Below are 54,057 nucleotides of genomic sequence, written 5' to 3'. Positions count from 1 at the left end.
ATGGCGAATTGCCGCCGCTCGAGCAGCAGAGATAGGCGACGCCTTCGGCCTTCAGCGCTTTCGCCACCTCGACCGCGTCCGCGACGTCAAAGCCGCCATCGACCCAGTCCTTCACCGACAGCCGTGCGCCGAGCATCAGTTTCGGCGCGGCTTTCTTCACCGCCCTGGCGATCTCGACGGCGAGACGCATCCGGTTTTCCAGTGAGCCGCCCCAGCGATCCGTGCGCTGGTTGGACAGCGGCGACAGGAACTGGAAGATGAGGTAGCCATGCGCCGCATGCAGTTCAATGAAGTCGAAGCCGGCACGGTCGGCCCGCCTTGCGGCGTCCGCGAACCGCTCGACGAGCTGCAGGATTTCCTCGTCGTCCAGGGCGCGCGGCACGTTCCAGCCGGCGTCGTAGGCGATGGCCGAGGCCGAGACGGTCTGCCAGGGATCCTCGTTTGGCTGCAACGGGCCGCCGCCTTCCCAAGGCTTGCGGTTCGAGGCCTTGCGGCCGGCATGCGCCAGCTGCGTGCCGAACTTAGTGCCGGGTGCGGCCACGCGCTTGGCCGCATCCAGCGCGCGCCGCGCGGCGGCTTCATTGTCTTCGGAATAGAGGCCGAGACAGCCATGGCTGATGCGCCCGCGCCGCTCGACGTCGGTCATCTCCACCGTGACCATGCCGGCACCGGACATGGCAAGGTTCATCCAGTGGTAAAGATGCCAGTCGCTGGCCGAGCCGTCCTCGGCGGAATACTGGCACATCGGCGCCACGGCGATGCGGTTGGGGAAGGTGAGCCCATCGAGGGTGATCGGCTGGAAAAGCGATGTCGTCATGGAAAAACTCCGGGAAGGGGAATGCGCTATCTAGGCGACGGCACCCGTCCATACCACACACGAGACGGTGAAGCGCGCGCTGGACCAATCGCCGGATTGCGCCTGTTCCGCTTCGCGGCTACGCCTGCGTCCGCCAGCCAGCATCGAGGTGTCATATGGAAGACCGCGTTCGTATCCGCTCGGAAGAGGTTCTCTCCGACGACTGGGCGGTCCTGAAAAAGACCGTGCTCGACTATCGCCGGCGTGACGGTCAATGGGAGACGCAGGTCCGCCAGACCTATGATCGCGGCGACGGCGCGGTGATCCTGCCCTATGACCCCCAGCGTTCGACTGTGCTTCTGGTGCGCCAGTTCCGTTATCCCGCCTATGTCACCGGCCACCGCGAGCCGCTGATCGAGGCCTGCGCCGGCTTGCTGGACGAAAACGATCCGGAAACCGCCATCCGCAAGGAAGCCGAGGAAGAACTGGGTTACCGGTTGAAGGACATCGAGCGGCTGTTTTCGCCTTATATGAGCCCGGGCAGCGTCACCGAGCGGCTCTGGTTCTTCGTCGCGCGCTACTCGCCCGCCGACCGCATCTCGGCCGGCGGCGGCGCTCCGGAGGAGGGCGAGGACATCGAGGTCCTGGAAATGCCGCTCGACGAAGCGCTGGCCGGCATCGCCGGTGGCCGCATTGTCGATGCCAAGACCATCATCCTGATCCAGCACCTGAAGCTGAATCCGGTGACGGCTTGATCAGAGACCGAGCGATCTCAATTCAGCCCGCGTGACCCAACAGTCGGGTGGTGGCCGCGTCACGATGATGTTCGGAATTAACGCGATCGACGCCTTCGACGGTTATGGCGAACGTGCCGTTTTCCGTCCTGGCTATCCAGCCCTTTGCTTTCAGATACCAGAGGTGAAACTCGAGGTGCTCTTGCGGACAGCCTGACATTCGTTCGAGTTCTTCATCGCCTATCCCGGGATGATTGACGTCCTGCCGGCGTTTTACATACAGCAGTGACAGCACTTTGGCTTGAATGACGGAATCTCGATCGAAGCCCTTTGTGTTGCTCGCCTCATCGGTCAGCTCGGCCCGGTGGTTCAAATGCGCCTTGTACTGAATGTCGTACTGCGCACGCTTGACCGGATCCTTGAGCGTGTTGTGAGCCTCAAGAATATCGCTGAAGCGTGACTCGTTCCCAGTGACTTGGTTGTCGGGGTGGTAGCGCATGGCAAAATGCCGAAAAATGCGTTCTATCGTTTCCGAATTGGCATTCGGACTGATTTCCAGCATTTCGTAGAAGTCGATGAACATACCTGGCTTCCCCATGCCATTTTCGCCGTCTGTGTCTCAGCGTCAGGTGACAATTTTGGCGACGACCATAGAGTATATATTTCACGATTTACTAATGTGCCGAGCGTACAAAGGGTCAGATACACGAATTAAGCGAAAACGTCAGACCTTTGCGTCCTGAGCTGCAGACCTTGGTCTGGTAGCATTTCGCTCGTCGGAGGCGGCTTGCCATGACCGATAAACCTTCTGAACCTCCAGTAGAGCGTCGAACGCACTTACGCGAGGTGGTTTTGAAGGAGGCGTTCATAATCGCGCAGGATGGCGAAATAGGCTGCGCCGTCAGAAACCAGCATGAGCATGGCGCCGAGTTGCGTGTCGCTGTGGGGGTTGAAGTGCCAAATACCTTCCGGCTGCGCGTGCCGTTGGACGGTGCGACTTATCGAGCGGAAGTGCGCTGGAGAAAGGGCGAGCGACTGGGCATCCAGATCCACGGCAATTTCTCGCTGAAGGTCACCTAAAGGCGGTAAGCCGGTTGATATGAGGGCACCCAGCACTGCGTTGCCGGTGGCTTTCGTCGTCTCGCATCCCGCCGCCATCTCATCAATTCTGACGTTGTCGCCGATCGCTTGCTATATATTAGAGCAAGCGCATATTATGCCTTGGGGACCAGGGCGGGGAATTGAGAATGTGCTACACCTGTGATGGCAAAGCGGTCGACCGGAGGGACTTCCTCAAAGCCGGCGCGGGGCTCGTTGCATTCGGCGTTGGTGGGGCCACATGGTCGGCGCGCGCGGCCCAAGGTGCGGTGACCGCGCTGAGCCTCGATGACGCGCTCGCCGCACTGAAATCCGGCAACGAACGCTACGTCGGTCACCCGGAACTCTGCTCGATAGACCTTGCCGCGCAGCGGAATGCTGTTGCCGCACACCAGGCGCCCTGGGCCACGATCATCAGTTGCGCCGACAGTCGCGTTCCGCCTGAACTGATCTTCGGCGGTCACGGCGTTGGAGAGCTGTTCGTCGCCCGGAATGCTGGCAACCTCGTCGACACTGCCACGCTCGGCACGGTCGAATACGGGGCAGCGGTGCTCGGCTCGCCCTTGATCGTTGTTCTCGCGCACACAAACTGCGGCGCCGTCAAGGCGGCGTGCGACGTGGTGACCAAGAACGCGACCTATCCTGGCGCGATCGGTCCGATGATCGAACCGATCCTGCCCGCGGCGATAGCAGCGCGGAGCGAAGCGGGTGATTTCGTCAACAACACCGCCAAGGAAAGCGCACGGAGGACCGCGAGGCGACTGGCCGCCTCGAGCAAGGTGCTGGCCGGCCTCATCAAGGCGGGGAAGCTGAAGATAGTCGCGGCAATCTATGACTTGCAAACGGGTGCGGTGACTTACATCGAATGACACACCCGTCATCGAGATCGAAGGCTCTGGGGGCCTCGATGCGTCGGCGTCTGGTTTGGCTTGCCTTCCGTGGGGCGGTGACGGCCACCTATCTCGGCTACAAGGGGCGCGGCAGGCGTTCGGCAGGGCGCAAGGACGCGCCGGAATAGTGATGGCGGTCATCAACTGACGCCTTGCCATTGCCAATCGGAATGAGCGGCATGCGCGAAGCTTTCATCGCAATGGTAATCTTCCTATGCCTGACGGTGGCCGCGCTCGCCAGCACGGCGATATGGCCAAAATTGCCAGCCAAACATCGTGATGACGACACGAACACCGTGGTTCGGCACGCCGCGAACCTGTTCGGGGTCATGACCTCGCTGATGCTCGGCCTGATGATCAACTCGGCCAGGAACACCTTCGAATCGATCGACCGCAACGTGCACGCCTATGCGACCGAATTGATCCTTCTCGACAGGACCTTGCGCCAGTATGGCCCGCAAACCGACACGGTACGCCAGCCGCTGGTCGTCTATGTGCAGCGCGTGGCGGGTGATTCTTCGCCCACCAGCGAGACGCTGGTCGCCGCCAACCGGCTCTCTGAGCAGTTGCTGGCGGAAATCGGCACCCGGCTGAGTGCGCTGGCGCCGACCGACGATGCGCATGGCTTCATTGTGCAGGACGCCCGCCAGCATTTGCAGAAGGTGCTGGAGTTGCGCTGGGTGCTCATCGAGCAGTCGGAGGGCACGATCCCGGTGCCTCTGATCACGCTCCTGGTTACCTGGCTGGTGCTGATCTTCGCCAGCTTCGGCTTCAGGGCGCCACGCAATACGATCACCGTTTCGACCTACGCGGCATCGGCGGCTTTGGTTGCCGGGGCGATCTACCTGATCTTCGACATGGACGTGGCTTTTTCCGGCCCGATCCAGATTTCAATGGCCCCGATGCAGAGGGCGCTGTCCGAGTTACAGCAGTGATCCGCAGCAGTGGCACGCCGGCTAAATGATGCTGCGGCGGTTCAACAGAGAAAAAATCCAAACAAATCTGAAGACTTTTTTCTGGTGCGGACGACGGGAATCGAACCCGTACGATCAGAGATCGAGGGATTTTAAGTCCCTTGCGTCTACCAATTCCGCCACGTCCGCAGGCACGTCCTTTTCAGATGCCAGACACAGCCCGTCAAGTCGTGTTCTGCGGTGGCCGAACGCGCACCCAGAGGAGGTGGCATAACGATACTGGCGCGATCGCGGAATTATGCGCGCCGCGGGCATCGGTAAATATCTGCGTGGCGGATTTGATCCGCCTAGGCCGGCGCCTCTCAGGCCAACCCATCCCCCCGCCCACTTGGGGGCGCCGGCCGCCCCCTTTCCAGCAAGTAGCCGCCGCCGTTGTAAACCTGGGCCGTAAACGTCACGCGTGGAACTGCGTTCAGAATTTGTAGCTGAGATTGATGCCGACCGTGTTCAGTTTCACGCTCTGATCGCGGTCGTTGAAGGGGGCTGGCGCCTCGTGGTTCTCTGAGCCGAAGTCGTAGTAGCGATATTGCGCGCCGACGACGAACTTGTCTGTCAGCGCGTAGTCGACGCCTGCGCCCACGGTCCAGCCGACATTTGTGCCCGTGTTGTCGAACCCTGGCCCCGAGGTCTGCGACGTCTCGATGCCGGCAAAGGCAATGCCGCCGATGCCATAGACCAGCAGGCGGTCCATGGCGAAGCCGGCCTTGGCGTTGACCGACCCGAACCACTTGATGTCGGTGCCGAACGTGTCTCCCAGGCCCGATTGCGCCGTGCCGTCGACCGAGGAATAGTTGAGGTCCGCCTCGGCGCCCAGCACTGCCTGATCAAACTGCCAGAGGCCGGCGACATGGCCGCCGACGAACCCGCCGCCGACGTCCGGCGTGATGGAAAACGGCGCGCCTTCCGTCGTGGTGATCTCGGAGCGGCCCCAGCCATATCCTGCCTGCAGGCCCGCATAGTAGCCGGTCCAGTCGAAGCCAGGCGCGGTCATCGGCACATCGACTGTCGCGTCGGCAGCAAATGCCGGCAAGGACAGGGCAAGAAGACCGGCACTTGCGACCATCAGGCGATGCATCGAACTCCCCGAGAAGAGTCATAGATCCCAGGTCGGAGCCTAACCTGATTTTCGGCAAAACGGAATCGGATTTCTGCAAACGCGGTTAGCGTCCTCGCGGGTCTCAAGGAGTCGGCGGGTAGCGCCCTGCCGCGATTGCGGTGGCGCGCGCCTCGTGCGAAACACCGCCATCGTGAGAGGATCCTTCATGCGCATCTTGTTCCGCTTGGTCGCGGCCGTCGCGGCGGTGGTGCTGGTCGGTCAGGCCGCAGTGGCCGAACCACTGACGCTCATCATTGCCAAGGCCGTCGCCGTTCCCGATTCAGTTTCGGGGCAGGCCAAGCTCAGCCTGAAGCTCACTCCCGACAGCGGCAAAGCCTTTGCCAGGTTTACGGGGGCAAATGTCGGCAAGATTGTCGATCTCAGCATCGACGGCGCCGTGGTGACGTCGCCGCGCATCGTGGAGCCGATACGCGGCGGCGAAATCATGGTCAGCGGCACGTTCAAGGGCGGCGAGGTCGAGCGTATCGCCGAGCGGATTTCAGCCGGCGACGCCAAGGTCAAGTTGACGTGAAACCGGAGTAATCCGGCAATCTCCAGGCAAATCCATTCTTCCTCGCTGGCCAAAACGCCGTCGGCTTGGCACAGTCGGACAAACAGGAGTCTTTGATGATCAGGAAGCCGCCCGTCCGCGCGACAAAACCCAAACCGTGGACCGAAATGGCGACCGATCTGGTCGATGTCGCGATGGGCCGCAAACCCGCCGATCTGGTCATCCGCAACGGGCGCTGGGTGAACGTCCATTCGGGCGAGATCATCGCCGGCACCGACATCGCCATATCGGGCGGCCGCTTCGCCTATTGCGGGCCGAATGCCAGCCACACGATCGGGCAGGGCACCAAGGTGGCCGACGCCGGCGGCCGCTACCTCGTGCCCGGCCTTTGTGATGCCCACATGCATGTCGAGAGCAGCATGGTCACAGTCACCGAATTCTGCCGCGCCGTCATCCCGCACGGCACCACCTCGATGTTCATCGATCCGCATGAGATCGCCAATGTGCTGGGCCTGCCAGGCGTGCGGCTGATGCATGACGAGGCGGTGGCGATGCCCATCAACGTGCATGTGCAGATGCCGTCCTGCGTGCCGTCGGCACCGGGGCTGGAGCATGCCGGCGCCGAGCTGACGGTCGCCGATGTCGCGGAAGCAATGACCTGGGAAAACATCATCGGGCTCGGCGAAGTGATGAATTTCCCCGGCGTCGCCGCCAACGATCCCGTCATGTCGGGCGAGATCGCCGCCACGGTTCAGGCTGGCAAGACGGTTGGCGGCCACTATGCCTCGCGTGACCTTGGCTTGCCGTTCCATGGCTACGTCGCCGGTGGCCCAGAGGACGACCACGAAGGCACGCGGGCCGAGGATGCCATCGCGCGCGTGCGCCAGGGCATGAAGGCGATGCTGCGGCTGGGCTCGGCATGGTACGACGTTGCCTCTCAGATCAAGGCGGTGACGGAGAGCGGCATTGATCCGCGCAATTTCATCCTCTGCACCGACGACAGCCACTCCGGCACTCTTGTCCAGGACGGCCACATGGACCGGGTGGTGCGCCACGCCATCCAGCAGGGGCTGAAGCCGGTGACCGCGATCCAGATGGCAACGCTCAACACCGCTCAGCATTTCAAACTGGAACGCGAGATCGGTTCGATCGCGCCGGGGCGGTTGGCCGACCTGCTGGTCGTCTCCGATCTCGCCGCAATGAGCATCGACGAGGTCTATGCGCGCGGCGTCAGGCTGGCCAAGGGCGGCAAGCTGGACATCGATATCCCGGCCTATGATTATCCGAAGACGGCGAAGAACACCGTCAAGTTGGGCAAGAAACTGAAGGCCGGCGATTTCGATATCGCGGCACCCAAGGGCGCCAACGAGGTGCGGGTGCGGGTGATCGGCGTCATCGAGAACCAGGCACCGACGCGGGCCCTGGAGGCCGATCTGCCGGTCGAGGACGGGCTGGTCGCGATGGACCGCCGCAACGACGTCTGTCAGATCGCGTTGGTCGAACGGCACAGGGGCACGGGTGGCGTCACCAATGCCTTCGTCTCCGGTTTCGGTTACATGGCCGACTGCGCCATGGCCTCCAGCGTCGCCCATGACGCCCATCACATCATCTGCGTTGGCACCAACAAGCAGGACATGGCGCTGGCCGTGAACCGACTGGGCGAAGTCGGCGGCGGGGTCGTGCTGTTCTCCAGGGGCAAGGAACTGGCGCTGGTCGAAATGCCGATCGCCGGACTGATGTCGGACGAGCGGGCCGAGATCGTCGCCGCCAAGGCCGAGAAACTGACCGAGGCGATGCGCAAGATGGGTTGTTCCCTGAACAATGCCTACATGCAGCACTCGCTGCTGGCGCTGGTGGTCATTCCCGAGCTCAGGATTTCCGACGTCGGCCTGATCGACGTGACGACGTTCCAGAAGGTCGATCTGTTCGTCTGAGACCAGCCGTCCGCTCGTGGCTGCTCACCCGCCGGTGGCGATGGTCAGCACCTTGAACGGCGTCGTGATGATGACTTCTGCGGCGGAGCCGACGACCTTTCCCAGGCCCTGACCGATATTGGCGAGCTGTGCCGGGTTCTCGTCCGCGGCGAGCCCGGCCGGCGTGCGCAGCCGGTCGCCCAGCAATTGCACCAGGAACGGGTTGTCGGCGAATTTCGCGTGGTTGAGGCCGCCGTCACCGCCTTTCGTTTTGGTCAGATCGACCACCGACACGCCATAGGAGGCGAGATCGGCGGCATCGCCATAGTCGCCGACGCGCGGTTTGTCGCCGGAGATGAACGAGGACAATTTGAGCGCCCGGTCGTCGCCCGAAAGCAGCACGGCGAACGGCTTGTTGGGTTTGCCATAACGGATCATCTGCTTCTTGAACACGTCGACATCGATGTCCGGTGAGGCAAGGATGACATAACCCAGTTTGCCGCCGAGATCGCGGTCGCCGGTGATGGCAAGTTGGCGCAGCGCCTCCATCGTCAGCCAGGTTCCCATCGAATGGGCGATGATGTCGATGCTCTTGACGCGCGTCTTGGCGAGCATCCTGAGCGTTGCCTCGAGATCGTCACGGGCGGCGGTGGAACTGTCCTTGTCGTAGATGTAGCCCGTCGTCTTGGCGCTCGATGCCCATGAGAACAGCACCGGAGTGCCCGGATATTTGGTGTCGTGGGCGATCTGCGTCAGCCGGTAGATGCCATCGTCGAAACCATTGTTGAAGCCATGCACGAAAACCAGCGCCCGGTCGCCGCGCATGGCGATGTCGGAGCCGACCGCCTTGGCGAATTGCGGCGCGCCTTCGTAGAAGGTGACGTCCGTGGCCGCAAAATCCTTGGCCGGATTGCTGTTGGCGGAACCCTTGGCGCGCTCGATGTTGCCGACCTGATGGCTCTTCGGAACCGTGACATCGACCCGCGCGAAACTGGTGGTCAGGGAACGGTCGCCGTCGAAGACCTGTCGCGTGTCCTTCACCGCTTTCTGGCGGGTGGTGGCGACAAATATCTCATGGGTGGCCGCAATATCGGATGCTGGTACGGTGACCGTCGTCTTGTTGAGCAGATCATGCGTATTTCCGGCGCAGCCAGCGACCAGCAGCGCGAACGCGACGACACCGAAACTCTTCAAGCCCAAGGCCACGCGTCGGCTCCCGCACAGGGGGACGTCAAACGCATGACGTCGCTCGATACTCCGATAAGGCCAGAGGCGGGCGCGGTCCAGTTCAAAGTGAGCCGATCGTTCGGCGATGCTGAACAGGCACGGCGAAATCCGCTGCGCCGCATCTACCGCCCAAGCAGGCTGATGCGGTCGGTCACGTCCCGGTCGCTGGCGAAACCATCGTCCTCGCGCAGCCGCTGGCCGATCATCTTCACCAGTGCCGGATTGTCGGCGAATTTCGTGTGGTTGAAGCTGTCGCTGCCCTTGACCTTGGAGAGATCGACGACCGTCACGCCATAGGAGGCAAGGTCCGCGGCATCCTTGTAGTCGCCGACGCGTGGGCGCGAGCCGGCGATCAGGCCGGACAATCTCAGCGCGCGATCGTCATCAGACAACAGCAGGATGAACGGCTTGTCGGGCTTGCCATAGCGGCGCATCTGGCTCTTGAACACATCGACGTCGATGTCGGGAGAGGCGAGCACCACGTCGCCGAGCTTGCCGCCGAGGTCGCGGTCACCGGTGATGGCGAGCTGGCGCAGTGTCTCCATCGTCACCCAGGTTCCCATCGAATGGGCGACGATGTCGATGCGCCGCGCGCCGCTCTGCGCCAGCATGCGCAACGTCACTTCGAGCTGGTCGCGGGCGGCACTGGCACTTTCCTTGTCATAGACATAGTCGGTGGTCTTGGCTCCCGAGGCCCACGAGAACAGCACCGGCGTTCCCGGATAGCCGGAATCGTGGACGATCTGGGTCAAGCGGTAGACGGCGTCGTCGAAGCCGGTGTTGTAGCCGTGGACGAAGACCATGACGCGGCCGCCGCGTGCCGCTATGTCGGCGCTGAGCGCGCTGGCGAATTTCGGCTGCGTGTCGTAGCCGACGACTTCGGAAGCCATGAAATACTTGGCGGGATCGTTCGATTTGCCGCGCGAGCGCCGCTCGATCTGCCCGGTCTGGTGGAGACCGGGAACGGTGACGTTGACGCGGGCGTAGTTCAGCGTCGCCGAGCGTTCGCCGTCGAAAACCTTGTTTGGATCGTCGGAGGCCTTGCGGGTCGTGGCAATGAAGATCGAGTGGTTGCCCGCGATTTCCGTCACCGGCGCGGACATGACCGCGCTGCCGAGCAGTTCCTCGGTTTTGCGGCCGCCGCAGCCCGCCACCAGCAGCGCAAGCGCAAGAATGCAAATCGTCTTCAAATGCACGTCAAAAAATCCACTCGAGCCCAAAAAGGGCCAATCCACCCTCCGCGATATCTCCCCAGCAGGCGAAGTGCGGCGGAAGTAAGTCGTGTCCAGCCAAAATGCGGTCGGCGCCGCGCGACCGCCGGCGCAGTGTTGCGCGAAAGCCAAAGCGGGCAGCAAGGCCGCAAGGTCGCACAAGACAAGCACCTGCAACTGGCCGGATGTCGAACTTCCGCGTCCACCAATGCGCGGCTCAGCGCGACGAAGAGGCATGAACAAACGTCCCCAAGTGCTTGCTAGCATTTCGGGAAGGCGCCGTTGCGGGCACGGGCTCGACCGGGCAATGGTCTTGCGGGGCCGGATGTGTAATAGGGTTCTCCTCTAACTCGCCCGCAGGCGATCCCGGGATGATCTTGCCATGACCAGCTTTTCCTCGCGCGTCGCCACCGCCGCCTCCGCGATCCGCCAGATCTTCCCGGAAACGCCGCTGCAGGAAAATGACTATCTGTCGAAGAAGACCGGCGCGCGGGTGCTGCTGAAGCGCGAGGATTTGAGCCCCGTGCGCTCCTACAAGATCCGTGGCGCCTTCAACTTCTTCCGCAGGGCGCTTGGCGAAGGCAACCAGGCCGAGCTGTTTGTCTGTGCGTCCGCCGGCAACCACGCGCAGGGCTTCGCCTTCGTCTGCCGCCATTTCGGCAAGAAGGGCGTGGTGTTCATGCCGGTGACGACGCCGCAGCAGAAGATCGACAAGACCAGGCTGTTTGGCGGCGATTTCGTCGAGATCAGGCTGGTCGGCGATTTCTTCGACGACTGCTACCGCGCCGCCTTCGAATTCACCGAAAGATCCGGTGCCCACATGGTGCCGCCCTTCGATCACAAGGATATCATCGAGGGCCAGGCGACGGTCGCCTACGAGATCGCGGACCAGATGCCGGGCGGGCGCATGCCCGACATCGTCATGCTGCCGGTGGGTGGCGGCGGGCTCGCCGCCGGGGTGACGCACTATTTCGCCGATCAGGGCCGCGAGGCGCGTTTCGTCTTCTGCGAGCCGGCCGGCGCGCCGAGCCTGCGTGAGAGCCTCGCCGCGGGAAAACGGCTGAAGCTCGCCAAGGTCGACAACTTCGTCGACGGCGCGGCGGTTGCCGAGATCGGCCGCGAACCTTTGCGCTATCTCAAGGAGTTTGCCGCCGACAGCGTGCGGCTCATCCCGGAAAACCGGCTCTGCGCGACCATGATCGAGATGCTCAACATCGAAGGTGTGGTCCTGGAGCCCGCCGGCGCGCTGGCGATCGACGCGCTGAAGGATTTTTCCAGGAAGGAGATCAGGGGCAAGACCATCGTCGCCGTGGTGTCTGGGGGCAATTTCGATTTCGAGCGGCTGCCGGACGTCAAGGAAAGGGCGCTGCGCTTCGAGGGCCTGAAGAAATATTTCATCATCCGTTTTCCGCAGCGGCCGGGCGCGCTGCGCGACTTCCTCGACATGCTGGGTCCCGACGACGACATCGCCCGCTTCGAATATCTGAAGAAGTCGGCGCGCAATTTCGGCTCGGTGCTGATCGGCATCGAAACCAAGGATCGGCGCAATTTCGATCTCCTTGAGGCAAATTTCGAGGCCGAGGGCGTCCAGTATCAGGACATCACCGAAAACGAGACATTGGCCGGGTTCATCATATGAGCGGAAAGATCTTCATCGCCCTGTTTTCCGGCATCAATGTCGGCGGCAACCGCATCGTCAAGATGGCGGAGTTGCGGGCCTTCTTCGAGGATCTCGGCTTTTCCGATGTCGCCACCTATGTGCAGAGCGGCAATGTCGTGTTCCGGGCCGACAAGGGTGATGCGGCCGCGCTGACCAAACGGATCGAGGCGGCCTTCGAGACAAAATGGGGTTTCCATTCGCGCATCATGGTGCGCGATTTCGAATGGTTCGAAAGGCTGGTGCGCGAAAATCCATATCCGGAAGCGGCCGCCGACCACACAAAGCTCCACGCCTATGCGCTGGAGCGAGAGCCGACCGCCGACGAGGTGGCGCGGTTGGCGGAAAAGTGCACTGGTCCCGAGCGTTTCGAGGTCAAGGGCGACGTGCTCTACCTCAGCGCGCCGGACGGGCTCGGCAAATCGGTGTTCGCCAACCTCATTCCGCGCACGTTGAAAGTGCCGGGCACGGCACGCAATTGGCGTTCGGTGCTGGCGCTGCTGGAGATGGCGGGCAAGTCCGGCAGCGATTGATCCATGCGTCTCGCCGGAAATGCGCGGCGGCGACACGCATGAACGAACTATGCCGCGTCGGCGCGTTTCCAGTCGAAGGCCAGTTCTTCGCGGAACGCAAAGCGCTTGATGTGGTCGGCAACGACGCTTTCGAGGCGCTCGATCGAAGCGGGCTCGTCGGTCGATACCGTGATGTGCAGCGCTGCCCCGTCGGCGTCCATGACCGTACGGCCGAGTGAAAGGTCGATGATGCCGTGGTTGGGGTCGAACTCGACGGGAAACTTGTGCGCCCAATGCTTGCACAGCTGTTGCAGATAGCGGCTTGCATGGGCCGTGGCGACATTGGCATGGCTTGTCGGCATGAAGGTTCTCCGAAGCTCAATCTCATACGAGGCGCCGCTCTTCCGGGCAGGCGCCATGGCTGCATAGATAGGCACAACCTCGCCAAACACCATCGAGTGGCCGCCGGCCACTCGAAAAGGTGATCGATTACCAGCTTCCGGTATTCGCCATCGATGCCCACGGCTCGGCCTTGGCCTTCGCTGGGCCTTTTTGCAGAAGCTCGATGGAGATGCCGTCAGGCGACTTGATGAAAGCCATGTTGCCGTCGCGCGGCGGCCGGTTGATGGTGACGCCATTGTCCATCAGATGCTGGCAAGTGGCGTAGATATCGTCGACCTCATAGGCGAGGTGACCGAAGTTGCGCCCGCCCTTGTAGTCTTCCGGATCCCAATTGTAGGTGAGTTCGACCAGCGGCGCCTTCTCGTTGATGCCGCTCTGCTCGTCTTCCGAAGCGGCCAGGAAGATCAGCGTGAAGCGGCCCTGCTCGTTTTCATAGCGGCGAACTTCCTTCAGGCCGAGCTTGTTGCAGTAGAAATCGAGTGAGGCATCGACATCGGCGACGCGGACCATGGTGTGCAGATAGCGCATGTGTTTTCCTCGATCTGTTGGGTTGCGGCGCAACATAGGGTCGGCCCGGTCAAAGGGCAATCGTGAGGCGGCAAGCGGTGCCGGCAAAGAACAAATCCGGTATTCCCGCAATGAACCGTGAAAAAAGGCACGTCAGGTCTTGCACACACCGGAAGCCGCGGTGTTAATCTGGTGTCAAGAATCAGTTGCGGTGTTCTTGAATAAAGGGGGCATTCTTATGGGGGAAAAGGCCTCTTTGACGGGGCGGGCCAATACCCTTGGCGACGCTTTGTCTCACGACGAAGGCGGCGATGCCGACCTGGCCGAGATTGCCGGCGCCATCAAATGGTTCGATGTGGCCAAGGGCTATGGCTTTATCCTTCCCGATGACGGTGTTTCGGGCGATATCCTCCTCCATGTGACTTGCCTTCGACGGGACGGCTTCCAGACTGCCCTGGAAGGCGCGCGCGTGGTCTGCCTTGTCAAGCAGGGTGAGCGCGGGCTGCAGGCGTTCCGTGTGCTTTCCATGGATGTCACCACCGCCGTCCATCCCGCGGAAATGCAGGAACAGCGCACCCACGTCTCGGTGACTCCGGAGAGCGGGCTCGAACGCGCTTTGGTCAAATGGTTCAACCGCACCAAGGGGTTTGGTTTTCTGACGCGCGGCGAGGGCACCGAGGACATTTTCGTCCATATGGAAACCTTGCGGCGCTACGGCATCACCGAGCTTCGGCCAGGGCAGGTCGTGCTTGTCCGTTTCGGCCGCGGTGACAAAGGCCTTATGGCCGCCGAAATTCACCCCGATATGGGCACCTTGCCGGTCTCGCATTAGGGCGATCCGGCCGAGGATTTCATATGACACACAGGAACGGGCTGACGGCGGGCGTGATGTGCGCTGTGGCTGCCGTCATGGTCGCCGCCGCCGCATTCTTCTATTTCCAGGTACCCAGCGCGGCCGATGGCCGGGCCATGATCCTTCCCGTCGATCCCGCGCCGCTGGTTGTGGCGACGAAAAGCGGAGATCGCTCGTTTTCCATTGAAGTCGCCGACACCGACGCGGAGCGGGAGGCCGGGCTGATGTATCGCCAGGAGATGGCGGACGACCATGGCATGCTGTTCGTTTTTCCGATCCAGCAACAGGTCGGCTTCTGGATGAAGAACACGCCGATGCCGCTTGACCTGATCTTTATTGGTCAGGACGGCAAGATCCGGGCTGTCAAACAGGGCGTACCGCAGTCCGAGGCCGTCATTTCACCTGGCGTACCCGTGCGTTTCGTACTTGAACTCAAGGCCGGCACGGCCGCCAGGAACGGCATCGAATATGGCAATCTGTTGAGCCATCCGGCCATCGGCACGGTCTCCGGTCCGAGCTCGCCGCCGGCGGACAAGGGCGATGCGCCAAGTGGCGGCGGCTGAATGCCGATGGTGGTGTAGCCGATGCAGTTTTTCTCTCATGACGGGTTCGATCTAGCCTTCCTCGACCGCCAGCCGGCATCTGGCGAGGGCGATCCGGTGCTCATGATCCACGGCTTTGCATCGAGCCATTATGTCAACTGGGTGTCGCCCGGCTGGTTCAAGACGCTCAACGATGCCGGCTACCGCGCCATTGCCTTCGACAATCGCGGCCACGGCTCGTCATCCAAGAGCTATGAGGAGGCCGACTATACACCGGCGAAAATGGCTTCGGACGCGGCAGCCCTGCTCGGTCATCTCGGCATCGAGCGCGCCCATGTCATGGGTTATTCGATGGGCGCGCGCATCGCGGCCTTCCTGGCACTGTCCGACCCGGACAAGGTGGCGACGCTGGTTTTTGGTGGCCTCGGCATCGGCATGATCGATGGAGTAGGCGATTGGGATCCGATCGCGGCCGCCCTTCTGGCCGAGGATCCGGCCGCGACCACCCATCCGCGCGGTCGCTCTTTTCGCGCCTTCGCCGACCAGACCCGCAGCGACCGCCGGGCGCTTGCCGCCTGCATCGTCACCTCACGGGAACTGCTTGATGAGCAGGATATTGCCCGCGTCGCCCAGCCGACGCTGATCGCGGTCGGTACCACCGACGACATTGGCGGATCGCCGGACGAGCTTGCGGCGCTGATGCCGAACGCCAGGGCCTTCCACATCGAGGGCAGGGACCATATGCTGGCCGTCGGGGACAAGACCTTCAAGCAGCGCGTGCTGGAGTTTTACGCCGAAAATCCGCTCTGAGGCTCCGGCGTTTGGGGGACGAGCGTCTCGGGTCGCGAAAATGATCTAAATCAGGTCAAGGCCTGCAGCGACCGTGCCATGTTCCGCCTTGCCTGCGGCTCGAAGCGCTGCCGGAACTCCTGCGTGTGAAAAATATGCGGGCGGGCAAGGAAGCCTTTCAGCACCGCACCGCGCCCGGCACGCCACATAGGCTCTTCCACCCAGCCATATTCGCGGCGAACCGCGCGTTCATAGGCGTCGAATGCATCCGGTGCGGCACCCAGGATCGAAAGATCCATGTCGAGGAACAAGCTGGCGTCGCGCGTCGCCGCAACGTCGTCGAACAGCGGCACCTGGTGCGTGGCGGTGGCGAGGATCATTGCGCTGACGTGGCTCAGCCGCCCGGCATCGATGCGGCCGGCGAGCTTTTGCTCGGCAAGGGCGGCACTTTGCGCCTCATTGTCCTTGGCCCTGCTGTCGTAAACGGCGTCGTGGAACCAGATCGCCGCTTCGACGGCCTCCGGGTCGTCCAGAAGCGTTCGATAGTCGCCGGCCAGACCCAGCATCGCTTCGATATGGGCGAGGTTGTGATAGGGGCGATCGCCGGCCTTGTAGAGGACCGAAAGCTCGGTTTTAAGGGCATCGTCGATCAAGGGTTCGTTTTCCATGGCTGCTTGAATTCCCGCGAACCAAATCCATTTGACACAGCACTAAGGAAAATTGAGTTCAATCATGCTATGAACTGGCTTATATGTGCGGCCAGATGGCAGGCAGACTAGCAGGACGCAGGACGAGACGTCGATGAACAGCATCAGCATTTCCCGCCAAAGCGCATTGCAGCCGGTCGACCCGATCTGGCGTTCGATCCGCGACGAAGCGATGGAAGCGGTCAACCGCGATCCCTTGCTGGCCGCGTTCCTCTATTCCACGATCCTCAACCAGGAGAGTCTGGAAGAGGCTGTCATCCATAGGATCGCGGAGCGGCTTGCCCATCAGGATATCGGCTCCGATCTCATCCGCCAGACCTTCAAGTCGATGCTCGCCGACGACAAGGACTGGCCGACCACGGTGCGCGTCGACATACAGGCTTACTATGACCGCGACCCGGCTTGCGACCGGTTCATCATGCCGGTGCTCTATTTCAAGGGCTTTCATGCCATCCAGACCCACCGGCTGGCGCATTGGCTGTGGAACCACGGCCGCAAGGATTTCGCGCTTTACCTGCAGAGCCGTTCGTCCGCGGTCTTCCAGACCGACATCAATCCGGCCGCGCGCATCGGCAAGGGCATCTTCATCGATCACGCCACCGGCCTCGTCGTCGGCGAGACGGCGGTTATCGAGGACGACGTGTCGATCCTGCATGGCGTGACGCTGGGCGGCACCGGCAAGGCCGGTGGCGACCGCCATCCCAAGATCCGCCACGGCGTGCTGATTGGCGCCGGCGCCAAGATTCTCGGTAACATCGAGATCGGCCATTGCTCCAAGATTGCCGCCGGATCGGTGGTGCTGTCGCCTGTGCCGCACAACAAGACGGTAGCCGGCGTACCGGCCCGCGTGGTTGGCGAGACCGGCTGCGACCAGCCTTCGCGCCAGATGGACCAGCTTCTGCCGTCGCAGAAGATGGACCATGTCATCAGTTTCGATATCTGATTTGCCGGCAGTTGCCCCGGATGAATGCCCGGCAGCGCTGCCGCTTCCGGTGCAATAAGGCCGGCTTGCCTTTACATCGCCATTGTCGACGTGCCAGAAGCGCCGTTCAAACGAGCAAGCCGATGATCGGAGAAGACTGTTGAAGCCGGACGAAATCAGAAAGCTGGACGCCTATTTCAAGCGCGTCTTCCAGAACCCCAAGCTTGAGGTCAAGGCACGGCCGCGCAAGGAAGATTCGGCCGAGGTCTATGTCGGTGACGAATTCCTCGGCATCGTCTTCAAGGACGAGGACGACGGCGACTACAATTTCTCGATGGCGATCCTGGACATCGACCTGGCCTGAGCCCGCAATGCCACGGCAGGCCGCATCGAGCGCGGCCGGCCTCTTTAGCCTGTCAATGTCCGGTCTTGAGGATTCGCCTCGCCTTGGCCGTGATTGCCAGGTCGAGCGTCTGCCAATCGCCAAGGAATTCCCTTGGGAAGCGATAGGTAAGGCTGAGATCGTCCCCGACATGGATGTCCCGCTCGCAGGGCGCCAGCGATTCGCCGGCGCTCGGCCCGCTGAGGCAGCGGGCCACGAAAGGGTCGGTGCCCGCGCGCTTGCCGACGACCAGCACCTCGTTCAGGTAGCCTGATTTCTCATTGAACCCGTAGACCGTCGTGCCGCCGGGGCCTGGTATGCCGGGCTGGATGATGAGCGCGCTGTAGATCGGCCCGAACCGGCCGCTCATGTCGCGCGACATCATCTGCTGCTCGAAGGACAGGAAAATGATGTTCCTGTTGGCTCCGGCGTGATTGAAATCATCGCGCGACGCCTCGCTGTAGCCGTCCATCTGGGGATAGCGCATATAAAGGTCGAGGCGCGTGGCGACGCCGTCGCGCCGGGCCTGCTCGAACCGGATGAAATTGGCCGGCACGGTTATGACGTTGTTGCCGATCACCACTTCGCGCACGGTCGCGTCGTCGGTGTAGCCGGCCATGGCAATGGAACGGCCGAACCATTTGCCGCCAAGGCTGATGGCTATCGACAGCAAGGCCAGAGCCGCGAACGCGTAGAACACCCGCTTCATCAGCATGGAATCGACCACGGTCAGTTTCGGGCCGTCGGCGATCGCTGCCTGCTTCATCTCGGTCCTCGTTCCACCGCCAAACGGCCATCCGGGTGTCCGCGGTCCAAGTGTCCCTTGACGGCACACTTCGCACGGCACGGCCCTTGCAGACTTCCTGAAACGACTGTGCGATTTCATGGTAAATGGAGGGTTAATGTGGCCCAGATGGAACTCTTGCTGTTCGCCTTTATCGTCGGCTTGACGGTTTGCGGTCTGGCGGGCTCGACAATGGAGCTGGTATCGGGTCGCAAGGTCGCCTTCACCGAACCCTATGTATCGCCTGCCCATGTGCTGCGCTCGCTGGCTGTGACCGCGGGCGCCGGGCCGTTCATGCTGGTCAACGATGCGCTTGACGCGAGGCGCGCGAACCGCATCTCGACAGTGGCGCTCCTGTCATGCGGCTGCACCGCTATTGCCTGGTCGCTGGCGCTGGGCATCGTCGTGCTGGCCATTGCTTCCTGGGCTGTCGGTCTCCTAGGGTTTCCAGGCTGAGGCGAATCGGAGACCGACAATGCCGCTTTATGCGATCGATGGAACGGAGCCGAGCTTCGCCGACGCGGACTCGAACTGGATCGCGCCCGATGCGACGCTGATCGGCGACATCAGGATCGGCCGCAATGCCGGCTTCTGGTTCGGCGCCGTCATCAGGGGTGACAACGAGCCCATCGTCATCGGCGCCGACACCAATGTGCAGGAACATACCGTCATGCACACCGATCCCGGCTTTCCGCTGACCGTCGGCGAGGGCTGTACGATCGGCCATCGCGCCATGCTGCATGGCTGCACGATTGGTGACAACAGCCTGATCGGCATGGGCGCCATCGTGCTCAACGGCGCCAGGATCGGCAAGAATTCACTCGTCGGCGCCGGCGCTCTGGTCACCGAAGGCAAGGAATTTCCGGACAATTCGCTGATCGTCGGCTCGCCCGCCAAGGCGATCCGGGTGCTGGACGACGCGGCGGTCGAGCGGCTGCGGGCCTCGGCCGCGCACTACGTCGCCAACGCCAGGCGCTTCAAGCTCGGGTTGAAGAAGGTCTGAGGTCTCGGCCGGCATGCCGTCGGCCACCGGCGCCTATTAATCCCGGCTGCCGGTTGAGCGCTCCGCAAGGGCTGCCCGCAGCAGCGACGCGCCCACCTCGAACCCTGCAATCTCTGCTTCTTCCAGCGCTGTCGTGCAGTGGTCGATGCGAGTCCTCAAAGAGGGATCCGCGCCGGCGGCAAGAAGCAGGCGGATCGCCTCGGCGTCTCGCATGGCCACGGCGTGATGGAGCGGCGTCCAGTCGTTGACACCTCGCATGTCCGCATCGGCGCCGTGATCGATGAGGATGCGGATGATGTCGAGCTTGTCCGCGCGCTCGGTGGACAGCGCCGCGATGATCGATGGAAATCCGGCATGATCGTCGTAGTTTGGGCTCGACCCGGCGTCGAGCAGCGCCACGACGAAGGCAAGCGGGCTCCAGTAGATCGCGTATTCGAGCGGATGGCCAAGGCCGAGCTCAAACGGCATGCGCTCGTCAAACCAGCGGGGCGAACGACCCAGGGCGGTGCCGAGGGCCACGAAGTCGCCAGCCTTGAAGGCATCGTCGATCGCCCTGAACAGACGATGGCGTTCGCATCGATCTTCCGGAATTTCCTGCATCGGCTGCGGTCCAGAAGGCGGAGTTGCCGACTGATAATATCTCGATCTTCCGCCTGTGGAAATTTATACCACAATGTACTGATGTCTTCCCAGAAATGGCGGAGCCGGCCCGGGGACGGGGCCGGCTCCTTTGACCCGGTCGTTGGGGACGGGGAGGGTGGGGACTCGACCGGGTTTCTCGTTAAGCGCGTCGTGCAACGCGCCTGATCTCATTGGCGTCCTCAGCGGACGCTGGCGACCGCGTCGGAACGGCCGTCGTTGATCGTCACCCAAACGCCGGAATTCTCCGTCGATTGACGCTTGAGATAGGTGTAGTCGGTATCCGTCCAGGACAGCACCTTGGTTTCAAGATTGTCGAGGACGAACTCGCCGAGGCTGGTGCGCACGGTCAGCACCGCGTGGCCGTCGCCATTCGGCTGGCGCGCAACCGTCATCAAGAGGTCGCCGGCCGGCACGCCCGCATCCATCAACTCGCGGCGCTTTTCCAGCGCGTAGTCCTCGCAATCGCCATAGCCATTGTCCGGGTAGGCCCAGTATTCCTCGGCACCGTAGTTTTCCATGTCGGTGCGCGGCTTGATGCGGGTGTTGACCGAATTGTTGATGCTCACGATCGTCGCCCAGAGCTTGCGGCTCAGGTCGACAGGCGCCCCCTTGGCGGTCTTCTCGTTGCATTCGCCGGGGATGCGTTGGCAGAATTCATAGTGGCCAACAGGCTGCGTCGTGCGTCCGCCGGTATGCATATAGGCCGGTCCCGCGGCATATGCTGATCCCCAGGCGGAAAGCTGCATCGCCATTGCCATCAGCAATAGCTTGCCCCTCGTTTTTTTCATTGTTCAGTCTCCCCGTTCGAAGGAGACAGTGCCACATCTGGATTTATTCGACGCAAAGGTCCGAAGTAGATTTTAAGTAAAACGTCTATAGAATAAACATAAAATTTGAATCATTTTAGTATTGAGTTGGTTGGATTGCTGCGCTGGGGTTTCGGCAAGTTCGGCCTCCGGCGGACCATTTTCCGACTATGGCGACCTGCCATCCAAGACCTATCGATCGCCGCACCCCGAAATCGAAAAAGCCGGCCGCGAGGCCGGCTTGACGGGCATGCTTTGCGGCCCGATCAGGCGCGCGGCGTGTTGAATTCGGAATCGAGCGTTTCGGGGCGCTGGATGACGGCGAATTCGATGGCGACGCCATCTTCGAAATGCCGGACGATCTGACCCCGCATCGTGCCGAGCATGACCTGGACGCCGATCGCCGGTTTCACGTCGATCTCGATCGCGGCGCCCGACAGCGACAGATCGATGATCCGGCACTGATACTGGCGGCCGTCGGTGAGCTGCAGCACGCTCGTCGGGTTGCGGGGCGAGACGCGCTCGTGGCGGCGGTCTTCCGGCAGGTCGAGTTCGTGCTTGTTGGCAAGCCATGTCAACTGCGCGGCGAGTTTGTCCTTCTTGCGGTCGGACGCGATCACCGTCATTGCGAAGCCATCCGGCAGCGTGCGTGTCAGCACACCCTCGATGCGGCCGATATGGTCGATATAGGCGATGACTTTCTCGCCGGGCATGCCGATGCGGTCGGTGCGAAGCGCCACGTTGCCGGGCGACATGTCCACGACCTGGCATGGGTGCTCGGTGCGGTCCTCCAGCATGAATCGTCCGTAGATCTTGACCCGGACGCGCTGAAAGTTACGCCTTTCAGCTTGGGACGGCGCGTAGTCGACCGCCGCTGACCTCATGACTGCCTACACCCCGTTTGGCATTCCCGCGCGTGGATGCGAGGAACTTCAGCAGAGAACTACAACAAATCGGGTTAACAAAGGGGAAAAACGAGCCTGCAAGACCATGCGATCGTCAACTATTCGTCCCGCCCGCCGTCGAAAACGACGAGATGGCGGATGCGGCGGGCACGGCCGAGCGCGGAGATCGTTTCAGGCGCCTCGATCTCGTCGGGAACGAGCGAGGGAACGTTGATCGCCGGACGGCTGTTCAGCAGTTCCTTCTCCGGGTCGATGACGCGGATGGAATCGATCAAGGCGTCGGTGATCGGATCCGCGCCCAGCCAGAACGGCTTCTCCACGGCGCTGATCACGCCGAGGCAGCGTGGATTTTCGATGCCGCCGTCGAGCGGCAAGGCGAGCAATTCGAACTTGTTGGAGCGGCCGTTGCGGCTGAAGCCCTCGAAAATGATCAGCACGACCGATTTCTGCTCGAAAACCCCGTGAATGAGCCGCGAAACCAGCCTCTGATCCTTCTCCCGCCACAGCGACGGGAAGGAGAATCCCTTGAGTTCGCGGCCGTAGGAGGCGCAGAGCCTGGTGCCGGCCAAGCGAAATACAGGCTGCCCACGCGTGTCCTTTTCGAGGATGAACGTGTCGGCCAGCAGCGACTTGATATCGGCCGGCTCGACTTCCGATCGCTTCGGAGCGGGGCGTCCGTCACGCAGGCGGTTCCAATAGTGGAACAGCGTGATCGATCCGTTTTGGTTCATACTACAAAGCTCCGCGCATTCTGTCGTCTGATGTCCCATCGGTGAACAGAAGGGCGCCCTCCGATGACCTACATGCGTTGGGGAGCAGGAAGCGTGCCAGCGTCGTTAACACTTGTTCACGGGTCGGGGCTGTTAAGGTTAACAACTGGTTTACGTTGCGCCCTGGGCCGCCGCGTGGCACACCAAAACCACTCCAGAAGCGGTCGTTTCGCGACGATCGGCAGCACTTCAGTCAAGAGTTTTAGGGGAGCAGGGGCTCGACCGGCCGTTCAGGGGAAACCTTGGACGGCTTCTTTTTTGATTCGCCCCTTTTGATTCGGAGCGGGACGATTCGCCGTTTGCGGTTCCATCGGCGGTGATCTAGATGCTCGCCAGACCGAACCAGCCCAGTCGAACCAGCCCAGTCGAACCAGCCCAGTCGAACCAGCCCAGTCGAACCAGCATCGAGTGCGATTGCAGATGAGCGAACAGCAAAATCCGTCCGAGCCCGAACCGGCCGAGACCATGCCGCCACCGGTGCGTGAGCCGGTGTTCAATCTGCCGCCGATCGTGCTGGCGGTGATCGGCATCTGCGCGGTCGTCTACCTGCTGCAGCAATATGCGCTGAACGACGCCCAGCAGATGACGCTGCTCTATGACGGAGCTTTCATTCCCGTCCTCTATACCGGCCGGTACGGGTTCGACTGGTTTCTCTTCACGCGGCCTTTCACCTATGCCTTCATGCATGGCGGCTTTGCCCATATCGCCATCAACATGGTCTGGCTTGCCGCCTTCGGCTCGCCGCTGGCCAATCGGCTCGGCGCGCTTCGGTTCGCGTTGTTCTTTGCCGCCACGGGATTGGCTTCGGTGGCACTCTTCTGGGCGATGCATCCGTATGGAGAAGCGCCGCTGGTCGGCGCATCGGGCGCCATATCGGGCATGATGGGGGCTGCGGCGCGCTTTGGCTTCCGCACCGACCGCTCGGCCGGCAAGGCTGCTTTTGCCGGCCCGGTGCTGCCGGTCGGGGTCGTGCTGCGCTCGCGCGGCGTCGTCATCTTCCTGGCCATGTGGATGATCATCAATCTGGCCACCGGCCTTCTCGGCTTCGCGCCCGGCGTGGATGGCCAGGTCGCCTGGGAGGCCCATATCGGCGGCTTTGTCGCGGGCTTCTTCGGCCTGCGCTGGTTCGACTGGATATGGCAAGCGCCCGAATGGGAGACCTCCGACCGGGCTTGAAATGCAACCGATCACGGCGCACGATGTTCACTCTTATGTGAAAGCCGGTCAGGGCAGGAACCGGTTGGCAAAGTAGAGGAGGACGCCATGACGGTTAAGGCCATTCTCGAGCAAAAAGGCCATGACGTGTTGACGCTCGGGCCGAACGAAAAACTGAGCGAAGCCATCCGCATCCTTGCCGAGCACAGGATCGGCGCGCTGGTCATCACCAATGGCGATCGCAAGATCGTCGGCATCCTTTCGGAGCGCGATATCGTGCGCGTGGTAGCCAGGGAAGGCGGTGCCGCCCTCGATATAGCGGTGCGTTCGGCGATGACGCCGAAGGTGAAGATCTGCAACGAAAACCACACCGTCAACGAGGTGATGGAAATCATGACCAGGGGCCGCTTCCGCCATCTCCCGGTGGAAAAGGACGGCCTGCTCGATGGCATCGTATCCATCGGCGACGTGGTCAAGCGCCGCATCGAGGACGTCGAGCGCGAGGCCGAGGAAATCCGGGCCTACATCGCCACCGCCTGAGCGGTCGGCAACTACCGGCCGGGTGCCGGCCGGCGGCACCAAGGCTACCTGTTGTCGAGTTCGGAGCGAACGAGTTCGAGCCCGCGCTTCGTGATGCGGTAGGGCCCGCCGCCGGACGACGAAACCGCCTTCTTGCGTTTCAATTTTCGAAACAGGTCGGGATCGACGCCGGGGTAATGCCAGCCGTCGCGGGTCAGGCATTTGACCGAGGCGATCCGTTTCTTGTCGTTCCTTTCGATTTCAATGCGTCCGCCCTGCGCGAGCAGGTGCAGGATGCGCTGTTCAATGCGCGAAATATCCATGTGAAGAGTTCCCGGAAAACGAAAAATACCGCCGCCGCGAAGCTTCGCGGCACGGGGTTTCAGGTTTTCTGCCCTGCCTCGCTACGAGGTCAGGGCCTCACCGGGACTGAGCGTAAGTGGACATCCACTCTCCATTGAGACGAACGGATACAGGCGAAAGCGGTCGAAGAGGCCAGCCCACGGCTTTGCGCCCCCGGCTTTGCGCTTGTCTCTTTTGGCGGTTTGCACTAGCGAAGTTGCATTAATGCACTTCAGTCCGTAGGCCACAATGAGCATCATCGACACTCGCACCCCTGACGCAAAACGCCTGATATCCGGCGCCACCGGCGACTGGGAGATCATCATCGGCCTCGAGGTGCACGCACAGGTCATCTCGGAAGCAAAGCTGTTCTCCGGCGCTTCGACCGCGTTCGGTGCCGCGCCCAATGCCAATGTCAGCCTTGTCGATGCGGCGATGCCAGGCATGCTGCCCGTCATCAACGAGGAATGCGTCAAGCAGGCGATCCGCACCGGCCTGGGGTTGAAGGCGCAGATCAACCACAAGTCGGTCTTCGACCGGAAGAATTATTTCTATCCGGACCTGCCGCAGGGCTACCAGATCTCGCAGTTCAAGCAGCCGATCGTCGGCGAGGGCACGGTCATCGTCTCGGTCGGCCCCGACCGCCAGGGCGAGTTCGAGGACATCGAGGTTGGCATCGAGCGCCTGCACCTGGAGCAGGATGCCGGCAAGTCGATCCACGACCAGCACCCGACCATGTCCTATGTCGACCTCAACCGCTCCGGCGTGGCGCTGATGGAGATCGTGTCGAAACCCGACATGCGCTCCGGCGATGAGGCCAAGGCCTATGTGACCAAGCTGCGGACCATCATGCGCTATCTCGGCACCTGCGACGGCAACATGGACGAAGGCTCGTTGCGCGCCGACGTCAATGTCTCGGTACGCCGGCCAGGTGGCGAATTCGGCACCCGCTGCGAGATCAAGAACATGAACTCGATCCGCTTCATCGGCCAGGCCATCGACTACGAGGCGCGCCGGCAGATCGCCATCATCGAGGATGGCGGCAGGATCGACCAGGAAACGCGGCTGTTCGACGCCGTAAAGGGCGAGACGCGCTCGATGCGCTCCAAGGAAGAGGCGCACGACTATCGCTACTTCCCCGATCCCGACCTTCTGCCGCTGGAATTCGACCAGGCCTATGTCGATACGCTGGCCAAGGAATTGCCGGAACTGCCCGACGACAAGAAGCTGCGGCTGATCTCCTCGCTCGGCCTCTCGACCTACGACGCCGCGATCCTGGTGTCGGAAAAGCCGATCGCCGATTATTTCGAGAAGGTGGCGGCCCGTCGCGACGGCAAGCTCGCCGCCAACTGGGTCATCAACGATCTGCTGGGTGCTCTCAACAAGGCCGGCAAGGACATTGAATCCGCTCCGGTTTCGCCAGACCAGCTTGGCGCTGTCATCGATCTGATCAAGGAAGGCACCATCTCCGGCAAGATCGCCAAGGACCTGTTCGAGATCGTTTGGAACGAGGGTGGGGATCCGCGCCAGCTGGTGGAAAGCCGTGGCATGAAGCAGGTCACCGATACCGGGGCCATCGAGAAGGCGGTTGACGAGGTGATCGCGGCCAATCCCGACAAGGTCGAGCAGGCTCGCGCCAAGCCCACCATGGCCGGCTGGTTCGTCGGCCAGGTGATGAAGGCGACTGGCGGCAAGGCCAATCCGCAGGCCGTCAACGACCTCGTCAAGGGCAAGCTCGGTATCGAGTAAAAGCATGTTCGTTCGCACCGCCGGGGATCGCGACCTCGCAGCCGTCCGGGCGTTGCTGGTCGAGACCTGGCATGCGACGTATGACGCCATCTATGGCGCGGAGCGGGTCACCGAAATCACCAATGAATGGCACTCCATCGCCTCGTTGAAGGCCAGGCTGGCAAAGCCGAGCAGCGAGTTCCTCGTTGCCGATGACGGCAAGCGCATTGGCGGCATGGCGTTTGCCGAAGCCGTCGATGGCGGCGGCGTGGTCATGCTCAGGCAGCTCTATGTGCTTCCCTCGCTGCAGGGCCGCGGTATCGGCGGCATGCTCCTCGACGAGATCATCGAGAGTTTTCCGGAAGCTCACCGCATTCGGCTCGAAGTGGAAGAGAAGAACACCCGCGCCGTTGCCTTTTATCAGGCCAACGGCTTCGTCCAGATCGGCCGCACCGAGAATTGCGGCTCCGCCAGTTCTGCCATCCCGGCGCTGATCTATGAACGGGTACTTGCCGCCTGAGCACCGTGGCAGCGTGATCACCTTCGCGCGAGCGCGCGTCACGGGATCTGTTTTCGTTTGACGGCCCTGGTGTCCGGCACCAAAGCTGCCTAGGCCGACCCGTGTGAAGCCGGAATAAACCGACACAACGATGGCTTTGGGGGGAACCATGCCAAGTCTGCCGGAACTGATGCCGACCGAGGTGTCGGATGAAACCTTTGGTGGCGTCACCTATCACATAGCGGGCGAACTGGTGCCCGTGCTTTCCGTCGATGTGACGCGGATGCCTGTCTATTTCGAGCACCACATCCTGCTGTGGAAGAATTCCACAATCACCATCGGCCTGAAATCGCTGAAGGGCGCGCTGAAGCGCATGATGGCCGGCATGCAAATCTTCGTCACCGAGGCGTCGGGGGCGGGCATCATCGCCTTCAGCCGTGATGGGCCGGGTCACATCGTACCGATTCACCTGCGGCGAGGCGAGGAGATACAGGTCCGCGAGCACCAGTTTCTGGCCGCCACCGGCAATGTCGACTACACGTTCGAGCGTGTACGCGGCCTGGCGACGATGCTGTTCGGCCAGAGCGGCTTCTTCATCGACCGGTTTCGCGGCGATACCGGTGACGGCATCGTCTGGCTGCACGGCTATGGCAACGTTTTTGAAAAGACGCTCGCTCCGGGCGAGATCATAGACATCGAGCCCGGCGGCTGGCTGTTCAAGGATGCCTCTGTCAGGATGGAGACCAAGATCGACCGGCTGTCGAGCGGCTTCTTCGGTGCCAACTTGAATTTCATCGTCAATCGGTTCACCGGGCCGGGCAGGGTCGGCATACAGTCGATGTACCTGCATATGCCGACCGAGGAGTAGGCTGGGAGCCAGAAGCCAGACGGATGAAAGCCTGGCCAGCGCGAACGCGGCGGTGACTTGTCAGCGGATCGCCTCCCCGTGCCCTGGCATCGGCAGCGGCGGGCCTTCGACCTTGATTGAGAATGCTAACGCCGATCAGGCGGCGGGAACTTCCACATTGTCGATCAGCCTGGTTTTTCCCAGCCAGCCGGCGGCGAGAACGCGGCCCGCGCGGTCGCGCCGCCATGGCGTGAGTGTCAGGCTTTCGCGGGCTTCGACATAATCCACCTTCTGGAAGCCGGTCGCGACCAAGACGCGGCCTGCTTCGGCGATCGTTTCCTCCTGTCCTGCGCCCGCCGCCAGCGCAGCAGCTGCCTTGCGCAGAATGACGTTGAATTGGCGAGCGATCTGGAGGTCGGCTTCATCGAGATAGGCGTTGCGTGACGACATGGCGAGGCCATGCGCGTCGCGTATGGTCGGCGCGCCGATGATCTCGACGGGCAGGTCGAGGTCGCGGCAAAGCTGCCTGACGACGCAAAGCTGCTGGTAATCCTTTTCGCCAAAGATGGCGAAGTCGGGTGCAGCCTGCAGGAGAAGCTTGGCCACCACCGTGGCGACGCCGTCGAAAAAGGTGGGGCGAAAGTCCGTTTCGAGCCCGGCTGACGGGCCGCCTACCGAGATCTTCGTGGCAAAGCCTGCGCGATACATCTCGCTGACACCGGGCGTGAAGGCAAGGTCGGCTTTGACCGCGGCCAGCATGTCGAGGTCGCGGGCCAACTGGCGCGGGTACTTGTCGAGATCCTCGGTCGGTGCGAACTGCGTCGGGTTGACGAAGATCGACACCACGCAACGATCAGCCCTTTCGAGAGCGATCTTGACCAGAGAAAGATGCCCGTCATGCAAGGCGCCCATGGTCGGCACCATGGCGATGCGTTGTCCGTCGCGACGCCAGTCGCGGATTCGCGCGCGAAGCGCGGCAACGCTGTCGACGACATGGGGCTGGCTCACGCGTCATCCCCGCCGTTGGTTTTTGAAAAGACGTGGGCGGGCCCGGGGAAAACGCGATCCCGCACCTCCGATGCGTAGCGCTCCGCGGCATGCGTGATCACGCTGCGCAGGTCGGCGTATTGCTTGACGAATTTCGGCACGCGGTCGACCGTCAGCCCGACCATGTCGTCGACGACCAGGATCTGGCCGTCGCAATCGTCGCTGGCGCCGATGCCGATGGTTGGAATGGCTATGCGGCGGGTGATGTCGGCGGCGACCGTCTCGATCGTGCCTTCGATGACCACCGAGAACGCGCCGGCCTTCTCGACCGCCAGCGCGTCGGCGATCAGGGCGGCTACAGTCTCGTCCGTGCGGCCCTTGATCTTGTAGCCGCCATCCTTTTTCACCGATTGAGGCTGCAGGCCGATATGGCCCATGACCGGGATATCGGCGGCCACGATCGCGGCAATCTGACGAGCCATGTCGACGCCGCCTTCGAGCTTCACCGCCTGGCAGCCGGTCTCGCCGACGATGCGCCGTGCCGAGGCCAGGGCTTGCACGGCGGACCCCTCATAGCTGCCGGCCGGCATGTCGACGACCACGCAGGCCCGGGCCGAGCCCCTCATCACGGCTTGGCCGTGCGCGATCATCATCTCCAGCGAGGCGCCCAGCGTCGTCTCGTGGCCATGCACGACCATGGCGACGCTGTCGCCGACCAGGAGCAGGTCGACATGGGGATCGAGCAGGCGGGCGATCGGATAGGTGTAGGCGGTGAGGCAGACGATCGGTGTGCCGCCCTTGCGGCGGCGAATCAGGTCGGCGCCGACGCGAATATCGGTGGTCGGCAATTGCGTGGCCAATCGTCGCCTCCTTCGGCCCCAGCGGGACAGGATTTTCGCATGGGCGCGCAGAGCTTTAGAAAGAGCGGCAAGGCTTGGCAAGCGCGCATCCGGTCACCCCCGGGGGATCACAGGCTGGTGTCGGGTCCCTGGCGCGCCATTTGCGCGCTCCTCGTGGCAAAACCCTTGCCTTCCCGAAGGCCTGACGCCATAAGCAGGAAACGGGCGCCGCCAGCGCGAGGGTTCTGAGATGAAGACTTTCCTGACGCAGTTTTTCACCTGGTGGAACAGCCAGACGCTGGGAACGCGCCTGCACACATGGCGCTACGGCAAGAGGGTCGGCCAGGACGAGGCCGGCAATGTCTATTACGAAGGCGGTATCGATTCGGAAGGCCGCACGCGTCGCTGGGTCATCTACCGCAACTATTCGGAAGCTTCGGCCATTCCGCCGGGCTGGCACGGCTGGATTCACCATCGTGTCGATATCGCTCCCCCCAGCGATGACTACCGGCCGCGCGACTGGCAAAAGCCGCATTTACCCAATCTGACCGGCACGCCATCGGCCTATCGTCCGAAGGGCTCGGTGCTGACCAATCAACACCGCCCGCAGGTCACCGGCGACTACGACGCCTGGACGCCGGGCTCGTAACGGCGCGAGTTGCAAAGGTAAGGTGCAGGCCGGTCCTTTATCGCCACAATTGGTGTTTAGCTGCTTGCTGATCAGAAAACGGCGACTAGCCTTGGCGATCGACGGAATCACCTGGGCGCGAACCACCGGTACCCCTGCATGAGCTTTTTCAACCCGATATCGACGGGCGGCCTGACGTTAGCAGCCAGCCTCGCCGTCAGCACCATCGCCTTTGCGGCTTCACCCGCGCCCGCCGCCCCGGCGCCGGCGGCGCCCGCGGGATCGGATCGCATCACCAACCCGGTCGCCGAGTTCGCCGGCATCGACAAGATCACCGGCCGCATCATCACCTTCGATGTCTATATCGACGAGACGGTGCAGTTCGGCGCCCTGCAGGTAACGCCGCGCGTCTGCTATTCCCGGCCGCAGAACGAACAGCCGAAAACCGATTCTTTCGTCGAGGTCGACGAGATCACGCTCGACCGCAAGATCCGCCGTATCTTCACCGGTTGGATGTTTGCGGAAAGTCCGGGGCTCAACGCCGTCGAACATGCCGTCTATGACGTCTGGCTGAAGGAATGCAAGCAGAAGTCGGATGTGCCGGCGCCCGATGCTGGCAAGAGTGGCTCGACCAAGGCCGATGGGGCGAAAGCCGACGCGTCGAAGCCAGCCGCGACCAAGCCAAAGCCCCCGGTCGCTCCCGACGCGGCACAGCCCGACGACGCCGTGGAACCGGCTACGACGGACACCAACTGATCTCTTGGAACCGCCATGGCTGGCGCGCGTTGGACCACCACCACGCGCGTTGAGGATACGCCAATGTCGGACAGCAAGCGGATCATGGCCAACAAGGCCGAGTTGCTGGAGCTCGAAAAGGGGTTCTGGACGGGCGACACTGCCTACTATGCTGCCAATGTCGACACCGAATGCCTTGTGGCGTTTCCACAGATGGCACAGGCCATGGACAATGCCGATCTGGCCAAGACCGCAGCCAAACCCAACCGCTGGCGCGACCTCGACATCGAACTCAAGGGAATAATCGAACCCGGCAGCGATATCGTCATGCTGACCTATGAAGCGCATGCGACGCGCGAAAATGGCGAGCCCTATGCGGCGCTGGTCAGCACCGGCTACGTCCATCGCGTCAATGGCTGGAAGATGATGTTCCATGCGCAGACGCCGATCGAGGCGTCGCCCAAGTAGGGCCTGATCCTACGGAAAAAAGACCGCTTCGCCTTTTAGCGCGTCTGCCAGCATCTTTTCGTATTTGCCGCGCGGCACGTCGACCGCGCCGAAACGCTTGAGGTGCTCTGTCGTGAACTGCGTATCGAGCAGCGCGAAGCCGCGTGCCTTCAGGCGCTCGACGAGATGCACTAGGCAGGTCTTCGACGCGTCCGTCTCTTTGGAAAACATGCTTTCGCCGAAGAACACCCGCCCGAGCGAGACGCCATAGAGGCCGCCGACCATACGCCCCTCGCGCCAGGCCTCGACCGAGTGGCAATGACCCATGCGGTGCAGTTGCACATAGGCTTCGCGGATCGGCGCATTGATCCAGGTAGAGCGGCGCTCCTCACGCTTTTCGGCGCAGCCATCGATCGTCGCCTCGAAATCGAAATCGAAACGGATTTCGAACAGGTGCCTGCGGATCGTCTTCTTCAGGCTTTTGGGGGTGTGAAAATCATCGAGCGGGATGATGCCGCGCGTCTCCGGCCGCACCCAGAAGACTTCTGGGTCACCAGCACTTTCGGCCATGGGGAAGACGCCCGAGGCGTATGCCTTGAGCAGAAGGTCGGTTGGGATGCGATAGCCTGGCGCGTAGGGACGGGTCATCGCGTCATTATAGCGGCAAGTTGAGGCTATTCGCCCTTGGCCAGATATTTTTCCAGCCAGTGGATGTCGTAGTCGCCATTGGCGATGTCGGCATTGCCGACGAGATCGCGAAACAGTGGCAACGTCGTCTTGATCCCGTCGACGACGAATTCGTCGAGTGCCCGCCGCAGCCGCATCATGCATTCGACGCGGTTGCGACCATGCACGATCAGCTTGCCGATCAGGCTGTCATAGTAGGGTGGGATCTTGTAGCCCGAATAGACGCCGGAATCGACGCGGATGCCGAGGCCGCCCGGCGTGTGAAAATGCGTGATCGTGCCGGGCGAGGGGGTGAAAGTGCGGGGATCCTCGGCGTTGATACGGCATTCGATGGCGTGGCCGTTGAACTTGATGTCTTCCTGCTTGACCGAAAGGCCGCCGCCGGACGCGACGCGGATCTGCTCGTGGACCAGATCGATGCCGGTGATCGCTTCCGTCACCGGATGCTCGACCTGCAGGCGCGTGTTCATCTCGATGAAATAGAACTCGCCGTTCTCGTACAGGAACTCGATGGTGCCGGCGCCCGAATAGCCGAGATCGGCGATCGCCTTGGCGCAGATACCGCCGATGCGGGACCGCTCCTCGGCGTTGAGCGCCGGCGAATTGGCCTCTTCCCAGACTTTCTGGTGGCGCCGCTGCAGCGAGCAGTCGCGCTCGCCGAAATGCACGCCGCCGCCGAAGCCGTCGCCAAACACCTGCACCTCGATGTGGCGCGGTTTCTCCAGGTATTTCTCGATGTAGACCGCGTCGTCGCCGAAGGCCGCGCCCGCTTCCGAGCGTGCCGTCTGCAGTGCGATTTCGAGGTCTGCCTCCGTATGCGCTACTTTCATGCCGCGTCCGCCGCCGCCGGCCGACGCCTTGATGATGACGGGATAGCCAATCTCGGCGGCGATGCGCCTGGCTTCTTTTTCCTCGGTCACCGCACCGTCGGAACCGGGCACAACCGGAATGCCGAGGCGTTTTGCCGTGCGCTTGGCCTCGATCTTGTCGCCCATGATGCGGATGTGGTCGCCGGACGGGCCGATGAAGGTGATGTTGTGCGCCGCCAAAATGTCGGCGAACTTGGCGTTCTCCGACAGGAAGCCATAGCCCGGATGCACGGCGTCGGCGCCGGTGATCTCACAGGCCGCGACGATCTGGTGGATGTTGAGATAGCTGTCGCGCGACGGCGGCGGACCGATGCACACGCTTTCGTCGGCGAGCCTGACATGCATGGCGTCAGCGTCGGCGGTCGAATGCACCACCACCGTCTGGATGCCAAGTTCCTTGCAGGCGCGCAGCACCCGGAGCGCGATTTCGCCGCGATTGGCGATGAGGATCTTCTGGAACATCAGGTCCGCTCTACTCGATCACGACGAGCGGCATGCCGTATTCCACCGGCGTCGCGTCCTCGAACAGGATCGCCGTCACCGTGCCCGCGCGCGGCGAGGGGATCTGGTTCATCGTCTTCATCGCCTCGATGATCAGCAGCGTCTGGCCTTCCTTGATCTTCTGGCCGACCTCGATGAACGGCTTTGCGTCCGGCGACGGCGCCAGATAGGCGGTGCCGACCATGGGCGAGGTCACCGCGTTTTTCGACACGTCGACCGCCGCCGGGGCGGCCGCGGGCTGGGTTGCCGTTGGTGCATAGGTGGGCTGCGGGGCCGCAATCGCGTGAACGGCGGGCGCCTGCCGCGACACCCGTACCTTCAGGTCGCCGAGTTCCACCTCGATCTCTGTCAGGTTGGTGTCGTTCAGTATGCCCGCCAGATCGCGGATCAGTTGCTGGTCAACACCGGTCTTCTTTATCGACATTTTCGAGCCTTCTGTTTGTTGGCCGGTCATAGGCGTGCGGCCAGCGCTTGCAGCGCCAGCGTGTAGCCGAGCGGCCCAAAGCCACAGATCATGCCGACAGCGACCGGCGCGACCATGGAGACGTGGCGGAACGGTTCCCGCGCGTGGATGTTGGAAAGGTGAACTTCGGCGACCGGCAATGGCGCGACCGAACGGATGGCGTCGTGGATCGCGATCGAGGTATGGCTGTAGGCGCCTGGGTTGATGACGATGCCGGCGGCTTTGTCGCCGGCCTCCTGGATCCAGTCCACAAGATCGCCCTCATGGTTCGACTGACGGAAATCGATCTCGATCCCAAGCGACGCACCTGCCTGCTTGCAGTCGTCGGCGATCGCGGCAAGCGTCTTGCCGCCATAGATGCCCGGCTCGCGCTTGCCGAGCGCGTTGAGATTGGGACCGTTCAGGACAAAAACCGTTTTCAAAAAAACCGACCTTTTCCGGCGCCGGCGTCAAGCCGGCGCGCTGGGCCTCTATACCGGGCATAGTCGCCCGCGGAAAGAGCGCAAGTGCGTTCTTTCACTGTCCACAACAGGCCGAAATGCGCCAGTGAAGAAAACCGCTTGCCGCTCAAAGCGCGGCTTTCGCCGCCTCGATCTTTTCGGCAAGCACTTCCTGCCCGAGCGCCCCGAACACGACCTCGTTGCCGACGACGTAGGACGGGGTTCCGGTGATCTGCAGTTTGTTGGCAAGATCGTAAGTTTTGGTGAAGGCCTCGGTGATCGATGGGTCCTTCATCTTCTCGTGCAGCGTCGCCTCGTCGGCGCCGAGCGAAAGCGCGATCTTGATCGCGGTTGCCTCGGTGGCGCGCCCCTGGCCGCCGAGCAGCGCATTGTGGAACTCGCCGTATTTCTCCGGCATCATCAGGTGAAACGCCATCGAGACGACGCTCGCCTTCTGCGAATCCGGGCCGAGGATCGGGAATTCCTTGAGCACGAAACGCAGATCCGGATCGGACTTGGTAAGCGCCCGCATGTCCTCGATGGCGCGTTTGCAGAAGCCGCAATTGTAGTCGTAGAATTCGACGATCGTGACCTTGCCATTCGGGTTGCCGACAACGCCGTCGAAGGTGGAATTGAAGATCTGGTCCTTGGCGTTCTTGATGACGCCCAGTGCCGCGAGCCGCTGTTCCTCCTTCTGCTTGGCCTCGAGCGCGTCCTGCACTTCCAGCAGCACTTCCGGATTCTTCAGGAGATAGTCGCGGATGATTCCCTCGACCTCGGTGCGGTCGATTTTGGTATCGGCCGCCGTCTGGACGGGCTGAGCCGTCTGGACAGGCTGCGCCGTCTGGACAGCCTGTGCCGTTCCGGCCTTCGCAACCTGCGGACTGCCGGCCACGAAACCGAAAGCCAGCATGGCAAGGGCGACCGCAACCCCCGTGGTGCCCAGCAGCAGTGCCTTTTTCATCGTTGTCGTTCCTTCTGCCTGTTTTCCGGTCTCGCTGTGTCGCAGCACGCGGCCGGAAGGTTCATGAGATTACTGGCTCTTGCCTGACGATTTGTAGTTTATGATGTCCTGGGCGCGTATCCAGCGCGGCTCGCCGCGCTTCATCTGCTGTTGCGCCCGCATGGCGAAGATCTTGGCATCCTTGTAGTTGCCGGAATAGAAATGGCCTTCGGCGGTGGCAAGCTCCGCGCCCGGTATGTCTCCCAGCTCCCCATAAGCCTGCGCCAGATAGCGATATCCGGTGGAGTTTTCCTTGTCGCGGCCCAGGCCATTGTTGATCTGCACGACAGCTTTCTTGAGCGAGTCGGGCGTGCCGACCGCCATCAGCGCCTGGCCAAGCGAGACAGGCAGCAGGCCGGACCGTGCCGGGTCGAGGCTGACCGCTTTGGAATAAGCGTCGGCAGCATCCGCGGGCTTGTTGGCTTTCATCAGAATATCGCCGCGCAGCTCCTGGAAGTAGGCATTCTTGGGCTGCGCCTTGATCAGGGCGTTGGTCTTGGTGAGCGCCGCGGCGATGTTGCCGTAGAGATAGGTGGACTGGGCATCGCCATACAGCGCCGCCATGCTGCCCCGCATCTTTTGCATCAGCCGCGTCGCGGCGGCCTGGCCTTCCATGTAGACGGCAATCTTCACCCGCATCATGTCGTGGCGCTGCTGCAGTGCCGGCGCGTCGATCTTGTCGACGTTGGGGCTCTGTTTGACCAGCACCTCGAGGTTGGCGATGCGGTCCTGCGGCATCGGGTGGCTGATCCGGTAGGGATCGACCTGCGCGCCCGACAGCGACAGCGCGGTCTGGAAGCGGTGGAAGGTCTTCAGCATGCCCATGCCGGACTGGCCGGTGGAATTGAGATAGGTGATGGCCGAGCGGTCGGCCGTGATTTCCTCGGTGCGCTGATACGCGAGGATGCTGCGCTGCGCCATCTCGCCGCCGCCGGCCGCCACGCCCATGCCGGCGCCGGCAAGGCCGCGGCTGTTCGTGGTCGCACCGGCAACGATCGCGCCGGCACCGAGCAAGGTGGCGATGATGGCCATGGTCTTGGCGCGTTCGAGCTGGTCGCGCAGTTTCTGCTGGTGGCCGCCGGCGATATGCCCGGCTTCGTGTGCGATGACGCCGATGATTTCGTTCGGCGTCTCAGCCGTCATCAACGCGCCGGTGTTGATGAACAGCCGGCGCCCGGTGACGAAGGCGTTGAAGCTGGAATCATTGACCAGCACGATGTCGATGCCGTCATTCGCCAGCCCGGCGGCCCTGAAGATCGGCCGTGCATAATCGCGCACCAGGGCTTCGATCTCGGCGTCGCGGACCACTGGCACGCCTTGGGCGAAGGCGGTCTGCGAACCGGCAACCGCAACCGCGGCGGCAAGCGAAACCGTCGCGAAGACACGCGCTGCCCGGGCAATCGTCGATCTGGGTCGGCTCAACATAATGTGTCCACTGGTAGACGAGCGGGCGAAAGATGAAAAGTCGGCGCCTGAAAAACTTCCTCAACTTGTGATCCTCACATCAATCGGGCATTTGTGCGGCGCATGCGTCAGGACCTGGCGCGCTCAATCCTCGGGACAGGGGTAAAAATGGTCGTTTCGCTCTCCCATCGCGGCAATGTCGAGCCGTTCCACGCCATGGATGTGCTGGCCGAAGCGAACCGGCTGAAGGTCCTGGGCATACCGGTGATTTCCATGGCGGTCGGCCAGCCATCCGATCCAGCGCCCGTACGGGTTCGCGCCGCCGCCGCCAAGGCGCTGGAGGTTGGACGCATAGGCTATACCGACACCTTGGGTCTGGCCCCGCTGCGCAAGGCGATCGCCGGGCATTACGCGGTTCATTATGGCCTCGATGTCGACCCCGGCCGGATCGCGGTAACCACCGGATCGTCGGCGGCCTTCAATCTCGCCTTCCTGGCGATGTTCGACCCGGGCGACCGGGTCGCCATCGCCGCGCCCGGCTACCCCGCCTATCGCAACATCATGGCAGCCCTTGGCATCGACGTGGTTGAAATCGAACTCGGCGACGCGGCTTATCTGCATGCTGGCCATCTGGAAGCCGCGCATCGCGAGGCGCCGCTGAAGGGTGTGCTGTTTGCAAGTCCGGCCAATCCGACGGGCGCCGTCATCCCAGCCGACGAGCTGGCGACGCTGATCACCACGGCGGAATCGCTCGGCATCGCCGTCATTTCCGATGAGATCTACCATCGGTTGGCCTATGGCGCCCCCGACACCACGGCACTCGCCTTCAGCGGCAGCGTGACGGTTGTCAACTCCTTCTCGAAATACTACTGCATGACCGGCTGGCGCATCGGCTGGATGGTTTTGCCGGAAGAACTCGTGCGGCCGGTCGAGCGCATCGCCCAGAGCCTCTACATCTCGCCGCCGGAGCTGTCGCAGATTGCGGCGATCGAGGCTTTTGCCGCAACCGAGGAACTGGAGGCGGTGAAGGGACGCTATGCCTGGAATCGCGAGCTCTTGATTAAGCGTTTGCCGGAGCTGGGTTTTCCCCTGGCGGCGCCCATGGATGGCGCCTTCTATGCCTTTTGCGATGTCACCCGGCACAGCAATGACAGCATGGTCTTCGCCCGCAGGATGCTGGCCGAGGCGCATGTTGCAGCGACACCCGGCCGCGATTTCGACACCAGGGCGGGGCATCGCACGATGCGGTTTTCCTATGCTGGCAGCCACGACGACATGGTCGAGGCGATGGCGCGTATCGAACGCTGGTTGAGGTAGCGTCATGCCGGAAGTCGAACAGGCCCCCAACCTTGATCAAGCATTGGCGGAAGTCGCGGCGGAAATGGCGGAACGCACCGATCGCGGCGATGTCGCGACCTATATTCCCCAACTGGGCAAGGTCGACCCGAAGAAATTCGGCATCGCGGCCGTTACCAATGATGGCCGCACGCTCGTGGCCGGCGATGCCGACCAGGCGTTTTCGATCCAGAGCATCTCGAAGGTGTTCACGCTGACGCTGGCGCTCGGCAATGTCGGCGATGCGCTGTGGAAGCGGGTGGGGCGCGAGCCCTCCGGCAACCCGTTCAACTCGATTGTCCAGCTCGAGCATGAGAACGGCATTCCGCGCAATCCGTTCATCAATGCCGGTGCCATCGTCATTTCCGACATCCTGCTTGCCGGTCACCAGCCGCGCGAGGCGATCGGCGAGATACTGCGCTTCATCCAGTTCCTCGCCGACGACGAGACGATCATCATCGATCGCGAGGTCGCGGCTTCCGAACGTGCCACTGGTTACCGCAATTTCGCGCTCGCCAACTACATGAAATCCTTCGGCAATCTCCATCATGCGCCGGAACTGGCGCTGGGCGTCTACTTCCACCACTGCGCCATTGCCATGAGCTGCCGGCAATTGGCAATGGCCGGCCGCTTCCTCGCCAATGGCGGCAAGAACCCGGCGACCGGGCATTCCGTGGTGTCGGCGGAGCGGGCGCGGCGCATCGGCGCCATGATGCTGACCTGCGGCCACTATGACGGCTCTGGCGATTTTGCTTTCCGCGTCGGCATCCCCGGCAAGAGCGGCGTCGGCGGCGGCATATTGGGCATCGTGCCGGGTGTCGCCTCGCTCGCCGTCTGGTCGCCCGGCCTCAACGCCAACGGCAATTCCAAGCTGGGGTCGATCGCGCTGGAAAAGCTCGCCAGGATGATGAACTGGTCGATCTTCGCGCCGTAGAAACGTGACCTGCCGATAAGAAAAATCCCGCGCCGTTCATTTCGATCGGCGCGGGATTTTTTGTCAAAGATTCAATTCAACGATTTGAAAAGCTTAGAAAAAGCCTTTCCGCTGCCACCAGCCGGCACGCTTCGGCTTTTCTTCGGTCTTGACTTCGGGCTCATCGGCGACGGTCGAGGAAACCACCGGTACGACAGGCGTATCAGCGGCTGCCGCCTTGCGGCGCGATGGCCGGGCCTTCGGCGTCTCCTCGGCGGCCGCTGCCTCGTCCGATGCCGTGGCTGGCGTTTCGGCGGATGCCTGCACGGCCAGTTCCGCGGTCGGCTCCTCGGCGACGGCTTCGGCGGCCGCCTTCTTCGGCTTGGCTGCGCGACGCGGCTTCTTGGGCTTCTCGGTGCTTGGCACCTCGTCGCTCACGGTAGCCGCGGGTTGTTCGACGGCGGTGGCAGCCACCGGCTCGATCGACGCAGGCTCGCTTAGCGAAGCATCAGCTTCGGCGGGCTCGGTCGTTTCGCCGGCTTCCGCCTCGGTCTCGCCTTCACCGTCTTCGCGACGGTTGCGCTTGCCGCCGCGCTTGCCGCGCCGACGCTTCTTGCCCTGGCCATCGTCGGGCGCTTCCGCCGTTTCGACGGTCCCGGTTGCGGCGACCGCAGCCTCGTCGTCTACCTCGGCATCCCCATGGTCCGCAGCGCCTTCCGACGCGGAGAAACCGTCATCGGACGTGGCGAGGGAAGCGCCGTCGGTTGGGGCGCCATGCTCGCGGTCGCGGTCCTTGCCGCCACGCCGCCTGCGGCGCTTGCGGCGTTTGCGATCGCGGCCTTCGCCGTCCTCGCCGGATTTGGGCTGCTGATGCTGTGGCTGCTGGGCGTGGCGCGGCTGTTCGGCCTGGGCCGGCGCCTCGTCCTCCTCCTCGGCGACGACGATCTCGTCCTCGGGCTCTTCCGGCTCGACATAGGCCGGCAGGCTGCGCACCTCGACGAAACCTTCCGGCTTTTCGGCCAGCGCGCCGCGGAAGATCGCGTAGTGCTGGGCACCGACCGCATCGTCTGCCTCGATGGTGATCGTCAGGCCGAAGCGGCTTTCCAGTTCCACCAGCGTGCCGCGCTTGTGGTTGAGCACGTAGAGCGCGGTCGCGGCCGGCGTGCGCACCGTGATGTGGCTTCGCGAATCCTTGAGCAGGAACTCCTCGATCGCCCGTACCACCATCAGCGCCACCGACGAATCGGACCTGACATGGCCGGTGCCGCCGCAATGCGGGCACGGCTTCATGGTCGATTCCAGCACGCTGGCGCGGATGCGCTGACGCGACATCTCCATCAGGCCGAAATGCGAGATGCGGCCGACCTGGATGCGAGCACGATCGTTCTTGAGGTGATCCTTCAGCCGCTTCTCGACGGAGCGGTTGTTGCGGTTCTCCTCCATGTCGATGAAGTCGATGACGATCAGGCCGGCAAGGTCGCGCAGCCTGAGCTGGCGGGCGACCTCCTCGGCTGCTTCCAGATTGGTGTGGAGCGCGGTGTCCTCGATCGAGTGCTCCTTGGTGGAACGGCCCGAATTGACGTCGATGGCGACCAGCGCTTCGGTCTGGTTGATGATGATGTAGCCGCCGCTCTTCAGCGTCACTTGCGGTTGCAGCATGCGGTCGAGCTGCGCCTCGATGCCGTTGCGCACGAAGATCGGCGTCGTGTCGCGGAACGGCTGAACCACCTTGGCGTGGCTCGGCATCAGCATGCGCATGAAATCCTTGGCCTCGCGATAGCCCTCTTCGCCGGAGACGAGAATCTCGTCGATGTCCTTGTTGTAGAGGTCGCGCACCGAGCGCTTGATCAGGCTGCCTTCCTCATAGACGAGGGCAGGGGCCGTGGACTGGAGCGTGAGGTTGCGCACGTTCTCCCACAGCCGCATCAGATATTCGTAGTCGCGCTTGATCTCGGCTTTGGTGCGACTCTCGCCTGCGGTGCGCAGGATGACGCCCATGCCTTGCGGCACTTCGAGATCGGCGACGACCTCCTTGAGGCGCTTGCGGTCGACCGCGCTGGTGATCTTGCGCGAAATACCGCCGCCGCGCGCCGTGTTCGGCATCAGAACGGAATAGCGGCCGGCGAGCGACAGATAGGTGGTGAGCGCCGCGCCCTTGTTGCCGCGCTCTTCCTTGACGACCTGCACCAGCAGGATCTGCCGGCGCTTGATCACTTCCTGGATCTTGTACTGGCGGCGCACCGGCTTGCGGCGATTGCGCACTTCCTCGAGCGCGTCCTCGGCGCCGACCGATTCGATCTCATGATCGTCCGGATGGGAAGAGGATACTTCCTCCAGCATGCCGCGATCATTGTCGGTGGAGGTGGCTTCGCTGCCCTGTTCGGCATGCGGGATGGGCTCGGAAATCACGTCGCCTTCGACGGACGCGGCGATCGACTTGGGGGGGCCGTCGTTGGTCTCGCCTTTATCCTGTTCGGAAGAAACCTCGTCCTGTTCGGATGCGTCGGCGTATTCCGAGGCGTCGGATGCGTGTTCCGTGGTCCCGGAAACGTCAGCCATGTTCTCGGCGACAACGTCCGGGCCATTGTCATCTGGCCCATTGTCGTTGTTTTCGTCTGCCTCGCCGGCGGCTTCGCTTGCCTCGCCGGATTCGGCCGCGCCGGCATCGCGCCTGTTTTCACCACGGTCGCGGGGCTTGCCGCCGCGCCGGCGACCGCGCCGTCCACGATCCCGGCTCTGGCGATCATCGCCTTCGCCGTCCTCGTTCTCTTCGTCCTCGGCCTCCTGCGCTTCCGCGCGCAGCAGTGCCTGACGGTCGGCGACCGGAATCTGATAGTAATCGGGGTGTATTTCACTGAAGGCGAGAAAACCGTGACGGTTGCCGCCATATTCGACAAAGGCTGCCTGAAGGGAGGGTTCGACGCGCGTTACACGGGCGAGATAGATATTTCCTTTGAGCTGCTTCTTGTCCTGGGATTCAAAGTCGAATTCTTCGATACGGTTACCGCGTACGACGACTACGCGTGTTTCCTCCGGGTGGGAGGCGTCTATCAGCATTTTGTTGGGCATTATTTCGTTTCCTCCCGGCAGCCGTCAGCCGCAGCTTGCAAGGCAAAGCCCGCTGCTGCGTTTCTGGTGTGTGGGTGCCGGATGTCTGAATGTCCGCCGGACGCTGCCTGCGTGTCATGGCGGTGCCGCCCGCAGCCATATTGGCGCGGTTTGATGCGGACCTTTCCATGATTGCGCTTGAAGCCATCGTCACCAGCAGAACCTTTTGAACCAAAGCCCGGAAACCGGACCAGCTTGTTTGCTCATACAGAGCCGGCGCGGGAACAAACCCGGCCGTTTTCCTCACGCAGGCGATTCCCCCGCCACGGGAGCACACCTGCGAAATTCGTCGCAATCACCTGAAGCCTTTTCGCGTGAAGCGAAAGGAGCCGCCTTTCATCTGACCCTGTAGCAGGAAGCTGCGGAGGAGGGCGGTTCCAGGATTGCAGTGATCCACCATCGCTTTTATGATTTGGCGGGTTGGAAGGCAACCCCGATTTCCGATGCCGGCAAAAAGCAGTTCCGTAGCGTAAGCCTGGCCCCGTCCTTGCGTGAAAAGGCTTGGTTAACCTTCTCTGGATACCAATCGTTAATCGAGCTCGCGGCCTAACCGGCATGTTGACGAAACGAACCGGCGCCTGGCGCCAAACCGGGAGCGACTGGAAGAAAGATGGGACTGGCGGACTTCACAGACAAGGGATGTCGTGTTGGCGGCCAGGTTCTCCGTGCCTTCTGTCTCCTGCTGCTGGTGGCGATTTCCCAAGTCTTTTCCCCTGTAGCCTTTTCCATGGTTGCCAATGCCGCCGACACTCCGCTCATGGCCAAGGGTTACAAAATGGCCGGCGATGCCACCAAGATGCGCATCGTCATGGATTTCGATCGCGAGCCTGACATCAAATGGTTCCTGCTGCGCGGACCCAATCGCCTTGTCATCGATCTTGCGAACACCCGATTTGCCATCGATGCCAAGGATCTGAAGCCGCGTGGCCTGGTCAAGGGCGTGCGGCTCGGCGAGCTCGGCGAGGGCGTCTCGCGACTGATCCTCACCGGCAAGGGGCCGTTCGCCGTCGACAAGCTCGATGTGCTCAAGGACGAGGACGGAACCGGCTACCGCCTTGCCGTCGACATGTCGGCGGCCTCCGAACGTGAGTTCGACGCCGCTCTTGCCAATCAGGCGCTGACCACCGGTTCCACGGTTTCGACCGACAAGGGCGGCCGGGTCGGAACCGGACCTGTCTCCAATCCGGGCCACCGATTCACCATCGTCATCGACCCCGGCCACGGCGGCATAGACGGCGGTGCCGAAGGTTTGAACGGCACCATCGAGAAGAACGTCACGCTGGCCTTTGCCACGGAGCTGCGCGACAAACTCGCGGCCGCCGGCAGATACGATGTCTTCATGACCCGAGATACCGACGAATATCTGCGCCTCGACGACCGCGTCCGCATCGCCCGCCAGCATGAAGCCGATCTGCTGATTTCGATTCATGCCGACACGATCAGCGTCAAGGGAATCCGCGGCGCCACCGTCTATACCGTTTCCGACAAGGCCTCCGATCCGGAAGCGCAGGCGCTGGCCGACCGTGAAAACCTGTCCGACCAGTTCGCCGGCATGGTCATCAAGAACGACAGCAAGGAAGTGACCGACATCCTGATCGACCTGATCCGGCGCGAGACGCACACCTTCTCGATGAGTTTTGCCCACACATTGGTCGGTCAGCTGTCGACCAGCGTCGGTCTTATCAACAATCCGCAGCGTTCGGCCGGGTTCAAGGTGCTGAAGGCCCCCGACGTGCCGTCCGTGCTGGTCGAGCTCGGCTATCTCTCCAATGCCAAGGACGAGGCGCAACTGCTTGACGCCGAGTGGCGCGGCAAGGCAGCGCAAAGCATCACCAATGCCGTGGCATTGTTCGCTTCCGCGCGTGCCGGGGCTGGAACCGGAGGTTGACAATGCCCGGCGGCGCCTGCAACCAGAGGCGGCGTTGCGCGATGACAACACCCTGCGCTTTTATTTCGGGCTTGCGGCTGCGAAATCAGGCCTTGCCGTATTTTGTCCACATGGTGGCGACATGGGTTTTCGATTACGGGTTGGGACCGGCTCGAAAGCTTGCGTGAAAGGCGGCTTCGTTTAGGAAATTCCCGAACCAAGGACTGGAGCGGGTATGATTCGTCTCATTGGCTATTTCTTCGGCATAGGCACGACGCTGGCCCTCCTGGCCGCGGCGGGCGTTGCCCTCTACATCGGCCATGTAGCGAAGGATCTGCCTGACTACGAAGTGCTTGCAAAGTACGAGCCTCCGGTGACCACCCGCATCCATGCCTCGGATGGCGCGCTGATGGCCGAGTACGCGCGGGAACGGCGCCTGTATTTGCCGATCCAGGCTATCCCGGATCGCGTCAAGGCTGCCTTCCTGTCGGCTGAGGACAAGAACTTCTACAGCCACCCCGGTGTCGATATAACGGGATTGGGCAGAGCGGTTATCACTTACGTTTCGGGTGGCCCCATGCAGGGCGGCTCGACGATCACCCAGCAGGTTGCCAAGAACTTCCTGCTCACCAACGAGCGTTCCCTGGAACGCAAGGTCAAGGAGGCCATCCTCTCGTTCCGCATCGAACAGGCCTATTCCAAGGATCGTATCCTCGAGCTCTATCTCAACGAGATTTTCTTTGGCTTCAACGCCTATGGCGTTGCCGGTGCGGCACTGACCTACTTCGATAAATCGGTGAACGAGCTGACCGTGGCCGAGGCCGCCTATCTGGCATCGCTCCCGAAAGGTCCGGCCAACTACAATCCCTTCAAGCACGCCGACCGCGCAATTGAACGGCGAAACTGGGTCATCGGCCAGATGGTCGAGAACGGTTACGTGACGCCTGAAGAGGGCGCAAAGGCGAAGGCCGAGCCGCTTGGCGTTGCTCCGCGCCGCAGCGGCTCCTACCTTTTCGCCGGCGAGTATTTCACGGAAGAGGTTCGTCGGCAGATCATTGCCCGCTATGGCGAGAACGCGCTCTATGAGGGCGGGCTGTCGATTCGCACCACCCTTGACCCGAAGGTCCAGCTCATCGCCCGCAAGGCGATGCAGAATGGATTGATGAAATACGATACTTTGCGTGGCTATCGCGGGCCGTTGAAGACGATCGATGTCTCCGGCGATTGGGGTGTGCCGCTGGGCGCCGTCAAGGGACTGGAAGACGTTCCCGAGTGGTCGCTGGCCGTCGTGCTCGACAGTTCGGCGTCCGGGCTGTCGATCGGCCTGCAGCCCGCACGCCAGGCGTCGGGCGATATCGTGAAGGAACGCGTCGAAGGCACCGTCAGCAAGGAAGACATGGGCTTTGCCATGCGCCATGTGGTCGAGGGCAAGACAGTCAAGGCCAAGTCGCCGGCCGACGTGCTGAAGCCGGGCGATGTCATCTTCGTCCAGAAGAACGACGGCTCCGACAATACCTACAGCTTGCGCCAGGTTCCCGAGGTGGAAGGCGGACTGATCGCCATGGATCCGCACACCGGCCGCGTGCTGGCCATGGTCGGCGGCTTCTCCTATTCGCAGTCCGAATTCAACCGCGCCACCCAGGCGATGCGCCAGCCGGGTTCGTCATTCAAGCCCATCGTCTATTCGGCCGCACTCGACAATGGCTATACTCCGGCCTCGGTGATCATGGACGGACCGATCACCATCCAGAGCGGCAACACCACCTGGACGCCGAAGAACTATGACGGCACCGTCGCCGGGCCGGCAACGCTCCGCTCCGGCATCGAGAAGTCGCGCAACCTGATGACGGTGCGGCTTGCCAACGACATGGGCATGAAGCTGGTGGTCGAATATGCCGAGCGCTTCGGCGTCTATGATCATCTGGCGCCATATTTGCCGATGGCGCTGGGTTCGGGCGAGACGACCGTCATGCGCATGGTTTCGGCCTATTCGATCATGGCCAATGGCGGCAAGTCGATCAAGCCGTCGCTGATCGATCGTATCCAGGACCGCTACGGCAAGACCGTGTTCAAGCAGGACGAGCGTGGCTGCGAAGGCTGCAACGCTCCTGAATGGAAAAACCAGCCCGAGCCGGAACTGGTCGACAATTCCGAGCAGGTGCTCGATCCGATGACCGCCTACCAGATCACCTCGATGATGGAAGGCGTCGTCCAGCGCGGCACCGGCGCCACAATCGGGGAACTTGGCCGCCACATCGCCGGCAAGACCGGCACCACCAACGACGAGAAGGACGCCTGGTTCATCGGTTATACGCCGAACCTCGTGGTTGGTCTCTACATGGGCTACGACACGCCGCGCGGCCTCGGCCACGGCGCCACCGGCGGCGGTCTTGCCGCCCCGATCTTCAAGGACTTCATGCGTGTGGCGCTGGACGGCACGCCCAATGTCGACTTCAAGGTGCCTGACGGCATGAACCTGATCGCCATCAACCGCAAGACCGGCATGCGCTCCTCCTCGGGCGATGCGGGCACCATCATCGAGGCTTTCAAGCCGGGGACCGGCCCCGCCGACAGCTACTGGGTGATCGGCATGGGTGCCGATGGCTCCAACGCCTCGGGCGGCGCGCTGTCACCGCAGGCCAACCAGGCCATCCAGGACGGCGGCGGCGGCCTTTACTGACGAATTCACGCGTCCAGTTGGGCCTGCCTCCGGCTGGCCCATTTCGCTTTACACATGGCGGCACCGTCCCTATGTATCGCGCCGACCGAAGCGTCATTTCAGCAACAGGACAAAACATCAGGCCATGCGCGCGGAAACGCAGAATATCGTCGACGAGATCAGGCAGGCGATAACCCTGCTGAGGAGGCATCTTTGACTGGGATCAGGCCATAAAGCGGCTTGAATACCTGAACGTGCGGGCCGAGGACGCCAGTCTCTGGAACGAACCGCTGGAAGCGCAGAAGCTGATGCGCGAGCGCCAGGGCCTCGAGGAAGGCATCGCGGCGGTCAAGGGCCTGACCCAGGCGCTGGAAGACAATATCGGTCTCATCGAGCTCGGCGAGGAAGAGGGCGACGAAGGCGTCGTCGCCGAAGCCGAAGCCGCGATCCGTTCGATGCAGGGCGAGGCCAAGGCCCGACAGGTGGAAACGCTGCTCTCGGGCGAAGCGGACGCCAACGACACCTATCTCGAAATCCATGCCGGCGCCGGCGGCACCGAGAGCCAGGATTGGGCCTCGATGCTGTTGCGCATGTACACGCGCTGGGCCGAGCGCCGCCGCTTCAAGGTCGAGGTGCTGGAAGTGCATGACGGCGAAGAGGCCGGCATCAAGTCCGCGACCTTGCTGATCAAGGGCCACAATGCCTATGGCTGGATGAAGACCGAATCCGGCGTCCACCGCCTGGTGCGCATCTCACCCTATGACAGCAATGCGCGCCGTCATACGTCCTTCTCCAGCGTCTGGGTCTATCCTGTGGTCGACGACAGGATAGAGATCGACGTCTCTGAATCCGATGTGCGCATCGATACCTATCGTTCATCGGGTTCGGGCGGCCAGCACGTCAACACCACAGATTCGGCCGTGCGCATCACCCACATCGCCACCGGCATCGCGGTCGCCTGTCAGGCCGAACGCTCGCAGCACAAGAACAAGGCCAAGGCCTGGGAAATGCTGCGCTCGCGCCTCTACGAGGAAGAGCTGAAGAAACGCGAAGCGGTGGCCAATGCCACCGAGGCATCGAAGAGCGACATCGGCTGGGGTCACCAGATACGTTCCTACGTGTTGCAGCCCTATCAGCTGGTCAAGGATCTGCGCACCGGTGTCGAAAGCACCAGCCCCTCGAGCGTGCTCGACGGCGACCTCGACGACTTCATGGAAGCTTCGCTATCGCAACGCATCGAGGGTGGCGCGGGCGAAGCTGTGGCGGACCTGGATTAGGCTGCTTGCGCGGGCAATGATCGCGAGCCGTCGCAAAAGCGGAGGTATTGTCGTGCGGCCCCCGATGTTGGCCTCAAGTGTTCGCCGGTGCGGCGCGACAAGTTCGTGGTGATTGGTCCCGACTCGGCACATCGCTCTGGTGCGGGAAGGGGCTTTTCTTGCTCCCAAAGCGAGCGCGGCGCATGTTCGCCGTTCGGCCGGCTGCTTATACCTTCTTCGGCTGCAGGGTGGCTGATTTTCCTTTGCGGACGATCGTCGGCACTGTCACCGGCAATCAAGAGCATGTGATTGGATTTGAGCGGCTGGAACCACTCCGGGCCAATCCCGTTGTTTGCATGCGCCGCCTGCCGGGAACTTACCTGGCTTGAATCTCGTCAGCGGTAGCAGTGTGTTATGGCGTGCGCCCATATCTGGCGCAGCGGCTTCTTGCGCCGACCAAGGAATCAGCCCAGCATCCGAATGCTGGGAGACAAAAAGCATTTATGGCCGGACGCGGCATATCTGCGACTGATGATCCGGCCACTGGGAAGACACGTTCCGGGAACGGGCAGGCGAAATGCTTGACGCTCGAAAGGAACGTCCCATGTCTGCTGCCACGCCCAGATCGGCCCGAGCCGTTCAACCGGTCGGCCGACTTATGTTTTCTCTGTTTGCCGTCGCGATGTTCGCGCCTGCGGCCTTTGCTCATGATGCCAAGCCCACGGCAGCAAAGCCGCAGGGTTGGAGCTATCCGTTCGCCTGCTGCGCCAACTATGACTGTCGTGCCACGCACACCGGCGAAGTGCTGGAAAAGCCCGAAGGCTACGTGATTGCCGGTACCGGCGAAGTCGTTCCGATGACGGACAAGCGCGTCAAGGACAGCCCTGACGGCGAATTTCACTGGTGCGCGCATCAGGCCGGTCTCGATGCCGGCAAGACGATATGCCTGTTCGTGCCGCCGCGCTCATTTTGAGACGCGCCGACAGTTGAAGTGCATTGGCGCAGAGGCTGCTGACGGCCAGTTGTCAGGATCGCTTCTTTATGGTGCCTTGCCGCTTGGGCGGCGGACAATGGAGAGGTGATATTCATGGCCATCAAGGGAAGCTGCCACTGCAAGGCGACGATGTTCGAGGTGTCGGAAGCGCCGCAGACGGTGACGCAATGCACCTGTTCGTTCTGCTCGAAACGCGGCTCGCTTTGGGCCTACTATACCCCATCGCAGTTCAAGCTCGTCACGCCGCTGAAGAATGTTTCCTTTTATCAGTGGGGCTCAAAAACCGTAAAGCATGGTTATTGCGCAACCTGCGGCTGCGGCACCTTCACCGAAACGCCGGACTGGTCGACCGGCGAGCCAGATTTCGACAATCCGAAGATCAGCGTCAACGCGCGGCTGTTCGATGATTTCGATCTCGATAAAGTCGAAGTGGTGGTCATTGACGGCAAGAATCTCTGGTAGCCACACCGGGCGGCCAACTGGATAATCGGCAGGCGCTTTTCCCGTTCCGTTTTTCGCCGCATTTCATGCTACAAGTCGCGGCAAGGGCTGATTTGGCGCCATCGTAAGGCGTGACTTGGAGAGGGACCATCCTATGAAGAAGACCGTGCTCGTCGTTATGGCGACGGCTCTGCTCGTGACCGCGTGCACCACCACCGATCCGTATACGGGCGACCAGAAGATTTCGAACACGGCGGCGGGCGCGGGCCTTGGCGCTCTGGCCGGTGCCAGCCTTGGTCTGCTTGCCGGCGGCAATGACCGCCGCAATGCCTTGATCGGCGCCGGCATCGGCGCGCTGGCCGGCGGCGCCATTGGCGCCACTATGGACCAGAACGAGGCGGAACTGCGCCGGCAGCTCGAGGGCACCGGCGTCAGCGTCACCCGCAGCGGCGACCAGATCATCCTCAACATGCCGTCTGACATCACCTTCAACACCGACCAGGACGCGGTGAAGCCCGGCTTCTACCAGGTGCTGAATTCGGTGGCGCTGGTGCTGAAGAAGTTCAAGCAGACCACGGTCGACGTTTTCGGCCACACCGATTCGACCGGTGGCGACCAGCACAATTTCGACCTGTCGCAGCGCCGTGCCCTGGCGGTCGCCAATTATCTGTCCGGCCAGGGCGTCGACCAGCGCCGCTTTGCCGTCACCGGATTTGGCAAGACGAGGCCCGTTGCCTCCAACGCCACGGCCGAGGGCCGGGCCCAGAACCGACGCGTCGAGATCCAGCTTTCGCCACTCACCTGAGCAGGACCGTGTTTGTCACGCTAAACGGCCCCCAATGGGGGCCGTTTTCATCCAGGCGTATACTGGCGCTGCCAGCTTCGTGACAGCAGTCAAATAAAATTAGCAATATCTAATAATTTCTTTTCCGCAGCCGTGGAAAGGATTAGCATCGCCGCTGTTCCAAAGGGGATGGGGCGGTTTAATCGGCCGCGCAATCAACGTCTTTGCCGCCGCCTCGGTCTTGCACGGCCAGATCATGAAATCTGGGAGGAATGCATGACAAGAACAGCCAGCCTTGGGCGCTGCGGCGTCCTCGCTTTGACAGGTATTGTAGGTGCATGGTTGGGCCTCGCCACGGCTCATGCCGAGGACGCCAACAAGGCCGACATGGACGCGTTGAAAAAATCGCTCGTCAAATATCAGGACTACACCGCCGCCGTCCGCGATCTCTATCTCTCGACGGTCGGCTGCGTCTACTACAGCGGAGAAAAGATACCCGGCTCCATGGACTATCCGAAAGGCGCCATGGGCATCCATTTCGTCAATGTTCCAAGCGTCGGCCAGAAACTCGACCCGATGAAGCCAAACGTTCTGATCTACGAGCCGACTAAGAAAGGCCTGAAGTTGGTCGGCGTGGAATGGCTGGTGCCGCTAACCCCGGACATCAAGGCGCCGCCGAAGCTGTTCGGTCAAACCTTCATGGGCCCGATGGAGGGACACTATCCGCTCATCCCGAAGGAGTTCGTCCACTACGATCTTCACGCCTGGCTCGATGACAATCCGAACGGCATGTTCAGTCCGACGAACCCAAGGGTGAAATGCAACAAGGCCGAGTTTCCGATGCTGGAAAAACCGACCAAGATGATGCCCGGGCCGATGTGAACTGGAGCGGACCAGCGTTCGCCTTAATCGCGCCACCTGTTTGTTTCCACGCAATTCGCGACGGAAGAGCGCTACGCGGCTTTTCCTCGAATTGCTGTCGGCTGCAGGGCAAAAAAGAAGGCAAGCCGGCCCTAGGCGGCTTGCTCGCTGGAATCAGACCTTGGCGACGATGCGCATGAAGGCCGGCATGTCGTCGCCGAAGCCGACTGTGGCGTCGTTGTCTTCCTGATGGTGGCGGGCAGGGCGGTTGTTGCTGCGCTGCGGCCTGGTGTCGCCGCGCTCAGGGGCGCGCGGCTCATTGCGGTCGGACGATTTGCGCTCGGTGTTTTCCGAGCGGATTGCATCCTTGCGGGCGCGCCGTTCGACAATATCGGCCGTCTCGGCCACATCGGGCTGCTCCTGCGGCTGAGCAACCACGGCCGAGGCATCTTCATCGCTGTGTCTGCCGCGACGCTCGCCGCCCTTCTTGCGCCCGCCCCTGTCGTTGCGGTCCTCGTCCTTGCGGCCGGCGCGGCGCGGAGCGCCTTTGCCGCGGCGCGGAGCATCGTCCTCGCCTTCGCTGGCAACCACCGTTGACAGGTCGCCGTCATGCCACTCGATCTTGGTCCCGATCAGCCGTTCGATGGCGTCGATATATTTGGTGTCGGACTTGGTCGCGATGGTGAAGGACTTGCCGGAGCGTCCGGCACGGCCGGTGCGGCCGATGCGGTGGACATAGTCCTCGGCATGGATCGGCACGTCGTAGTTGAAGACATGGCTGACATCGGGAATGTCGAGGCCGCGCGCGGCGACATCCGAGGCGACGAGATAGCGCAGCTTGCCGTCACGGAAATTGGCCAGCATCTGCATGCGCGCGCGCTGGTCCATGTCGCCATGCAGCGCACCGGCATCGAAATCATATTTCAGCAGCGAGCGGAACAGCTCCGAAACCTCGATCTTGCGGTTGCAGAAGATGATCGCGTTCTTCAGCTCCGCATCCTCGGCCTTGATCAGGTTGCGCAGCGTTTCACGCTTGTCCCAAGGCTTCGAGCCCGATTTGACCAACCGCTGAATGATGTTGGTGGCCGCCGAAGCAGCCTTGGAGACCTCGACACGCACCGGCGCATGCAGGAATTTTTCCGTCAGCTTGGTGATCTCTGGCGGCATGGTCGCCGAGAAGAACAGCGTCTGCCGAGTGAACGGGATCATCTCGCAGATACGCTCGATATCGGGAATGAAACCCATGTCGAGCATGCGGTCCGCCTCGTCGATGACGAGGATCTCGACGCCGTTGAGCAGCAGCTTGCCGCGCTCGCGGTGGTCGAGCAGACGGCCAGGCGTAGCGATCAGCACATCGGCGCCGCGCTCCAGCTTTTTGTCCTGTTCGTCGAACGACACCCCGCCGATCAGCAGCGCGATGTTGAGCTTGTGGTTCTTGCCGTATTTGACGAAGTTTTCCTCGACCTGCGCGGCAAGCTCACGCGTCGGCTCCAGGATCAGCGTGCGCGGCATGCGGGCGCGGGCACGGCCCTTTTCCAGCCGGGTCAGCATCGGCAGCACGAAGGACGCGGTCTTGCCGGTGCCGGTCTGGGCAATGCCCAGCACGTCCTTGCCGAGCAAGGCGTGCGGGATCGCACCAGCCTGGATCGGTGTCGGCTGGAGATAGCCGGCATCGGTGACTGCGGAAAGCACCTTCGGCGACAGGCCGAGGTCTGAAAAGGTCAACGCTTCTTGAGCGATCGTCGTGTCTGAGGACAAGTGTTGCTGTCTTTGGCTGGTTCGGGGAAGCGCAACGTCATTCGTCGCGGCAAGCGCCACGCGCCTGCAAGATTGGTATTGCGATTAGGCGCAAGCCCGCGATTTGTCAACAGAAACGGGTAGGAATGGCGCGATTGTGAAGTTGTAACCTTAATCGCGATGCTTAATCCGGCCTCCTGTCACTGTGCCGGCTCAGTAACGGAACTGTTCGGCCAGGATGCGTTCGTTCCAGGAGTGGTTGGGATCGAACAGCAAAGTCGCGGTGGCCGTTGGCGATTCCCGCACCGTGACCGAGGTCACCGCCTTGACCTCCGTGTGGTCGGCGGCCGCGTTCACCGGCCGCTTTTCCGACTCCAGAATGTCGAAGCGCACGGTCGCCTTGTTGGAAAGCAATGCGCCGCGCCAGCGTCGCGGACGAAACGGGCTGACCGGCGTGAGCGCCAAAAGCGGCGCGTCGAGAGGCAGGATCGGGCCGTGCGCGGAAAGATTATACGCGGTCGATCCGGCCGGCGTCGCGATCATGACGCCGTCGCAGTTCAGTTCCTCGAGCCGTATTTGGTCATCGATGCTGATGCGGATCTTGGCCGTCTGGTAGGATTGGCGCCACAGCGCCACTTCGTTGATCGCCAGTGCCGTGACGTGTTCGCCATCCGAGGTGGTTGCCAGCATCTCCAGCGGGCGGATCGTTTCGGCGACCGCCGCCGCGATGCGCTCGGTGAGCCCCCCGGACCGGTATTCGTTCATCAGGAAGCCGATGGTGCCACGGTTCATGCCGTAGACCTTTTTTCCCGTACCCATCGTGTCGCGCAATGTTTGCAGCAGAAAGCCGTCGCCGCCCAGCGCCACCACGACGGTCGCCTCGGCGACCGAAGATTGGCCATAGCGCGCCGACAGGCTATCCAGCGCCGCCTTGGCGTCTGCTGTGTCGGACGAGACGAAGGCGATGCTGTTGGTGGCTGTGCTCATGGCTCCCCGATCGCGACCGATTGGCGCCGGCAGGTTCTGGCGCGCCAGCGCCGAGGTAGCATGGGGCATGCAGGTCTGCAAAGAGAGCCTCTGTCAGCCCATGAGACGAGGGTGCGGCAGTGCCGCCGCACCAGCCGGTCGCGGTTGATGTCACGGCGCGAGCGAATGTGATGGTTAAGGCAGGGCTTAAGCTCTCGTAAAGCCGGGTCGATCATGTTAGCCGGCATGGGGTGGCGTGGGGCGCCCGCAGCACTACCTTGCCACTTCGGGACGCAAAGGACGCTGCGGCAGTTCAGATATGCGTGCATGAACCCGCGGTTCTCGATGCCAGGGGATATGCGCCAGCCAGACGAGGCCGACATATTGCCGGTAGCACGCCTGATCATCGT

General features: G+C 62.4%; 59 protein-coding genes and 1 tRNA gene (2 of these 60 only partly in view). 34 read left to right on the top strand and 26 right to left on the bottom strand.

Going from position 1 to position 54,057, the window contains the following annotated elements:
- Nucleotides 1–817: the 5' portion of an NADH:flavin oxidoreductase/NADH oxidase gene (locus tag LB555_RS03395; protein WP_224682280.1), read on the bottom strand. The gene continues 287 nt to the left of window position 1, outside the view; the window shows 817 of its 1,104 coding nt (coding positions 1–817); it begins with the start codon at nucleotides 815–817; its stop codon lies off the left edge, out of view.
- Nucleotides 818–972: 155 nt separating this feature from the next.
- Between LB555_RS03395 and LB555_RS03390 the strand changes: the two genes are divergently transcribed.
- On the top strand, nucleotides 973–1,551 hold the full coding sequence (locus tag LB555_RS03390; RefSeq protein ID WP_224682279.1) for an NUDIX domain-containing protein: 579 nt from the start codon (nucleotides 973–975) through the stop codon (nucleotides 1,549–1,551).
- Nucleotides 1,552–1,573: 22 nt separating this feature from the next.
- Here the strand turns inward: LB555_RS03390 and LB555_RS03385 are convergent, their stop codons facing one another.
- Nucleotides 1,574–2,113 carry a J domain-containing protein gene (locus tag LB555_RS03385; RefSeq protein WP_015318076.1) on the bottom strand — a complete coding sequence of 180 codons (540 nt, stop codon included), beginning with the start codon at nucleotides 2,111–2,113 and terminating at the stop codon, nucleotides 1,574–1,576.
- 209 nt (nucleotides 2,114–2,322) lie between these two features.
- Here LB555_RS03385 and LB555_RS03380 point away from each other — a divergent pair, with 209 nt between their 5' ends.
- From LB555_RS03380 to LB555_RS03370, 3 genes are all read left to right on the top strand, one after another.
- A complete protein-coding gene (locus tag LB555_RS03380) occupies nucleotides 2,323–2,610 on the top strand; it encodes a PilZ domain-containing protein (RefSeq protein WP_224682278.1) in 288 nt (95 codons plus the stop codon).
- A 167-nt stretch (nucleotides 2,611–2,777) separates the two neighbouring features.
- Complete coding sequence (locus LB555_RS03375) at nucleotides 2,778–3,497, top strand: carbonic anhydrase (protein WP_224682277.1); 720 nt, start codon at nucleotides 2,778–2,780, stop codon at nucleotides 3,495–3,497.
- A 200-nt stretch (nucleotides 3,498–3,697) separates the two neighbouring features.
- On the top strand, nucleotides 3,698–4,453 hold the full coding sequence (locus tag LB555_RS03370) for a DUF4239 domain-containing protein (protein ID WP_224682276.1): 756 nt from the start codon (nucleotides 3,698–3,700) through the stop codon (nucleotides 4,451–4,453).
- 82 nt (nucleotides 4,454–4,535) lie between these two features.
- Here the strand turns inward: LB555_RS03370 and LB555_RS03365 are convergent.
- Nucleotides 4,536–4,621 (bottom strand) — tRNA-Leu (locus tag LB555_RS03365).
- Nucleotides 4,622–4,904: 283 nt separating this feature from the next.
- Nucleotides 4,905–5,567 (bottom strand): outer membrane protein, encoded by a 663-nt coding sequence (locus tag LB555_RS03360; RefSeq protein ID WP_224682275.1) that lies wholly within the window; start codon nucleotides 5,565–5,567, stop codon nucleotides 4,905–4,907.
- A gap of 187 nt (nucleotides 5,568–5,754) precedes the next feature.
- On the opposite strand from LB555_RS03360, the gene LB555_RS03355 reads away from it, so the two are divergent.
- On the top strand, nucleotides 5,755–6,120 hold the full coding sequence (locus tag LB555_RS03355; protein WP_224682274.1) for a SecDF P1 head subdomain-containing protein: 366 nt from the start codon (nucleotides 5,755–5,757) through the stop codon (nucleotides 6,118–6,120).
- Between the two features lie 95 nt (nucleotides 6,121–6,215).
- Nucleotides 6,216–8,033: an adenine deaminase gene (ade, locus tag LB555_RS03350; protein WP_015318071.1), complete on the top strand. Its 1,818-nt coding sequence runs from the start codon at nucleotides 6,216–6,218 to the stop codon at nucleotides 8,031–8,033.
- A 24-nt stretch (nucleotides 8,034–8,057) separates the two neighbouring features.
- On the opposite strand, the gene LB555_RS03345 is transcribed toward ade, so the two are convergent.
- Nucleotides 8,058–9,218: an alpha/beta hydrolase gene (locus tag LB555_RS03345; RefSeq protein ID WP_224682273.1), complete on the bottom strand. Its 1,161-nt coding sequence runs from the start codon at nucleotides 9,216–9,218 to the stop codon at nucleotides 8,058–8,060.
- 143 nt (nucleotides 9,219–9,361) lie between these two features.
- Nucleotides 9,362–10,435 carry an alpha/beta hydrolase gene (locus LB555_RS03340; protein ID WP_224682272.1) on the bottom strand — a complete coding sequence of 358 codons (1,074 nt, stop codon included), beginning with the start codon at nucleotides 10,433–10,435 and terminating at the stop codon, nucleotides 9,362–9,364.
- A 397-nt stretch (nucleotides 10,436–10,832) separates the two neighbouring features.
- Between LB555_RS03340 and ilvA the strand changes: the two genes are divergently transcribed.
- Nucleotides 10,833–12,089 carry a threonine ammonia-lyase IlvA gene (ilvA, locus tag LB555_RS03335; RefSeq protein WP_224682271.1) on the top strand — a complete coding sequence of 419 codons (1,257 nt, stop codon included), beginning with the start codon at nucleotides 10,833–10,835 and terminating at the stop codon, nucleotides 12,087–12,089.
- On the top strand, nucleotides 12,086–12,640 hold the full coding sequence (locus LB555_RS03330) for a DUF1697 domain-containing protein (RefSeq protein ID WP_023773109.1): 555 nt from the start codon (nucleotides 12,086–12,088) through the stop codon (nucleotides 12,638–12,640). Before ilvA ends, LB555_RS03330 begins: the two co-directional genes overlap by 4 nt.
- Nucleotides 12,641–12,687: 47 nt before the next feature.
- Here the strand turns inward: LB555_RS03330 and LB555_RS03325 are convergent, their stop codons facing one another.
- Nucleotides 12,688–12,981 carry a DUF2218 domain-containing protein gene (locus tag LB555_RS03325; RefSeq protein WP_224682270.1) on the bottom strand — a complete coding sequence of 98 codons (294 nt, stop codon included), beginning with the start codon at nucleotides 12,979–12,981 and terminating at the stop codon, nucleotides 12,688–12,690.
- A 127-nt stretch (nucleotides 12,982–13,108) separates the two neighbouring features.
- Entirely contained in the window at nucleotides 13,109–13,549 is a 441-nt protein-coding gene (gene gloA / locus LB555_RS03320; protein WP_015318065.1) for a lactoylglutathione lyase, read from the bottom strand.
- A 217-nt stretch (nucleotides 13,550–13,766) separates the two neighbouring features.
- Here gloA and LB555_RS03315 point away from each other — a divergent pair, with 217 nt between their 5' ends.
- The 3 genes from LB555_RS03315 to LB555_RS03305 are packed head-to-tail and all read left to right on the top strand — an operon-like array spanning nucleotide 13,767 to nucleotide 15,733.
- Nucleotides 13,767–14,360, top strand: coding sequence for a cold-shock protein (locus LB555_RS03315; protein ID WP_015318064.1), 594 nt, complete (start codon nucleotides 13,767–13,769; stop codon nucleotides 14,358–14,360).
- Between the two features lie 23 nt (nucleotides 14,361–14,383).
- The gene (locus LB555_RS03310; RefSeq protein ID WP_140665546.1) at nucleotides 14,384–14,944 is read left to right on the top strand and encodes a DUF192 domain-containing protein; all 561 of its coding nucleotides are present in this window, start codon (nucleotides 14,384–14,386) and stop codon (nucleotides 14,942–14,944) included.
- Nucleotides 14,945–14,965: 21 nt separating this feature from the next.
- Entirely contained in the window at nucleotides 14,966–15,733 is a 768-nt protein-coding gene (locus tag LB555_RS03305; RefSeq protein ID WP_224682269.1) for an alpha/beta fold hydrolase, read from the top strand.
- Nucleotides 15,734–15,783: 50 nt separating this feature from the next.
- Here the strand turns inward: LB555_RS03305 and LB555_RS03300 are convergent, their stop codons facing one another.
- The gene (locus tag LB555_RS03300) at nucleotides 15,784–16,380 is read right to left on the bottom strand and encodes a hypothetical protein (RefSeq protein WP_015318061.1); all 597 of its coding nucleotides are present in this window, start codon (nucleotides 16,378–16,380) and stop codon (nucleotides 15,784–15,786) included.
- A gap of 133 nt (nucleotides 16,381–16,513) precedes the next feature.
- On the opposite strand from LB555_RS03300, the gene cysE reads away from it, so the two are divergent.
- Nucleotides 16,514–17,362 (top strand): serine O-acetyltransferase, encoded by an 849-nt coding sequence (gene cysE / locus LB555_RS03295; protein ID WP_015318060.1) that lies wholly within the window; start codon nucleotides 16,514–16,516, stop codon nucleotides 17,360–17,362.
- A 139-nt stretch (nucleotides 17,363–17,501) separates the two neighbouring features.
- A complete protein-coding gene (locus LB555_RS03290; RefSeq protein WP_006200852.1) occupies nucleotides 17,502–17,705 on the top strand; it encodes a DUF3126 family protein in 204 nt (67 codons plus the stop codon).
- A gap of 52 nt (nucleotides 17,706–17,757) precedes the next feature.
- Here the strand turns inward: LB555_RS03290 and LB555_RS03285 are convergent, their stop codons facing one another.
- Nucleotides 17,758–18,489, bottom strand: a complete 732-nt coding sequence (locus LB555_RS03285) for a hypothetical protein (RefSeq protein WP_015318059.1) — start codon at nucleotides 18,487–18,489, stop codon at nucleotides 17,758–17,760.
- Nucleotides 18,490–18,636: 147 nt separating this feature from the next.
- On the opposite strand from LB555_RS03285, the gene LB555_RS03280 reads away from it, so the two are divergent.
- Together LB555_RS03280 and LB555_RS03275 are read left to right on the top strand one after the other, a co-directional pair.
- Nucleotides 18,637–18,963 (top strand): DUF6949 family protein, encoded by a 327-nt coding sequence (locus LB555_RS03280; protein ID WP_041163463.1) that lies wholly within the window; start codon nucleotides 18,637–18,639, stop codon nucleotides 18,961–18,963.
- 19 nt (nucleotides 18,964–18,982) lie between these two features.
- On the top strand, nucleotides 18,983–19,510 hold the full coding sequence (locus LB555_RS03275) for a gamma carbonic anhydrase family protein (protein WP_015318057.1): 528 nt from the start codon (nucleotides 18,983–18,985) through the stop codon (nucleotides 19,508–19,510).
- 36 nt (nucleotides 19,511–19,546) lie between these two features.
- Here the strand turns inward: LB555_RS03275 and LB555_RS03270 are convergent, their stop codons facing one another.
- The 4 genes from LB555_RS03270 to LB555_RS03255 form a co-directional block, all read right to left on the bottom strand.
- Nucleotides 19,547–20,029: an ankyrin repeat domain-containing protein gene (locus LB555_RS03270; RefSeq protein ID WP_224682268.1), complete on the bottom strand. Its 483-nt coding sequence runs from the start codon at nucleotides 20,027–20,029 to the stop codon at nucleotides 19,547–19,549.
- Between the two features lie 302 nt (nucleotides 20,030–20,331).
- The gene (locus LB555_RS03265; protein WP_224682267.1) at nucleotides 20,332–20,940 is read right to left on the bottom strand and encodes a transglutaminase-like cysteine peptidase; all 609 of its coding nucleotides are present in this window, start codon (nucleotides 20,938–20,940) and stop codon (nucleotides 20,332–20,334) included.
- Nucleotides 20,941–21,224: 284 nt separating this feature from the next.
- Nucleotides 21,225–21,842 (bottom strand): PilZ domain-containing protein, encoded by a 618-nt coding sequence (locus LB555_RS03260; RefSeq protein ID WP_015318053.1) that lies wholly within the window; start codon nucleotides 21,840–21,842, stop codon nucleotides 21,225–21,227.
- 119 nt (nucleotides 21,843–21,961) lie between these two features.
- Complete coding sequence (locus LB555_RS03255; protein WP_015318052.1) at nucleotides 21,962–22,594, bottom strand: PAS domain-containing protein; 633 nt, start codon at nucleotides 22,592–22,594, stop codon at nucleotides 21,962–21,964.
- A gap of 459 nt (nucleotides 22,595–23,053) precedes the next feature.
- Between LB555_RS03255 and LB555_RS03250 the strand changes: the two genes are divergently transcribed.
- Both LB555_RS03250 and LB555_RS03245 read left to right on the top strand, forming a co-directional pair.
- Nucleotides 23,054–23,809 (top strand): rhomboid family intramembrane serine protease, encoded by a 756-nt coding sequence (locus LB555_RS03250; protein ID WP_140616934.1) that lies wholly within the window; start codon nucleotides 23,054–23,056, stop codon nucleotides 23,807–23,809.
- An 87-nt stretch (nucleotides 23,810–23,896) separates the two neighbouring features.
- The gene (locus tag LB555_RS03245; protein WP_015318050.1) at nucleotides 23,897–24,328 is read left to right on the top strand and encodes a CBS domain-containing protein; all 432 of its coding nucleotides are present in this window, start codon (nucleotides 23,897–23,899) and stop codon (nucleotides 24,326–24,328) included.
- A 44-nt stretch (nucleotides 24,329–24,372) separates the two neighbouring features.
- On the opposite strand, the gene LB555_RS03240 is transcribed toward LB555_RS03245, so the two are convergent.
- Nucleotides 24,373–24,630, bottom strand: a complete 258-nt coding sequence (locus LB555_RS03240; RefSeq protein WP_224682266.1) for a YjhX family toxin — start codon at nucleotides 24,628–24,630, stop codon at nucleotides 24,373–24,375.
- Nucleotides 24,631–24,898: 268 nt separating this feature from the next.
- On the opposite strand from LB555_RS03240, the gene gatB reads away from it, so the two are divergent.
- The 3 genes from gatB to LB555_RS03225 all read left to right on the top strand — a co-directional run bounded on the left by gatB (nucleotide 24,899) and on the right by LB555_RS03225 (nucleotide 27,744).
- Nucleotides 24,899–26,398 carry an Asp-tRNA(Asn)/Glu-tRNA(Gln) amidotransferase subunit GatB gene (gatB, locus tag LB555_RS03235; RefSeq protein ID WP_224599684.1) on the top strand — a complete coding sequence of 500 codons (1,500 nt, stop codon included), beginning with the start codon at nucleotides 24,899–24,901 and terminating at the stop codon, nucleotides 26,396–26,398.
- A 4-nt stretch (nucleotides 26,399–26,402) separates the two neighbouring features.
- Nucleotides 26,403–26,897 (top strand): GNAT family N-acetyltransferase, encoded by a 495-nt coding sequence (locus tag LB555_RS03230; protein WP_224599682.1) that lies wholly within the window; start codon nucleotides 26,403–26,405, stop codon nucleotides 26,895–26,897.
- A gap of 148 nt (nucleotides 26,898–27,045) precedes the next feature.
- The gene (locus LB555_RS03225; RefSeq protein WP_140616931.1) at nucleotides 27,046–27,744 is read left to right on the top strand and encodes an AIM24 family protein; all 699 of its coding nucleotides are present in this window, start codon (nucleotides 27,046–27,048) and stop codon (nucleotides 27,742–27,744) included.
- A gap of 135 nt (nucleotides 27,745–27,879) precedes the next feature.
- On the opposite strand, the gene panC is transcribed toward LB555_RS03225, so the two are convergent.
- Together panC and panB are read right to left on the bottom strand one after the other, a co-directional pair.
- Nucleotides 27,880–28,731: a pantoate--beta-alanine ligase gene (panC, locus tag LB555_RS03220; protein ID WP_224682265.1), complete on the bottom strand. Its 852-nt coding sequence runs from the start codon at nucleotides 28,729–28,731 to the stop codon at nucleotides 27,880–27,882.
- Entirely contained in the window at nucleotides 28,728–29,570 is an 843-nt protein-coding gene (gene panB / locus LB555_RS03215; protein WP_015318044.1) for a 3-methyl-2-oxobutanoate hydroxymethyltransferase, read from the bottom strand. Before panB ends, panC begins: the two co-directional genes overlap by 4 nt.
- Nucleotides 29,571–29,799: 229 nt before the next feature.
- Between panB and LB555_RS03210 the strand changes: the two genes are divergently transcribed.
- From LB555_RS03210 to LB555_RS03200, 3 genes are all read left to right on the top strand, one after another.
- Nucleotides 29,800–30,198: an NADH:ubiquinone oxidoreductase subunit NDUFA12 gene (locus LB555_RS03210; RefSeq protein ID WP_015318043.1), complete on the top strand. Its 399-nt coding sequence runs from the start codon at nucleotides 29,800–29,802 to the stop codon at nucleotides 30,196–30,198.
- Between the two features lie 138 nt (nucleotides 30,199–30,336).
- A complete protein-coding gene (locus LB555_RS03205; protein ID WP_140665510.1) occupies nucleotides 30,337–30,933 on the top strand; it encodes a DUF2155 domain-containing protein in 597 nt (198 codons plus the stop codon).
- A gap of 63 nt (nucleotides 30,934–30,996) precedes the next feature.
- A complete protein-coding gene (locus tag LB555_RS03200) occupies nucleotides 30,997–31,380 on the top strand; it encodes a hypothetical protein (RefSeq protein WP_140616926.1) in 384 nt (127 codons plus the stop codon).
- Nucleotides 31,381–31,389: 9 nt separating this feature from the next.
- Here LB555_RS03200 and aat read toward each other — a convergent pair whose 3' ends face one another.
- From aat to LB555_RS03170, 6 genes are all read right to left on the bottom strand, one after another.
- Nucleotides 31,390–32,007, bottom strand: a complete 618-nt coding sequence (gene aat / locus LB555_RS03195) for a leucyl/phenylalanyl-tRNA--protein transferase (protein WP_140616925.1) — start codon at nucleotides 32,005–32,007, stop codon at nucleotides 31,390–31,392.
- Nucleotides 32,008–32,033: 26 nt separating this feature from the next.
- A complete protein-coding gene (accC, locus tag LB555_RS03190; RefSeq protein ID WP_015318039.1) occupies nucleotides 32,034–33,377 on the bottom strand; it encodes an acetyl-CoA carboxylase biotin carboxylase subunit in 1,344 nt (447 codons plus the stop codon).
- A 10-nt stretch (nucleotides 33,378–33,387) separates the two neighbouring features.
- Nucleotides 33,388–33,840 (bottom strand): acetyl-CoA carboxylase biotin carboxyl carrier protein, encoded by a 453-nt coding sequence (accB, locus tag LB555_RS03185; protein ID WP_015318038.1) that lies wholly within the window; start codon nucleotides 33,838–33,840, stop codon nucleotides 33,388–33,390.
- Nucleotides 33,841–33,866: 26 nt separating this feature from the next.
- Entirely contained in the window at nucleotides 33,867–34,301 is a 435-nt protein-coding gene (aroQ, locus tag LB555_RS03180; protein WP_013895760.1) for a type II 3-dehydroquinate dehydratase, read from the bottom strand.
- A 145-nt stretch (nucleotides 34,302–34,446) separates the two neighbouring features.
- A complete protein-coding gene (locus LB555_RS03175; protein ID WP_015318036.1) occupies nucleotides 34,447–35,283 on the bottom strand; it encodes a DsbA family protein in 837 nt (278 codons plus the stop codon).
- Between the two features lie 69 nt (nucleotides 35,284–35,352).
- Complete coding sequence (locus LB555_RS03170) at nucleotides 35,353–36,747, bottom strand: M48 family metalloprotease (RefSeq protein ID WP_224682264.1); 1,395 nt, start codon at nucleotides 36,745–36,747, stop codon at nucleotides 35,353–35,355.
- 147 nt (nucleotides 36,748–36,894) lie between these two features.
- On the opposite strand from LB555_RS03170, the gene LB555_RS03165 reads away from it, so the two are divergent.
- Nucleotides 36,895–38,043, top strand: a complete 1,149-nt coding sequence (locus tag LB555_RS03165) for a pyridoxal phosphate-dependent aminotransferase (protein WP_224682263.1) — start codon at nucleotides 36,895–36,897, stop codon at nucleotides 38,041–38,043.
- Between the two features lie 4 nt (nucleotides 38,044–38,047).
- A complete protein-coding gene (locus LB555_RS03160; RefSeq protein ID WP_224682262.1) occupies nucleotides 38,048–38,995 on the top strand; it encodes a glutaminase in 948 nt (315 codons plus the stop codon).
- Between the two features lie 93 nt (nucleotides 38,996–39,088).
- On the opposite strand, the gene LB555_RS03155 is transcribed toward LB555_RS03160, so the two are convergent.
- On the bottom strand, nucleotides 39,089–42,043 hold the full coding sequence (locus tag LB555_RS03155) for a ribonuclease E/G (protein WP_224682261.1): 2,955 nt from the start codon (nucleotides 42,041–42,043) through the stop codon (nucleotides 39,089–39,091).
- A gap of 649 nt (nucleotides 42,044–42,692) precedes the next feature.
- Between LB555_RS03155 and LB555_RS03150 the strand changes: the two genes are divergently transcribed.
- The 8 genes from LB555_RS03150 to LB555_RS03115 all read left to right on the top strand — a co-directional run bounded on the left by LB555_RS03150 (nucleotide 42,693) and on the right by LB555_RS03115 (nucleotide 50,965).
- A complete protein-coding gene (locus LB555_RS03150) occupies nucleotides 42,693–43,970 on the top strand; it encodes an N-acetylmuramoyl-L-alanine amidase (protein WP_140874035.1) in 1,278 nt (425 codons plus the stop codon).
- 214 nt (nucleotides 43,971–44,184) lie between these two features.
- Entirely contained in the window at nucleotides 44,185–46,629 is a 2,445-nt protein-coding gene (locus tag LB555_RS03145; protein ID WP_140720555.1) for a penicillin-binding protein 1A, read from the top strand.
- Nucleotides 46,630–46,753: 124 nt separating this feature from the next.
- Nucleotides 46,754–47,885 (top strand): peptide chain release factor 2 gene (gene prfB / locus LB555_RS03140; protein ID WP_015318029.1). Its coding sequence is split into 2 segments (ribosomal slippage): nucleotides 46,754–46,819 and nucleotides 46,821–47,885, totalling 1,131 coding nucleotides; the frame shifts between segments, so codons are not numbered across the junction.
- A gap of 182 nt (nucleotides 47,886–48,067) precedes the next feature.
- Nucleotides 48,068–48,253 carry a hypothetical protein gene (locus LB555_RS03135; protein WP_224682260.1) on the top strand — a complete coding sequence of 62 codons (186 nt, stop codon included), beginning with the start codon at nucleotides 48,068–48,070 and terminating at the stop codon, nucleotides 48,251–48,253.
- Between the two features lie 215 nt (nucleotides 48,254–48,468).
- Nucleotides 48,469–48,837, top strand: a complete 369-nt coding sequence (locus LB555_RS03130; protein WP_015318027.1) for a hypothetical protein — start codon at nucleotides 48,469–48,471, stop codon at nucleotides 48,835–48,837.
- Nucleotides 48,838–48,951: 114 nt separating this feature from the next.
- Complete coding sequence (locus LB555_RS03125) at nucleotides 48,952–49,320, top strand: GFA family protein (RefSeq protein ID WP_224682259.1); 369 nt, start codon at nucleotides 48,952–48,954, stop codon at nucleotides 49,318–49,320.
- Between the two features lie 133 nt (nucleotides 49,321–49,453).
- Nucleotides 49,454–50,104 (top strand): OmpA family protein, encoded by a 651-nt coding sequence (locus LB555_RS03120; protein WP_015318025.1) that lies wholly within the window; start codon nucleotides 49,454–49,456, stop codon nucleotides 50,102–50,104.
- A gap of 255 nt (nucleotides 50,105–50,359) precedes the next feature.
- Nucleotides 50,360–50,965 (top strand): hypothetical protein, encoded by a 606-nt coding sequence (locus LB555_RS03115; protein WP_140874030.1) that lies wholly within the window; start codon nucleotides 50,360–50,362, stop codon nucleotides 50,963–50,965.
- A gap of 153 nt (nucleotides 50,966–51,118) precedes the next feature.
- Here LB555_RS03115 and LB555_RS03110 read toward each other — a convergent pair whose 3' ends face one another.
- Together LB555_RS03110 and LB555_RS03105 are read right to left on the bottom strand one after the other, a co-directional pair.
- On the bottom strand, nucleotides 51,119–52,702 hold the full coding sequence (locus tag LB555_RS03110) for a DEAD/DEAH box helicase (protein WP_181173906.1): 1,584 nt from the start codon (nucleotides 52,700–52,702) through the stop codon (nucleotides 51,119–51,121).
- Between the two features lie 192 nt (nucleotides 52,703–52,894).
- The gene (locus tag LB555_RS03105) at nucleotides 52,895–53,668 is read right to left on the bottom strand and encodes an NAD kinase (RefSeq protein WP_224682436.1); all 774 of its coding nucleotides are present in this window, start codon (nucleotides 53,666–53,668) and stop codon (nucleotides 52,895–52,897) included.
- 306 nt (nucleotides 53,669–53,974) lie between these two features.
- Between LB555_RS03105 and LB555_RS03100 the strand changes: the two genes are divergently transcribed.
- Nucleotides 53,975–54,057: the start of a hypothetical protein gene (locus LB555_RS03100; protein ID WP_083883050.1), read on the top strand. The gene runs 139 nt beyond the window's last position; only the first 83 of its 222 coding nucleotides appear in the window; the start codon lies at nucleotides 53,975–53,977; the stop codon falls past the right edge of the window.

The organism is Mesorhizobium sp. BR-1-1-10, assembly GCF_020165595.1.
Lineage (GTDB): Bacteria > Pseudomonadota > Alphaproteobacteria > Rhizobiales > Rhizobiaceae > Mesorhizobium > Mesorhizobium australicum.
The sequence above is the reverse complement of the archived record's forward strand: the minus strand, read 5'-3'. Positions and strand labels throughout refer to the sequence as shown.

What these genes read in the sequence shown, in the direction of transcription:
- LB555_RS03125 (WP_224682259.1), top strand. Translation starts at nt 48,952, where the DNA reads ATGGCCATCAAGGGAAGCTGCCACTGCAAGGCGACGATGTTCGAGGTG.
- cysE (WP_015318060.1), top strand. Translation starts at nt 16,514, where the DNA reads ATGAACAGCATCAGCATTTCCCGCCAAAGCGCATTGCAGCCGGTCGAC.
- LB555_RS03205 (WP_140665510.1), top strand. Translation starts at nt 30,337, where the DNA reads ATGAGCTTTTTCAACCCGATATCGACGGGCGGCCTGACGTTAGCAGCC.
- LB555_RS03200 (WP_140616926.1), top strand. Translation starts at nt 30,997, where the DNA reads ATGTCGGACAGCAAGCGGATCATGGCCAACAAGGCCGAGTTGCTGGAG.
- LB555_RS03260 (WP_015318053.1), bottom strand. Translation starts at nt 21,842, where the DNA reads ATGAGGTCAGCGGCGGTCGACTACGCGCCGTCCCAAGCTGAAAGGCGT.
- LB555_RS03370 (WP_224682276.1), top strand. Translation starts at nt 3,698, where the DNA reads ATGCGCGAAGCTTTCATCGCAATGGTAATCTTCCTATGCCTGACGGTG.
- accC (WP_015318039.1), bottom strand. Translation starts at nt 33,377, where the DNA reads ATGTTCCAGAAGATCCTCATCGCCAATCGCGGCGAAATCGCGCTCCGG.
- LB555_RS03135 (WP_224682260.1), top strand. Translation starts at nt 48,068, where the DNA reads ATGTTCGCCGTTCGGCCGGCTGCTTATACCTTCTTCGGCTGCAGGGTG.
- LB555_RS03280 (WP_041163463.1), top strand. Translation starts at nt 18,637, where the DNA reads ATGGAACTCTTGCTGTTCGCCTTTATCGTCGGCTTGACGGTTTGCGGT.
- LB555_RS03310 (WP_140665546.1), top strand. Translation starts at nt 14,384, where the DNA reads ATGACACACAGGAACGGGCTGACGGCGGGCGTGATGTGCGCTGTGGCT.
- LB555_RS03115 (WP_140874030.1), top strand. Translation starts at nt 50,360, where the DNA reads ATGACAAGAACAGCCAGCCTTGGGCGCTGCGGCGTCCTCGCTTTGACA.
- LB555_RS03385 (WP_015318076.1), bottom strand. Translation starts at nt 2,113, where the DNA reads ATGTTCATCGACTTCTACGAAATGCTGGAAATCAGTCCGAATGCCAAT.
- LB555_RS03145 (WP_140720555.1), top strand. Translation starts at nt 44,185, where the DNA reads ATGATTCGTCTCATTGGCTATTTCTTCGGCATAGGCACGACGCTGGCC.
- LB555_RS03165 (WP_224682263.1), top strand. Translation starts at nt 36,895, where the DNA reads ATGGTCGTTTCGCTCTCCCATCGCGGCAATGTCGAGCCGTTCCACGCC.
- LB555_RS03155 (WP_224682261.1), bottom strand. Translation starts at nt 42,043, where the DNA reads ATGCCCAACAAAATGCTGATAGACGCCTCCCACCCGGAGGAAACACGC.
- LB555_RS03225 (WP_140616931.1), top strand. Translation starts at nt 27,046, where the DNA reads ATGCCAAGTCTGCCGGAACTGATGCCGACCGAGGTGTCGGATGAAACC.
- LB555_RS03380 (WP_224682278.1), top strand. Translation starts at nt 2,323, where the DNA reads ATGACCGATAAACCTTCTGAACCTCCAGTAGAGCGTCGAACGCACTTA.
- LB555_RS03275 (WP_015318057.1), top strand. Translation starts at nt 18,983, where the DNA reads ATGCCGCTTTATGCGATCGATGGAACGGAGCCGAGCTTCGCCGACGCG.
- LB555_RS03255 (WP_015318052.1), bottom strand. Translation starts at nt 22,594, where the DNA reads ATGAACCAAAACGGATCGATCACGCTGTTCCACTATTGGAACCGCCTG.
- accB (WP_015318038.1), bottom strand. Translation starts at nt 33,840, where the DNA reads ATGTCGATAAAGAAGACCGGTGTTGACCAGCAACTGATCCGCGATCTG.
- LB555_RS03105 (WP_224682436.1), bottom strand. Translation starts at nt 53,668, where the DNA reads ATGAGCACAGCCACCAACAGCATCGCCTTCGTCTCGTCCGACACAGCA.
- LB555_RS03160 (WP_224682262.1), top strand. Translation starts at nt 38,048, where the DNA reads ATGCCGGAAGTCGAACAGGCCCCCAACCTTGATCAAGCATTGGCGGAA.
- LB555_RS03150 (WP_140874035.1), top strand. Translation starts at nt 42,693, where the DNA reads ATGGGACTGGCGGACTTCACAGACAAGGGATGTCGTGTTGGCGGCCAG.
- LB555_RS03355 (WP_224682274.1), top strand. Translation starts at nt 5,755, where the DNA reads ATGCGCATCTTGTTCCGCTTGGTCGCGGCCGTCGCGGCGGTGGTGCTG.
- LB555_RS03245 (WP_015318050.1), top strand. Translation starts at nt 23,897, where the DNA reads ATGACGGTTAAGGCCATTCTCGAGCAAAAAGGCCATGACGTGTTGACG.
- aat (WP_140616925.1), bottom strand. Translation starts at nt 32,007, where the DNA reads ATGACCCGTCCCTACGCGCCAGGCTATCGCATCCCAACCGACCTTCTG.
- LB555_RS03265 (WP_224682267.1), bottom strand. Translation starts at nt 20,940, where the DNA reads ATGAAAAAAACGAGGGGCAAGCTATTGCTGATGGCAATGGCGATGCAG.
- LB555_RS03120 (WP_015318025.1), top strand. Translation starts at nt 49,454, where the DNA reads ATGAAGAAGACCGTGCTCGTCGTTATGGCGACGGCTCTGCTCGTGACC.
- ilvA (WP_224682271.1), top strand. Translation starts at nt 10,833, where the DNA reads ATGACCAGCTTTTCCTCGCGCGTCGCCACCGCCGCCTCCGCGATCCGC.
- LB555_RS03240 (WP_224682266.1), bottom strand. Translation starts at nt 24,630, where the DNA reads ATGGATATTTCGCGCATTGAACAGCGCATCCTGCACCTGCTCGCGCAG.
- LB555_RS03285 (WP_015318059.1), bottom strand. Translation starts at nt 18,489, where the DNA reads ATGAAGCAGGCAGCGATCGCCGACGGCCCGAAACTGACCGTGGTCGAT.
- LB555_RS03130 (WP_015318027.1), top strand. Translation starts at nt 48,469, where the DNA reads ATGTCTGCTGCCACGCCCAGATCGGCCCGAGCCGTTCAACCGGTCGGC.
- LB555_RS03360 (WP_224682275.1), bottom strand. Translation starts at nt 5,567, where the DNA reads ATGCATCGCCTGATGGTCGCAAGTGCCGGTCTTCTTGCCCTGTCCTTG.
- gatB (WP_224599684.1), top strand. Translation starts at nt 24,899, where the DNA reads ATGAGCATCATCGACACTCGCACCCCTGACGCAAAACGCCTGATATCC.
- LB555_RS03305 (WP_224682269.1), top strand. Translation starts at nt 14,966, where the DNA reads ATGCAGTTTTTCTCTCATGACGGGTTCGATCTAGCCTTCCTCGACCGC.
- LB555_RS03300 (WP_015318061.1), bottom strand. Translation starts at nt 16,380, where the DNA reads ATGGAAAACGAACCCTTGATCGACGATGCCCTTAAAACCGAGCTTTCG.
- LB555_RS03330 (WP_023773109.1), top strand. Translation starts at nt 12,086, where the DNA reads ATGAGCGGAAAGATCTTCATCGCCCTGTTTTCCGGCATCAATGTCGGC.
- ade (WP_015318071.1), top strand. Translation starts at nt 6,216, where the DNA reads ATGATCAGGAAGCCGCCCGTCCGCGCGACAAAACCCAAACCGTGGACC.
- gloA (WP_015318065.1), bottom strand. Translation starts at nt 13,549, where the DNA reads ATGCGCTATCTGCACACCATGGTCCGCGTCGCCGATGTCGATGCCTCA.
- LB555_RS03250 (WP_140616934.1), top strand. Translation starts at nt 23,054, where the DNA reads ATGAGCGAACAGCAAAATCCGTCCGAGCCCGAACCGGCCGAGACCATG.
- LB555_RS03230 (WP_224599682.1), top strand. Translation starts at nt 26,403, where the DNA reads ATGTTCGTTCGCACCGCCGGGGATCGCGACCTCGCAGCCGTCCGGGCG.
- LB555_RS03315 (WP_015318064.1), top strand. Translation starts at nt 13,767, where the DNA reads ATGGGGGAAAAGGCCTCTTTGACGGGGCGGGCCAATACCCTTGGCGAC.
- LB555_RS03175 (WP_015318036.1), bottom strand. Translation starts at nt 35,283, where the DNA reads ATGAAAAAGGCACTGCTGCTGGGCACCACGGGGGTTGCGGTCGCCCTT.
- LB555_RS03325 (WP_224682270.1), bottom strand. Translation starts at nt 12,981, where the DNA reads ATGCCGACAAGCCATGCCAATGTCGCCACGGCCCATGCAAGCCGCTAT.
- LB555_RS03210 (WP_015318043.1), top strand. Translation starts at nt 29,800, where the DNA reads ATGAAGACTTTCCTGACGCAGTTTTTCACCTGGTGGAACAGCCAGACG.
- LB555_RS03375 (WP_224682277.1), top strand. Translation starts at nt 2,778, where the DNA reads ATGTGCTACACCTGTGATGGCAAAGCGGTCGACCGGAGGGACTTCCTC.
- LB555_RS03390 (WP_224682279.1), top strand. Translation starts at nt 973, where the DNA reads ATGGAAGACCGCGTTCGTATCCGCTCGGAAGAGGTTCTCTCCGACGAC.
- LB555_RS03170 (WP_224682264.1), bottom strand. Translation starts at nt 36,747, where the DNA reads ATGTTGAGCCGACCCAGATCGACGATTGCCCGGGCAGCGCGTGTCTTC.